General features: G+C 61.0%; 56 protein-coding genes and 1 riboswitch (2 of these 57 cut by a window edge). Of the genes, 27 read left to right on the top strand and 29 right to left on the bottom strand.

Translation table 11 applies throughout. From position 1 onward, the window contains the following. The 13 genes from nuoL to FNU79_RS06410 form a co-directional block, all read right to left on the bottom strand. Positions 1–1,850, bottom strand: the 5' portion of a protein-coding gene (gene nuoL, locus FNU79_RS06350; RefSeq protein ID WP_143720036.1) for an NADH-quinone oxidoreductase subunit L. The gene continues 64 nt to the left of window position 1, outside the view; the window shows 1,850 of its 1,914 coding nt (coding positions 1–1,850); the start codon lies at positions 1,848–1,850; its stop codon lies beyond the left edge, outside the window. Positions 1,851–1,853: 3 nt separating this feature from the next. Then, complete coding sequence (gene nuoK, locus FNU79_RS06355; RefSeq protein ID WP_124867240.1) at positions 1,854–2,162, bottom strand: NADH-quinone oxidoreductase subunit NuoK; 309 nt, start codon at positions 2,160–2,162, stop codon at positions 1,854–1,856. After that, positions 2,163–2,717, bottom strand: coding sequence for an NADH-quinone oxidoreductase subunit J family protein (locus FNU79_RS06360; protein ID WP_143720037.1), 555 nt, complete (start codon positions 2,715–2,717; stop codon positions 2,163–2,165). A gap of 64 nt (positions 2,718–2,781) precedes the next feature. Continuing rightward, entirely contained in the window at positions 2,782–3,321 is a 540-nt protein-coding gene (nuoI, locus tag FNU79_RS06365) for an NADH-quinone oxidoreductase subunit NuoI (RefSeq protein ID WP_143720038.1), read from the bottom strand. A gap of 32 nt (positions 3,322–3,353) precedes the next feature. Next, positions 3,354–4,523, bottom strand: coding sequence for an NADH-quinone oxidoreductase subunit NuoH (gene nuoH, locus FNU79_RS06370; protein ID WP_143720039.1), 1,170 nt, complete (start codon positions 4,521–4,523; stop codon positions 3,354–3,356). Continuing rightward, entirely contained in the window at positions 4,523–6,688 is a 2,166-nt protein-coding gene (gene nuoG, locus FNU79_RS06375) for an NADH-quinone oxidoreductase subunit NuoG (protein WP_143720040.1), read from the bottom strand. Before nuoG ends, nuoH begins: the two co-directional genes overlap by 1 nt. 103 nt (positions 6,689–6,791) lie before the next feature. Next, entirely contained in the window at positions 6,792–8,126 is a 1,335-nt protein-coding gene (nuoF, locus tag FNU79_RS06380; RefSeq protein WP_143720041.1) for an NADH-quinone oxidoreductase subunit NuoF, read from the bottom strand. Continuing rightward, on the bottom strand, positions 8,123–8,785 hold the full coding sequence (gene nuoE / locus FNU79_RS06385; protein ID WP_143720042.1) for an NADH-quinone oxidoreductase subunit NuoE: 663 nt from the start codon (positions 8,783–8,785) through the stop codon (positions 8,123–8,125). The genes nuoF and nuoE overlap by 4 nt, the downstream gene beginning before the upstream one ends. A 1-nt stretch (position 8,786) precedes the next feature. Then, positions 8,787–9,278, bottom strand: coding sequence for a DinB family protein (locus FNU79_RS06390; RefSeq protein WP_143720043.1), 492 nt, complete (start codon positions 9,276–9,278; stop codon positions 8,787–8,789). Further along, entirely contained in the window at positions 9,275–10,516 is a 1,242-nt protein-coding gene (nuoD, locus tag FNU79_RS06395) for an NADH dehydrogenase (quinone) subunit D (RefSeq protein ID WP_143720108.1), read from the bottom strand. Before nuoD ends, FNU79_RS06390 begins: the two co-directional genes overlap by 4 nt. 121 nt (positions 10,517–10,637) lie before the next feature. Beyond that, positions 10,638–11,333 (bottom strand): NADH-quinone oxidoreductase subunit C, encoded by a 696-nt coding sequence (locus tag FNU79_RS06400; RefSeq protein WP_225429915.1) that lies wholly within the window; start codon positions 11,331–11,333, stop codon positions 10,638–10,640. Continuing rightward, entirely contained in the window at positions 11,321–11,857 is a 537-nt protein-coding gene (locus tag FNU79_RS06405) for a NuoB/complex I 20 kDa subunit family protein (protein WP_109826622.1), read from the bottom strand. The genes FNU79_RS06400 and FNU79_RS06405 overlap by 13 nt, the downstream gene beginning before the upstream one ends. Positions 11,858–11,900: 43 nt before the next feature. Then, complete coding sequence (locus FNU79_RS06410; protein ID WP_124872664.1) at positions 11,901–12,227, bottom strand: NADH-quinone oxidoreductase subunit A; 327 nt, start codon at positions 12,225–12,227, stop codon at positions 11,901–11,903. 319 nt (positions 12,228–12,546) lie between these two features. Next, positions 12,547–12,654, top strand: a riboswitch (TPP riboswitch). Positions 12,655–12,709: 55 nt separating this feature from the next. Between FNU79_RS06410 and FNU79_RS06415 the strand changes: the two genes are divergently transcribed. Beyond that, entirely contained in the window at positions 12,710–13,741 is a 1,032-nt protein-coding gene (locus FNU79_RS06415) for a thiamine ABC transporter substrate-binding protein (protein WP_143720044.1), read from the top strand. A 9-nt stretch (positions 13,742–13,750) separates the two neighbouring features. Here FNU79_RS06415 and FNU79_RS06420 read toward each other — a convergent pair whose 3' ends face one another. The 3 genes from FNU79_RS06420 to rlmB are packed head-to-tail and all read right to left on the bottom strand — an operon-like array spanning position 13,751 to position 15,924. Further along, a complete protein-coding gene (locus FNU79_RS06420) occupies positions 13,751–14,311 on the bottom strand; it encodes a class I SAM-dependent methyltransferase (protein WP_143720045.1) in 561 nt (186 codons plus the stop codon). After that, the gene (locus FNU79_RS06425; RefSeq protein ID WP_143720046.1) at positions 14,312–15,202 is read right to left on the bottom strand and encodes an aldose 1-epimerase; all 891 of its coding nucleotides are present in this window, start codon (positions 15,200–15,202) and stop codon (positions 14,312–14,314) included. Then, on the bottom strand, positions 15,199–15,924 hold the full coding sequence (gene rlmB, locus FNU79_RS06430; RefSeq protein ID WP_143720047.1) for a 23S rRNA (guanosine(2251)-2'-O)-methyltransferase RlmB: 726 nt from the start codon (positions 15,922–15,924) through the stop codon (positions 15,199–15,201). The genes FNU79_RS06425 and rlmB overlap by 4 nt, the downstream gene beginning before the upstream one ends. 54 nt (positions 15,925–15,978) lie before the next feature. On the opposite strand from rlmB, the gene FNU79_RS06435 reads away from it, so the two are divergent. From FNU79_RS06435 to FNU79_RS06450, 4 genes are all read left to right on the top strand, one after another. Then, positions 15,979–16,374, top strand: a complete 396-nt coding sequence (locus tag FNU79_RS06435) for a hypothetical protein (protein WP_143720048.1) — start codon at positions 15,979–15,981, stop codon at positions 16,372–16,374. Between the two features lie 38 nt (positions 16,375–16,412). Next, positions 16,413–17,036, top strand: coding sequence for a DNA-3-methyladenine glycosylase (locus FNU79_RS06440; RefSeq protein ID WP_143720049.1), 624 nt, complete (start codon positions 16,413–16,415; stop codon positions 17,034–17,036). 102 nt (positions 17,037–17,138) lie between these two features. Then, positions 17,139–17,441, top strand: coding sequence for a hypothetical protein (locus tag FNU79_RS06445; protein WP_124867224.1), 303 nt, complete (start codon positions 17,139–17,141; stop codon positions 17,439–17,441). Positions 17,442–17,686: 245 nt separating this feature from the next. Then, positions 17,687–18,706, top strand: coding sequence for an aspartate-semialdehyde dehydrogenase (locus FNU79_RS06450; RefSeq protein WP_143720050.1), 1,020 nt, complete (start codon positions 17,687–17,689; stop codon positions 18,704–18,706). Between the two features lie 88 nt (positions 18,707–18,794). Here FNU79_RS06450 and acs read toward each other — a convergent pair whose 3' ends face one another. Continuing rightward, entirely contained in the window at positions 18,795–20,747 is a 1,953-nt protein-coding gene (gene acs / locus FNU79_RS06455; RefSeq protein ID WP_143720051.1) for an acetate--CoA ligase, read from the bottom strand. A 165-nt stretch (positions 20,748–20,912) separates the two neighbouring features. Here acs and moaA point away from each other — a divergent pair, with 165 nt between their 5' ends. From moaA to nrdR, 7 genes are all read left to right on the top strand, one after another. Beyond that, the gene (moaA, locus tag FNU79_RS06460) at positions 20,913–21,950 is read left to right on the top strand and encodes a GTP 3',8-cyclase MoaA (protein ID WP_318636130.1); all 1,038 of its coding nucleotides are present in this window, start codon (positions 20,913–20,915) and stop codon (positions 21,948–21,950) included. A 225-nt stretch (positions 21,951–22,175) separates the two neighbouring features. Then, positions 22,176–22,868, top strand: a complete 693-nt coding sequence (locus tag FNU79_RS06465) for a GntR family transcriptional regulator (protein ID WP_124867221.1) — start codon at positions 22,176–22,178, stop codon at positions 22,866–22,868. Positions 22,869–22,941: 73 nt separating this feature from the next. Continuing rightward, on the top strand, positions 22,942–23,544 hold the full coding sequence (locus tag FNU79_RS06470; protein WP_124867220.1) for a TetR/AcrR family transcriptional regulator: 603 nt from the start codon (positions 22,942–22,944) through the stop codon (positions 23,542–23,544). 254 nt (positions 23,545–23,798) lie between these two features. Continuing rightward, positions 23,799–26,402 carry a replicative DNA helicase gene (locus FNU79_RS06475; protein ID WP_143720052.1) on the top strand — a complete coding sequence of 868 codons (2,604 nt, stop codon included), beginning with the start codon at positions 23,799–23,801 and terminating at the stop codon, positions 26,400–26,402. After that, positions 26,402–27,244 (top strand): NUDIX hydrolase, encoded by an 843-nt coding sequence (locus FNU79_RS06480; protein WP_225429918.1) that lies wholly within the window; start codon positions 26,402–26,404, stop codon positions 27,242–27,244. Before FNU79_RS06475 ends, FNU79_RS06480 begins: the two co-directional genes overlap by 1 nt. Positions 27,245–27,340: 96 nt before the next feature. Continuing rightward, entirely contained in the window at positions 27,341–28,036 is a 696-nt protein-coding gene (locus tag FNU79_RS06485) for an SDR family NAD(P)-dependent oxidoreductase (protein ID WP_143720053.1), read from the top strand. Continuing rightward, complete coding sequence (nrdR, locus tag FNU79_RS06490; RefSeq protein WP_124867217.1) at positions 28,033–28,479, top strand: transcriptional regulator NrdR; 447 nt, start codon at positions 28,033–28,035, stop codon at positions 28,477–28,479. The genes FNU79_RS06485 and nrdR overlap by 4 nt, the downstream gene beginning before the upstream one ends. Before the next feature lie 4 nt (positions 28,480–28,483). On the opposite strand, the gene FNU79_RS06495 is transcribed toward nrdR, so the two are convergent. Next, the gene (locus tag FNU79_RS06495; RefSeq protein ID WP_143720054.1) at positions 28,484–29,086 is read right to left on the bottom strand and encodes a 1-acyl-sn-glycerol-3-phosphate acyltransferase; all 603 of its coding nucleotides are present in this window, start codon (positions 29,084–29,086) and stop codon (positions 28,484–28,486) included. Positions 29,087–29,134: 48 nt separating this feature from the next. Here FNU79_RS06495 and FNU79_RS06500 point away from each other — a divergent pair, with 48 nt between their 5' ends. Together FNU79_RS06500 and FNU79_RS06505 are read left to right on the top strand one after the other, a co-directional pair. Then, positions 29,135–29,362 carry a DUF3248 domain-containing protein gene (locus FNU79_RS06500; protein WP_124867215.1) on the top strand — a complete coding sequence of 76 codons (228 nt, stop codon included), beginning with the start codon at positions 29,135–29,137 and terminating at the stop codon, positions 29,360–29,362. Positions 29,363–29,390: 28 nt separating this feature from the next. Continuing rightward, positions 29,391–29,864, top strand: coding sequence for a DUF3809 domain-containing protein (locus tag FNU79_RS06505; protein WP_143720055.1), 474 nt, complete (start codon positions 29,391–29,393; stop codon positions 29,862–29,864). Between the two features lie 80 nt (positions 29,865–29,944). On the opposite strand, the gene FNU79_RS06510 is transcribed toward FNU79_RS06505, so the two are convergent. Continuing rightward, positions 29,945–30,895 carry an NUDIX domain-containing protein gene (locus tag FNU79_RS06510; RefSeq protein WP_143720056.1) on the bottom strand — a complete coding sequence of 317 codons (951 nt, stop codon included), beginning with the start codon at positions 30,893–30,895 and terminating at the stop codon, positions 29,945–29,947. Between the two features lie 56 nt (positions 30,896–30,951). Between FNU79_RS06510 and FNU79_RS06515 the strand changes: the two genes are divergently transcribed. After that, positions 30,952–32,229: an aminotransferase class I/II-fold pyridoxal phosphate-dependent enzyme gene (locus tag FNU79_RS06515; RefSeq protein WP_143720057.1), complete on the top strand. Its 1,278-nt coding sequence runs from the start codon at positions 30,952–30,954 to the stop codon at positions 32,227–32,229. A gap of 16 nt (positions 32,230–32,245) precedes the next feature. Here FNU79_RS06515 and FNU79_RS06520 read toward each other — a convergent pair whose 3' ends face one another. Further along, the gene (locus FNU79_RS06520; RefSeq protein ID WP_143720058.1) at positions 32,246–33,028 is read right to left on the bottom strand and encodes a glucose 1-dehydrogenase; all 783 of its coding nucleotides are present in this window, start codon (positions 33,026–33,028) and stop codon (positions 32,246–32,248) included. A gap of 160 nt (positions 33,029–33,188) precedes the next feature. On the opposite strand from FNU79_RS06520, the gene FNU79_RS06525 reads away from it, so the two are divergent. The 3 genes from FNU79_RS06525 to FNU79_RS06535 are packed head-to-tail and all read left to right on the top strand — an operon-like array spanning position 33,189 to position 35,440. After that, positions 33,189–34,139: an FAD:protein FMN transferase gene (locus tag FNU79_RS06525; RefSeq protein ID WP_143720059.1), complete on the top strand. Its 951-nt coding sequence runs from the start codon at positions 33,189–33,191 to the stop codon at positions 34,137–34,139. Between the two features lie 53 nt (positions 34,140–34,192). After that, on the top strand, positions 34,193–34,789 hold the full coding sequence (locus FNU79_RS06530) for a DUF2271 domain-containing protein (protein WP_143720060.1): 597 nt from the start codon (positions 34,193–34,195) through the stop codon (positions 34,787–34,789). Between the two features lie 6 nt (positions 34,790–34,795). Further along, complete coding sequence (locus tag FNU79_RS06535; protein ID WP_143720061.1) at positions 34,796–35,440, top strand: PepSY-associated TM helix domain-containing protein; 645 nt, start codon at positions 34,796–34,798, stop codon at positions 35,438–35,440. Between the two features lie 428 nt (positions 35,441–35,868). On the opposite strand, the gene leuB is transcribed toward FNU79_RS06535, so the two are convergent. From leuB to FNU79_RS06555, 4 genes are read right to left on the bottom strand one after another with little or no spacing between them, the layout of a single operon-like run. Further along, positions 35,869–36,906 carry a 3-isopropylmalate dehydrogenase gene (gene leuB, locus FNU79_RS06540; protein WP_143720062.1) on the bottom strand — a complete coding sequence of 346 codons (1,038 nt, stop codon included), beginning with the start codon at positions 36,904–36,906 and terminating at the stop codon, positions 35,869–35,871. After that, the gene (locus tag FNU79_RS06545) at positions 36,899–37,489 is read right to left on the bottom strand and encodes a 3-isopropylmalate dehydratase small subunit (protein WP_143720063.1); all 591 of its coding nucleotides are present in this window, start codon (positions 37,487–37,489) and stop codon (positions 36,899–36,901) included. The genes leuB and FNU79_RS06545 overlap by 8 nt, the downstream gene beginning before the upstream one ends. 1 nt (position 37,490) lies before the next feature. Beyond that, a complete protein-coding gene (locus FNU79_RS06550) occupies positions 37,491–38,720 on the bottom strand; it encodes a hypothetical protein (RefSeq protein WP_143720064.1) in 1,230 nt (409 codons plus the stop codon). 35 nt (positions 38,721–38,755) lie between these two features. Next, on the bottom strand, positions 38,756–40,069 hold the full coding sequence (locus tag FNU79_RS06555) for a homoaconitate hydratase family protein (protein ID WP_143720065.1): 1,314 nt from the start codon (positions 40,067–40,069) through the stop codon (positions 38,756–38,758). A 267-nt stretch (positions 40,070–40,336) separates the two neighbouring features. Here FNU79_RS06555 and FNU79_RS06560 point away from each other — a divergent pair, with 267 nt between their 5' ends. Then, positions 40,337–42,838 carry a hypothetical protein gene (locus FNU79_RS06560; RefSeq protein WP_143720066.1) on the top strand — a complete coding sequence of 834 codons (2,502 nt, stop codon included), beginning with the start codon at positions 40,337–40,339 and terminating at the stop codon, positions 42,836–42,838. A gap of 27 nt (positions 42,839–42,865) precedes the next feature. Here the strand turns inward: FNU79_RS06560 and FNU79_RS06565 are convergent, their stop codons facing one another. After that, entirely contained in the window at positions 42,866–44,254 is a 1,389-nt protein-coding gene (locus FNU79_RS06565; RefSeq protein ID WP_143720067.1) for an MFS transporter, read from the bottom strand. Positions 44,255–44,561: 307 nt separating this feature from the next. Between FNU79_RS06565 and FNU79_RS06570 the strand changes: the two genes are divergently transcribed. Then, a complete protein-coding gene (locus FNU79_RS06570) occupies positions 44,562–45,596 on the top strand; it encodes a C40 family peptidase (RefSeq protein WP_225429919.1) in 1,035 nt (344 codons plus the stop codon). 67 nt (positions 45,597–45,663) lie between these two features. On the opposite strand, the gene FNU79_RS06575 is transcribed toward FNU79_RS06570, so the two are convergent. After that, the gene (locus tag FNU79_RS06575) at positions 45,664–46,098 is read right to left on the bottom strand and encodes a Mov34/MPN/PAD-1 family protein (protein ID WP_143720069.1); all 435 of its coding nucleotides are present in this window, start codon (positions 46,096–46,098) and stop codon (positions 45,664–45,666) included. Positions 46,099–46,209: 111 nt separating this feature from the next. Here FNU79_RS06575 and FNU79_RS06580 point away from each other — a divergent pair, with 111 nt between their 5' ends. The 3 genes from FNU79_RS06580 to FNU79_RS06590 all read left to right on the top strand — a co-directional run bounded on the left by FNU79_RS06580 (position 46,210) and on the right by FNU79_RS06590 (position 50,980). After that, positions 46,210–49,269, top strand: coding sequence for an FtsK/SpoIIIE family DNA translocase (locus FNU79_RS06580; protein WP_143720070.1), 3,060 nt, complete (start codon positions 46,210–46,212; stop codon positions 49,267–49,269). 132 nt (positions 49,270–49,401) lie between these two features. Further along, positions 49,402–50,121: a heat shock protein transcriptional repressor HspR, fused homodimer type gene (gene hspR, locus FNU79_RS06585; RefSeq protein WP_143720071.1), complete on the top strand. Its 720-nt coding sequence runs from the start codon at positions 49,402–49,404 to the stop codon at positions 50,119–50,121. Continuing rightward, positions 50,114–50,980 carry a metallophosphoesterase gene (locus FNU79_RS06590; RefSeq protein ID WP_225429920.1) on the top strand — a complete coding sequence of 289 codons (867 nt, stop codon included), beginning with the start codon at positions 50,114–50,116 and terminating at the stop codon, positions 50,978–50,980. Before hspR ends, FNU79_RS06590 begins: the two co-directional genes overlap by 8 nt. A gap of 22 nt (positions 50,981–51,002) precedes the next feature. On the opposite strand, the gene FNU79_RS06595 is transcribed toward FNU79_RS06590, so the two are convergent. Both FNU79_RS06595 and gltX read right to left on the bottom strand, forming a co-directional pair. Beyond that, positions 51,003–51,491 carry a peroxiredoxin family protein gene (locus tag FNU79_RS06595; RefSeq protein WP_143720072.1) on the bottom strand — a complete coding sequence of 163 codons (489 nt, stop codon included), beginning with the start codon at positions 51,489–51,491 and terminating at the stop codon, positions 51,003–51,005. Between the two features lie 38 nt (positions 51,492–51,529). After that, entirely contained in the window at positions 51,530–53,023 is a 1,494-nt protein-coding gene (gene gltX, locus FNU79_RS06600) for a glutamate--tRNA ligase (RefSeq protein WP_225429921.1), read from the bottom strand. 59 nt (positions 53,024–53,082) lie between these two features. Here gltX and FNU79_RS06605 point away from each other — a divergent pair, with 59 nt between their 5' ends. Next, positions 53,083–53,466: a 4a-hydroxytetrahydrobiopterin dehydratase gene (locus FNU79_RS06605; protein WP_143720073.1), complete on the top strand. Its 384-nt coding sequence runs from the start codon at positions 53,083–53,085 to the stop codon at positions 53,464–53,466. Continuing rightward, complete coding sequence (locus tag FNU79_RS06610; protein WP_143720074.1) at positions 53,463–53,912, top strand: acyl-CoA thioesterase; 450 nt, start codon at positions 53,463–53,465, stop codon at positions 53,910–53,912. Before FNU79_RS06605 ends, FNU79_RS06610 begins: the two co-directional genes overlap by 4 nt. Positions 53,913–54,018: 106 nt before the next feature. On the opposite strand, the gene FNU79_RS19050 is transcribed toward FNU79_RS06610, so the two are convergent. Then, positions 54,019–54,183, bottom strand: a complete 165-nt coding sequence (locus tag FNU79_RS19050; protein ID WP_185974628.1) for a hypothetical protein — start codon at positions 54,181–54,183, stop codon at positions 54,019–54,021. Between the two features lie 267 nt (positions 54,184–54,450). Here FNU79_RS19050 and FNU79_RS06615 point away from each other — a divergent pair, with 267 nt between their 5' ends. Beyond that, entirely contained in the window at positions 54,451–54,810 is a 360-nt protein-coding gene (locus FNU79_RS06615; RefSeq protein ID WP_318636131.1) for a phage holin family protein, read from the top strand. A gap of 75 nt (positions 54,811–54,885) precedes the next feature. Beyond that, positions 54,886–55,476: the 5' portion of a pantoate--beta-alanine ligase gene (gene panC / locus FNU79_RS06620; RefSeq protein WP_143720115.1), read on the top strand. It continues 318 nt past the right edge of the window; only the first 591 of its 909 coding nucleotides appear in the window; its start codon is at positions 54,886–54,888; its stop codon lies off the right edge, out of view.

The following is a 55,476-nucleotide window of genomic DNA, read 5'->3' on the forward strand; positions in this document are numbered from 1 at the left end:
ATGCTCAGAGCGTAGACCCGCACGAAGCCGCTTTGCCAGACCGTCACCAGCCAGCCCGGAGCGCCGACGTTGCGGGCGATGCCCGACATGGCTCCGTCCACGCCGTTGTCCATAACGTCCAGACCCTGCGAAATGACGCGGCTGCCCCCACCGATGACCGCATTGTAAAAGCGGTCGAGGTAGAGCGCCTGCAAACTGGTTTGGCCCAGCGGCCCGACTTGCAAGGCGCTCCGGCGGTGATCGTAAAAGGCCCAGCCGAGGCCGATTAGGCCAGTGGCCACCGCGATGCCGGTGATGAGCCACTCGGTGCTGACCGGGATTTCGTGTTCGTGAACGGGGATAGCTCGGCCCAGAAAATTGTCCAGCGCGTGAGTGCCGCCGAACAAGAAGGCGGGCACATTGAAAAAGCCGCCGATGGTCGCCAGCGCCGCCAAGATGCCCAGCGGAGCGCTCAACAGGGCGTCGCCGTCGTGGGGGTGCAATTGGGCGTCTCCCCGGTAGCTGCCGCGCCAGACCAGGAAATACCAACGGCCCATGTAAAAGGCGGTCAGCAGCGCCACGAACAAGCCGATCAGGTACAGCGGAGTGTTTTGGGCAAAGGCCGAAGCCAGGATGCCGTCTTTGGAGAAAAAGCCCGCGAAAATCGGAATGCCGGTGATGGCAAGTACACCAATGGCTGAAACCGCGTGGGTAAACGGCATAGATTTGGCGAGGCCGCCCATTTTGCGGACATCTTGTTCTTCGTGCAGGGCGTGAATAACCGCTCCCGCCGCGAGGAACAGCAGTGCCTTAAAGAAGGCGTGGGTGACGAGGTGAAAAATCGCCGCCGTGTAGCTGTGCAAACCCACCGCCAAAAACATGTAACCGAGTTGCGAAACGGTGGAATAAGCCAGAATCTTCTTGATATCGGTCTGATTGAGCGCCGAGAGTGCGCCGTAAAGGGCGGTGAGTCCACCGGCCCAGGCCACCCACATGCTCGCGCCGGGGGCCAGGTCGTAGAAGAAATTGCTGCGGGCGATCAGGTAGACGCCTGCCGTGACCATCGTGGCGGCGTGAATCAGGGCCGAAACGGGGGTCGGGCCAGCCATCGCGTCGGGCAGCCAAGTGGTGAGCGGAAGCTGGCCGCTTTTGCCGACTGCGCCGACCAAAAGGAACAGGCATATCAGCTCGAGCAGCGGGCGCGAGGTGACCAGCAGAGTCGCGCCCTGTGCAGCGAGTTCGGGAATCACCAGCGTGCCGAAGACCTTGTAAATCAGGAACATGCCCAGCATGAAGCCCAAATCACCGATGCGGTTCATGATGAAGGCTTTGCGGGCGGCGTTGGAGTTATTGACGCCCTCAGCGGCGTTGTGGTCTTTGTGTCCGGCGAACCAGAAGCCGATCAGCAGGTAACTGGCCATGCCCACGCCTTCCCAGCCAACAAACATCAGCGGGTAGGAATCGGCCAGCACCAAAATCAGCATCATCGCCACGAAGAAATTCATGAAAGCGAAGAAGCGGGTAAAGCGGGCGTCTCCGCGCATATAGCTGATGGAGTAGACGTGAATCAGGAAGCCGACGCCGGTAATCACCAAAGTCATGACCGAAGAAAGCTGATCGAGATAAAAGCCGATTTTCAAGTTGGCCGAAATGCCGGCCGTGCCGAGCGCCATATTGGGCAGCCAAGTCCAGAGGGTTTCGTGAGCCGGAACGTCGCTGAGGCCGAAAAAGCGAATCAGGGCGACGACAAAAGCTGCGCCGATCAGGCCCGATCCGAGCCAGCCGCCGGAGGTGCCGCTAAACCATTTGCCACCGCAAATCAGCAGCGCGAAGCCGATTAAGGGGAGTAAGGGGAGCCAGTAGAGTGCCATCAATTACCCCTTGAGGGACGCCAGATCGTCCACATTGGTGGTTTCGCGTTTGCGGAAAATGGCCACGATGATGGCCAGCCCAATCGCCACTTCAGCGGCGGCGAGGGTCATCACGATAAAGACTGCGGTTTGGCCGACCAGATCGCCCCAGGCGCGGGCAAACGCCACCAAGGACAAGTTGGCGGCGTTGAGCATCAGCTCGACCGATAAAAAGACCATCACGGCGGTGCGGCGCGTCAGTACGCCGATCATGCCCAGCGCAAAAAGAATGCCGGACAGGGCGATGTAGTAGGCGGTGGGAACTTCAGCCACTTAAGCCACCTCTCCTTCCAGCGCAGTCAGTTCAGGTGTTTGCTCGGGGTCAGCTTGCACGGCGGGCCGCTGCACCAACGCCACCGAACCCACCACCGCCACCAGCAGCAAAATACTGACCGCTTCAAACGGCAACAAAAAGCGGGTCAGCAAGGTTTCACCGACGGGGCCGGGTGCGCCGTTGGCCAGCGCAGCGGTACTTTCGGCCAGGGGACGCGGGTCTTTGTAGGTGAAGGCCAGAATAGCGAACGCGCCCGCCAGAATCGCTCCGCCCACGCCCGCCAGCGGCGCGATAAAGGGCAGCGGGTTGGCTTCTTCGACTGGGCGGTTGGCGTCCAGCAGCATGATGACGAAGAGAAACAGCACCATCACCGCGCCCGCGTAGACGATGACCTGAGTGGCGGCTAGAAACGAGGCATTCAGGGTGGCGTAAATGCCCGCCACCATCAGCAAAGTGCCGACCAAGCCCAGCGAAGCGTGAACCGCATTCCGCGCCGAGATGGTCAAAATTCCGCCCGCGATGGTCAGGACAGCGAGAACGAGGAAGGTCAGCACAGGCAACCTCGACGGGAAGCCTTTAACCGTTCGGCAAGCCGCAATTCACAAGCTATAGGCCTTTTCATGTTGGGTACTTGACTCCTTCCAGCTCGGCACGCGGCCCGCCTTCCACCTTGAAGCCCACCCGCACCGGTTGGTTTTTTTGGGCGGCTTCGCGGCGCTGCGGAATGCTGCCTTCCACACCCACCAGCATGTCTTCTTTGGCATAGACGAAATCGCGGTAACGGTAATCGGCCATTTCGAATTCATTGCCCATCACCACTGCGCCGGTTGGACAAGCTTCCTCGCACATCCCGCAGAAAATGCAGCGCAGCATGTTGATCTCGTAGACGCTGGCGTAGCGCTCACCCGGTGAGGTCGGGTTGGCCGGATCGTTCTCGGCGGCCTCCACATAGATAGCGTAGGAGGGGCAAGCGGCGGCGCACAGCGAGCAGCCGATGCACTTTTCCAGGCCGGTGCCGGGGTGACGGGTCAGGATGTGCCGCCCACGGAAGCGCGGCTTGATGCTGGCCCGCTGCTCGGGATAACTGACGGTAACAGGCTTACTAAACAGTTTGCCAAGCGTGACGCCCATGCCTTTGGCGAGTTCTAGAACGCCCATTGGGCACCTCCAGTGAAACGGTAAACAAACATTCAGTCCCCCCCGACAGGCCGGGTGGGCCGCTCGGTGCCGGGCCGGTGGGTGGGCGTGTTCCAGAGGCGGCGGGCGCGGTCACTCATGACGATGAGCAGCACCACGCCGATGACGCCCAGAATCGCCAGCGGCCACAGGCCCGCCCCACGAAAGTAGGTCAGGTAAAAGCCGGTGATAACGGTGTTGGCCAGCGACAGCGGGAAGATCAGCTTCCAGCCAAAGCGCATCAGTTGGTCGTAGCGCATCCGGGGCAGGGTGGCCCGCACCCAGATGAACAGGAACAGGAAGAAGGCAATTTTGAGAATCAGCCAGATGAAGGGCCAGTTGGAGATGCCGGGAATCAGGCCGTCTAGGAAAACCGGCCCTTTGTAGCCGCCGAAAAACAGCGTGGCCATCAGCGCCGAGGCGGTGATCATATTGACGTACTCGGCCATCTGAAAGAGCGCCCATTTGATCGCCGAATACTCGGTCAGGTAACCCGCCACCAGTTCCTGCTCGGCTTCGGGCAGGTCAAAGGGGGTGCGGTTGACTTCGGCAAAGCTGCTGACCAGAAAGGTGGCGAAGGCGAAGACCTGAAAGACGATCAGCCAGCCGTTGGTGGCTTGCCAGCCGATGATCGACTGAAACGAAGCGTTGCCGACCAGCATCAGCAGGCCCAGGATGCTCAGGCCCATGCCGAGTTCGTAGGAGATGATCTGCGCCGCACTTCGGAGGCCGCCCAGCAGCGGGTATTTGGAACCCGAGGCCCAGCCGCCCAGGAAAATGCCGTAGACGCCCATGCTGGTAATCGCCAGCAGGCCGATCACACCGACGTCTAGGCTATAGACCCAGGGGTTGAGACCGAAGAAGCTGCCCGCCGGGCCAGCCGGAATGCCGCCAAAGGCGGTGAGGGCGCAGGTGATGGCGATCAACGGCGCGAGAGTGTAGACGAGCTGATCGGCCTTGGTGATCCGCAGATCTTCTTTGAAGATGCTCTTGATGGCGTCGGCCAGCGGTTGCAACAGACCCATCGGCCCGACGCGGTTCGGCCCCCAGCGGATCTGCATACGGGCCAGCAAACGCCGCTCGATCAGGGTCATGTAAGCAAAGGTGGTCAGCAGGGCCAGAGCCACCAGCACGCCCTTCACCACCGTCCAGAGCAGATCGAGCCACCAAGCAGTGTCGGGCATCAGTCGTCACCGGCCACGAACGTGGGGGTGGAGGCCATCGGGAGTTCAATCATTCCGGCGTGGTAGACGGGGTCGCTGCGTTTCATGCCTTCCTTCCAGAGAAGCGGGGTATACGGTGCGGCGGGCGCGTCATAGCGCATCCCCAGCGGAGCGATCAGCCCGTGAATAGGCAGTTCGGCCACGTTGACGCCCAGCCGCTCGCTGAGCAAGTTCTGGGCGCTGCGGATGCCGCGAATGCTGGTTTTGATTTCCAGCGCTTCGGCCACGATGCTCAGGGCGCGGATGAAGTCGGCTGCCTCACCGTTTTTGAGGGCGGCGGGGCGCAGCGGCAGCAGGCGGCCTTCCAGGTTGACGGTGATGCCGCGCTTTTCGTAGTTGGTCACGGCGGGCAAAATCACGTCGGCTTGCAGGGCGGTGGCGGTCAGGTGGGTGTCGTGGGAGATCAGGAAGCGGGGGCGGCTTTGCCCTTCCGCCAGCGGATTGAGGCGGCTGATCAGCGCCACCCGTGCCTGCGACAGTTGGTCGTAGCGCAGACCGCCGGAACGCGGCACCAAGTTCAGCGAGGCCAGTCCGCGTGCATTGGCTCCGGCAGGCAAAGCCAGAATGCGGGTCTTTGTGCGCTGGGTGAGTGTTTGCAGAGCGCTGCGGGCCGCGCCGCTGAGACTGGCTAATGCTTCCGCGCCTAGCACCAGAATCGGGCGCTCGGCGGTTTTGAGGAGGTTGGCAGCGGCGCTCACGGCAGCATTGTCGGAGCTACCCGTCAGGCCCGCCAACGCGGTGGCGGCGTCCATCTGAGCGCTGAATCCGGCCTGCTCGCTGAGGCGGCTGGGTTTGGATGAAATAACCGCCAGCTTCTCACGCTTGCGGGCGGGGCGCTCCACCAACCGGAGATCGGCGATGGCGGTGCCGTGATGAAACTCAGCCGGCAAAATCCCGCCGCGCAGCATTTCCAGAATGCGGAGTTCCAAGATGGGGGCTTCCTCGCCCAGATCGGCTCCCAGCACGACAACACCGTCTGACTGCGCGATTTCGGTCAACGTGGGGGCGTCGGTGCCGTAAGTGGCCTGACGCGGCCAGTAATCGACGCTGGCCAGTCCGGTCAGCCCCACGAAGGCTTCGGCAGCGATACCTTCTTCCAAAGTGGAATCGGCATTGAGGAAAATGGCCAGGTCGTGCGCGTCCAGCCCGGCCATGCCTGCCCGGATGGCGTCTACCGCTTGATCCCAGGTGGCGGCAACCAGTTCGCCGTCCTCGTTGCGGATCATCGGGGTGGTCAGGCGGTTCTCGGAGGCGAACACGTGCCCGAAGCGGCCCGCGTCGCAGATCCACGCCTCGTTGACCTCGCGGTTTTCACCGGCCACGATGCGCTCCAGGCTGCCATTGCGGGCGTCCACCGTGATGGAGCAGCCCACCGGACACAGCGTACAGGTGGTATGGGTGTGGTCGTATTCCCAGTTGCGGCCACGAAAACGGGCCACGTTATCGAGCAGCGCTCCCACCGGGCAGATGTCGGTGATGTTGCCCTGAAAGCCGACTGGCAAGCCGCCCTCCGCCGTGTCAATGAAGGTGTGGCTGCCGCGCTCAATGAAGTCGAGGACTTCCTGGCCCGGCACTTCCTCGAAGTAACGCACGCAGCGCTTGCAGTGAATGCAGCGCTCCTGATCCAGGATCACGTAGTCGGAAAGTGGGTAGTGCTTCTCGGCATGGCGGCGGTCAAAGCCGAAACGACTTGCACCGTAGCCGTATTCGAAGGCGCGGTCTTGCAGTTCGCAGGCTCCGCCCTTGTCACAAGTCGGGCAGTCGAGTGGGTGGTTGAGCAGCGTGAACTCCATCATGCCGGCCTGCGACTTGGCAACGATTTCACTGGTGGCGGCGGTTTTGATCTGCATGCCCTCGGTGGCCATCATGGTGCAGGCGGCCATCGGCTTGGGAAACCAGAAGATTTTGGGCGTGGCCGCGTCGCCCTCGCCTTCCATGATGAAGCTGCCATCCGGATTTTTGCGCGGGCTGCCGGACTCGATGAGGCACATCCGGCACGCACCGACGGGCGAGAGGTAAGGATGGGCGCAGAAATACGGCACATCTTTTCCGGCCTGAAACACCGCGTCAATGGCGGACGTTCCGGCAGGGAGGTCTAGGGAAATGCCGTCTACATGAACTTTCATAACTTGCCTCCGGCAAAGGCCTGTGGATTATGGTTTGTGGCTTGTGGACGAAGAAAGGAACGGCCAAAGCTTAAACGCTTGCTCCCGCCTCCGCAAGCCGTACTCACGCGTCCCGCCACCGATTCCGTGCCGGATAAATGGGTTTGCCAGTATTCGCCAGCGAGTCGTACTCGTCTCTAAATAGCTTGATGCTGCTCATCACGGGAGAGAGGCAAGCGTCGGCCAGAGCACAGAAGCTTCTGCCGCCGATGTTGTCGCACATGTCCAAGATCAGTTGCACGTCGCCGGGTTGCCCCTGACCGCGCACCTGTTTCTCGTACATCCTGACCATCCAACTGCCGATACCCTCGCGGCAGGGCGTGCATTTACCGCAGGATTCGTGGGCGTAAAAACGAACAAGGTTCCAGGTGGCGTTGACGATACAGTCAGCTTTGGGGATCAGGGTGACGCCGCCGGTGCCGAGAGAACTGCCCGCCGCCGCCAGCGCTTCGTAGTCCATGCCGGTGTCGAGAATCGCCTCGGTATACGGCAGCATCATGCAACTGCTCCCGCCGGGAATAATCACCTTGATGTCTTCCAGCGGCCCGCCCGCCCAGTCAAAAATCAGTTCGCGGAAGGTCGTGCCCAACGGCAACTCGTAGATGCCGGGCCGGGCGACGGGGCCGGAAATTTGAAACAGCTTGGTGCCCTTGCTCTTCTCGGTGCCCATGCCCGCGTGCCATTCCCAGCCGTATTTCAGAATCTGGGTGGCGGCACAGAATGTTTCGACGTTGTTGATGGTGGTGGGCAGCCCGTAAAGGCCCGAGGCGGCGGGGAACGGCGGCTTGAGGCGCGGATTGGCCCGCAGCCCTTCCAGACTGTTCATCAGCGCAGTTTCTTCGCCGCAGATGTACGCGCCCGCGCCCCGGTGGAGTTGCAGATCGAAATCAAAGCCGCTGCCGAGAATATTTTTGCCCAGGAAACCAGCTTCCCGCGCTTCAACGATGGCGGCCCAGATGCGCTCGGCGGCCTGCACGTATTCGCCCCGGATATAGATGTAACCCAGAGAGGCCCGCATGGCGAAACCGCCGATGATCATGCCCTCGATCAATTGGTGAGGGTCTTCAGACATCAGATAGCGGTCTTTGAAAGTGCCGGGTTCGGATTCGTCGGCGTTGCACAAAATCAGGTGCGGCTTGCCGTCGTTCAGCGGCATGAACGACCACTTGAGACCGGTGGCAAAGCCCGCGCCGCCGCGCCCGCGTAGGCCCGACTTCTTAACTTCGTCAATCACCGCGTCGTTGCCAATGGCAAAGGCCCGCTGCACCGCTTGGTAGCCGCCGGACAACAGATAACTCTGAAGCGTCCAGCTTTCGGGGCGGCCCACGTTGGCGTACAGCGTCGGCGCAAAGCGGGGATCTTTGCCGCTGGTCACGGGTCTGGGGGGAGCGATGGTCATGATGGGTTCCCGTTGGCCGCTGCTTGATGGGGCAGCGGGTACAAAGCGTCAGTACTGCCGCCCGCCGCCTCGCCGCTGGAGAGGTACTGGCGTCCGTCTTCAGCGACGACCACGGGCACCGGATGATGGTCTACGGCCAGTGCGCTTCCCAGCCGCATGGCCTGAAGCAGATGGTCGCAGCGGGCGCGGGTCACGGATTCGTAGTAGCCCTCATCGTTGAGTTGCATCACAGGCGCGGTGCCGCAACTGCCCAGGCACTCCACCTTTTGCAAGCTGAAATAACCGTCCGGCGTGACTTCACCCGGCTGCACGTCTAGTGTTTCGACCAGGTAATCCCACAGCTCGTCGCTGCCCGAAAGCGCACACATCAGCGTGGAGCAGACTTGCAGGTGGTACTTGCCGGTGGGCAGGGTGTGATAGGTGGAGTAAAAGCTCATGACGCTGCGGACTTCGGTGGGGGTGGTGCCGCACAGCGCAGCGATTTCGGCCAGCCGCGATTCGTGAACGAAGCCCTCAGCGTCTTGGACTTCGCGCAGCAGCGGCATCAAAGCACTTCTCTTGCCCTGCGGCGAGTTGGGGTAGCGGCTGAAGATATCAGCAACCAGGGGTTGTTTATCGGCAAAGTAGTGAACAAGGGAAGCAGTCTGGGCTTGGGTCACGTCATTCTCTCCAAATCGGCCAAGTAGCACTTTCCAACGCGGCCATCTGCTCGGCGGTGTGCCCGCCTTGCCGCAGCAGGGTCATCAGCTGGCCCCGGTGGTGGGCGTCGTGGACGAGGGTGTGCTGCAAAAAATGCACCGGATGGCTTTCGTACTGGCCTTCAAAGTTCCGGTACTCGTTGAGCGCAGCTTCCACAGCAGCCAGCACGGCGCTGTCACTTTCAGTAAAGGCGCGACGCAACTCGCCGGGATCACGGGTGGTGAGCGTATTGTTCGGCCCCAGCTCAAACTCAATCGCGTCCGCATGGGCAGGCGAAATCTCGTTGAGCCAGTCCTTACGAAAGCCTGCCATGTGCGCCAGTTGCTCCACGACGCTCATTCCGCCCTGACCGTCGGAGATGTTCAGATCGGCGTCGGAGAGGTGATCCAGCACAGCCGTATTGACTCTGGCATTGCGCGAAAAGGATTCCAAGATCAGCTCAGGTACGCTCACCGGTCCACGTCTCCCAGCACCGGGTCAATCGTCGCCAAAATGGTAATCAAGTCGGCGAACTGCCCGCCCACACAGGCGTATTCCAGCGCCTGCAAGTTGACGAAACTGGGAGCGCGAATCTTGACACGGTAGGGCATGGAGCCGCCGTCGGAAATGATGTAATAGCCGACCTCGCCGCGTGCGGTTTCCACCGGCACATACACTTCGCCAATCGGCGGGTGGAAACCTTCGGTGACCAGTTTGAAATGGTGAATCACCGCTTCCATGCTGGTTTCCAGTTCATGACGCGGCGGCAAGCTGATTTTGCGGTTGGGGTCTTTGACCGGGCCGGGCTTGAGGCGCTTGAGAGCTTGGCGCACGATTTTGGCACTCTCGCGCATTTCGTCTAGCCGCAGCACGAAACGGGCCTGCGAGTCCCCAGCTTGGCTGACCGGCACGTTGAAATCGTAGGTCTCGAAGCCGCAGTACGGATTGGCTTTGCGGTGATCGAGCGGCACTCCCGAAGCGCGGAGGTTCGGCCCGGTCAAGCCCAGATCAATCGCCACATCCGCCGGAATGACGCCCACGCCCACCGCCCGGTCCAGGAAAATCGGGTTGGTGACAAAAAGACTCGCGTATTCGTCCACGTGCTTGTCGAAGGTGTCGACAAACTTCTGCACGTTGTCGGTCCAACCGTCAGGAATATCGCGCGACAACCCGCCCACCCGGAAGTAGCCCTGATTCATCCGGTAGCCGCAGACTTCTTCAAAGAGGTCTTGCACCGCTTCTTTTTCGCGAAAGCAGTAGAAAAACGGCGTGATCGCGCCCAAATCCATCAAAGCCGTGCCGATGAACACCAAGTGCGAGTGAATTCGGCCCAGTTCGTGCAGCAGCACCCGCACAGTAGTGGCGCGTTCGGGCACCTCGGCCTGCATCAGTTTTTCCACACCCAGCACATAGGCCAGCTCATGGCCGAACGAGTGCAGGTAATCGGTGCGCGGCGCGTAAGTCACGCCCTGCTGGTAGGTGCGGTGCTCAAACGTCTTTTCGAAGCCGGTGTGCAGGTAGCCCATGTGCGGCGTCACCTTGATGACGTATTCGCCGTCCATATCCACTACCAGACGCAAAACGCCGTGGGTGCTGGGGTGCTGCGGCCCCACGTTCAGGCTCATGATCTCGGTGTGCATCAGTGCCCCGGACTGCGCGGTCAGCGATCCGACCCGCTCCGGGCGGCTGCTTTCCTGATGGTCGGGCTGCATCTCGCGGCGGGGTAATGTGCCGCTCTTCTTGTCTACTGGGGGTCTTTCTTTGAGACTCATGGTGTCACCTCAGTCCGTACACGAGTGGGGCAAGCTGCCGCGCCGCCTGATCCTGAACCGCTCACTTCGGCCCGCCTTCCGGCATCACCGGCGGCTCGATCTCGCGGGTGCTGCCTTTGCGCAGGCTGCCGCGCCAGCCAGTCAGGCCCGCACTTTGGCCGGTCATGCCTGCACGGAAGGCGGCGGGGTCGAGGAAGCGGCCGTCCCGGAACAAAGTGGGCGTCTCCTCCAGCGGGAAATCCTTGCGGAGCGGGTGGCCCTCCAAATCATCAGGCGTCAGCACCTTGCGCAGATCAGGATGACCGTCAAACACCACACCCATCAGGTCGTAGACTTCGCGCTCAAGGTAATTGGCCGACTTCCAGACCGGGTACAAGCTCGGCAACGACTCGCCGTCGCGCAGCCAAACGCGCATAAACAGGCGGCGGTGGTCGTAGGGATGGTAGATGTTGTACAGCACGCTGAAACGCTGCGGGCGCGGCTGCACATATGCGCCGTAGTCCACGCCCACGACGTCCATCAGCATGAAGCCTGCCGACTTGAGGCGCTCGGCAGCGGAGCGCAGTTGGTCAGCCTCCACCACGCCAGTCGGCTCGGCAGCGTCTTCGGGAATCAGGCCCAGCTTGCCCATCAAGGCTTCGACCACGTCTTTGAGTTCTGCAGGCGCGTGGTCGCCAGACGCACTGACTCCGTCTACCTGCACGCTGCCGCCGCCCGCGCTCAGCACGACTTTGTCTTTGCCGTCTAGCGCGTCCATGCGTCCACCATCGGCAGCTGATTGCCGAGTTGGTCAAAAGCCTCGCCGCGCACTTTTTTCTGAAGTTGCATTACGGCAAAAATGAGCGCTTCGGGCCTCGGCGGGCAGCCCGGCACGAAGATGTCGACCGGCACCACGCTGTCCACGTTTTGCACGATGGCGTAGTTGTTGAACATGCCGCCGGAACTGGCGCACGCGCCCATGCTGATGACCCATTTGGGATCGGGCATCTGGTCATAGACGCGGCGCATGATCGGGGCCATTTTCTTGGAGAGGCGTCCGGCCACGATCATCACGTCGGCTTGGCGGGGCGAGGCACGAAACACCTCTGAGCCGAAGCGGGCCAGATCATTACGCCCGTCGGTGGCACTCATCATTTCGATGGCGCAGCAGGCCAGACCAAAGGTGGCGGGCCAAAGCGAGTTGCTGCGGCCCCACGCCACCAGTTTTTCCAAGCTGGAAAAGAGAATGCCTTCAGATTCCAGTTCTTGCCAATCGCGTTCAAAGAGTTCTTTAAGGGGCATCAAAAACCTCCCGCAGAGGAGCTTAGGAAAAAGGTCAAAGGGTTCAGTTCCATTCCAGTACGCCCTTTTTGAGAATGTAGAAGTAGCCCACCAGCACCAAAATCAGGAAGGTGATCATTTCCCAGAAGGCGAACGCGCCAACTTTTTGATAGGCCACTGCCAGCGGATAAAAGAAGGCCGTTTCGATGTCGAAGACGATGAAAAGCATAGCGACGAGGTAAAAGTGCACCGGGAAGCGCTCTCGGCCTGTGCCTTCGGGGTCGTTGCCACTTTCATACGGCATCAGTTTGCTGAAGCTCGGCTTTTTCGGCCCCAGCAAAATGCTGACGACCACCGCCAGCACGCCGATGCCGCCCGCAATCAGCAGCATCACGATCATGTGGGCAAATTCACTCATAGTCCTCCTTGTTGCTCTTCAACGTATTCAATCTTACGGGGTAGTCGAGCGTTTGGGTGAGCTTGTGCCGTTTTTCACGAGCGAGCCACAAAAAAGGGGGCTTGAAGAGGGGGCCTGAAGGTAAATCCGCCGCAGCGGGAGGAGTTGTGTGTGCGCCTCCCAATTTACCACGTAAAGCGGAAAAAAGGGTGCCGGGGAGCGGCGGCAGCGGCCACTCGGCCTGTCCTTAACCTGATCTTTGGTTTTGAGCTGAGAGGGCATTTTGCAGCGCCGCACTTTGCTATCTTCCCAGGTGCGTCACCGGGGGTGTCTGCCCGCACAGTTGCGGGCCGGGCTGAGATCAAACCCTAGGAACCTGAACCGGATCATACCGGCGGAGGGAGCGTGACTGCCGACCTCCCTGCTTGCTTCGGGGGCCGGCAACGCTTCTCCTCTGACGCCAGAGGGGATTTTTTATGTTGAAACACAAAAGTACATTTCTGAGTTTGCTGCTGCTCGGCAGTATTGCTAGCGCCGCGCCGATCACCCTGACGGTCATCACCCACGACAGCTTTGACCTCAACAAAAAGCTGATCGCCAGCTTCGAGCAGCAGAACAACGCCAAAGTGCGCTTCATCAAGGGCGGTGACGCGGGCGAGATGCTGAGCCGCCTCATTTTGACCAAAGCCAATCCGCTGGCGGACGTGGTGTACGGCTTAGACAACACCCTGGCTCCCCGCGCCGCCGCCGCTGGCCTCCTGGACGCTTACAAAAGCCCGGCGCTGAGCAAAGTGCCCGCCGCTTACCGCCTCGACGCCTTCAACCTGAACACCGTGGAATACGGCTACGTGGCCTTCAACTATGACCGCGCTTGGTTCGGGAAAGCCGGTCTGGCGCTGCCCAAAACATTGGACGACCTCAAGACGCTCACCTACGCCAAGCTGACGGTGGTGGCCTCACCCGCGACCAGCAGTCCGGGCCTCGCCTTTTGGCTGGCGAGTGTCAACCACTACGGCCAAGCCGGAGCGGTGGCGTGGTGGCAGGCGGCCCGCACCAATGGCATGAAGGTCACGCGGGGGTGGAGCGATTCGTACAACAAAGAATTTACCCGCAACGGCGGCAAATATCCGATCGTGCTGAGCTACGCCAGCAGCCCAGCCGCTGAAGTCGCCTACGCCGAAGGCTACAACCCCAAGAAGCTGCCTGCCCAGTCACCCACCGGCAATCTGCTCCTTCCAGGCAGCGCCTTTTTGCAACTGGAAGGCGTCGGCGTATTGAGAGGCACCAAGCAGCCCGCACTGGCCCGCAAGTTCGTAGATTTCATGCTCTCGGCAGCGGTGCAGGCCGACTTCCCGACCCGCATGTGGGTTTATCCGGCGGTGGAAGGCGTCCCACTTGATCCGGTGTTTCAGTTTGCTCAGGTGCCGGAAGGAGTCAAGGCGCTGACGTCCACCAACACGCAGGCGCTGGTGGACGTGTGGGTCAATCAGGTGTTGCGGGGACGCTGAAGCAGCAGGTCAGGCAGGTTTGCGGGCGTCCAAAATGATGGAGGCGAAAGCCAGCGGCCCCTGACCACCTCTGAAATCAGCGTTGCGGTGATCGAGCAGCGCCGAGCGGTAAACCGGCCCATCCGCTATGCTCCACGGCTGGCGGTGAAACTGACCTTCGGCATCGTGGTATTCCAGCAAAGTCACTTCAAAGCCTGCTTGGGCGAATACCTCAGCGAACAGCTGAACGTCGTAGACGATCTGGTGATCGGCGGCGGGATGGTCGGGAGGGCCGGGGCCGCCCACTTGCACGGTGCGCTGGTAGTCAGCGTCCGGGAAGTGAGCGTCCGGCACGGCTACCCGCAGCTGTCCACCCGATTTGAGAAAGCGCCAGCACAGGCGGGCGGCGGCGCGGCCCTCCTGCAAAGTCAGGTGTTCCCAGACGTGTTCGCATAAAAAAGCGTCGGCTTGCTCAGGGCCGAAAAAGCGCTCAAAACTTGAAGGGTTGGTCAGGTCAAGCTGCTCTTGCTGGGTGGCCGCCCAGCCTTCCCAAGTCTGTTCACCCGCGCCCAAAACGATGCGCTCACCCACTCACCAATCGCCCTCCAAGCTCAGCCGCACTGCGCCGGAGAGCGATTGCTGCGGCGTGAGCGTTTTCATGTCGGTGCCGTGGACGCCGCGACTCGCCAAGTTGAAAGCGTCGGTGGCGTGTGAAACAGGTTCCAGCGCTAATGAGCCGTCGGGGGCGGTGAAGAGAACCAGATGCGAAAAGACGTTATCGGCAGTGAGGGTCAGCGAGCGCTGAGGCCAGTTCAGCCGGGCCGTGCCTTCCCACGAAGCGAACACCGCGTCAATTTGGGCGTCCCCGACTTGGCGGGCCGAGCTGAAATCCAGCGCGGCGGGAATAGCCTGTGCGCCGCCCAGCGGCAAGCTGTTTTCGTCGGTGGCGTACCAGCCGCCCGCTTCAAACTGCAAGGTGGGCTCTTGGCCGCCCTGCAAGCGCTGGAAGTAAGGGTGCAAACCTATTCCGGCGGGCATGATGCTGTCGGACACGTTGGTGAGCGTCAGCGCCGTGTCGCAGTGCGGGCCACTTAAGTGGTACTCCATCTGCGCGGTAAAAGCCCAAGGCCAATTGACATCCGCAAACTCACGGCTGTCAAAGGTGCACCTGATTTGGGTTTCGCTGATTTTCTGGACCTGCCAAGGCCGGTTGCGAACGTCGCCGTGCTGAATCAGCGTGCTGCCCGCTTTGGGGCGGAGCTGAACGGTGAGGCCTTCAAATTCAAAGCGGGCGTCGCGGATGCGGTTGCTGTAAGGCATCAGGGCAAACATGGCGGTGTCGCTGCTGGAGTGGACTGACTCGGTGTTCACTGGGCGCATCACCGAGCGGCCCGAAGCGGCGCTGAGATTCAGGATGCTGGCTCCGTATTCTGGCGCGACTTCCAGCGTCCAGTATTCGTTTTGGATGGTGCAGGTCTTCACGGCTTCGCCTTGATGGGGCGGCTGCTGACGGCGTGGTGAATGAGGATGCCTGCCGCCACACCCGCGTTGAGGCTCTTGATTTGGCCGCGCACGGCAATGCTGACCAGTTCGTCGCACTTTTCGCGCACGAGGCGGCGCATTCCCTCGCCCTCCGCGCCGATCACGAGGGCCAGTTTGCGGTCATAGTCCAAGCGGCGCAAATCAGTGGCCGCTTCGCCCGCCGCGCCGTAAATCCAAACGTTATCTTCTTTGAGCTGGTCGATCAGCCTCGGCAGATTTTTGGTTTGGGCCACCGGCAAGTAACTGGTCGCGCCCGCCGCCGCCTTGGCGACCACGGCACTCAGTGGAGCGCTGCGGCGTTCTTCCACGACCACGCCGTGAGCGCCCAGCACCTCGGCGCTGCGAATAATCGCGCCAAAGTTGCGCGGGTCGGTGACGCCGTCAAGGAGAATCATCAGCAGTTGCTCACCCTTTTCGTCGGCGCGGTCTAAGATGTCGTCCACAGTGGCCCATTCGAGGTCTTCCACTTCAGCCATCACGCCTTGGTGCTGGGTGGTTCCGGCGAGTTGATCAAGCTCGATGCGCGGGGCAAATTTGAGGCGCACTTCAAAGGTTTTGAGTTCGCGCACGAAGCTTTCTTCGATCCCTTTAGCGACGAGCAGTTCGGAAACGCGCCCGCCTTGCAGGGCTTCTAACACGGGATTACGGCCATAAAGGAGCATACAGGAGAGTCTAGCGCGGCTGGAGACTCAGGCTTCAGGGTATAATCAGCGAACATGTTGAATTGGCTGCCTTACCTGATCTACTTGACGGCCTCTCTCACGGCTCTCCTCTCTCTCAGAATGTTCTGGGAGGGCGGCCTTCTGACGATCATCAGCAGTCTGGCCGCGCTGGGTGGAGCGATCTGGGCAGCCTGGTACGTTGCTACCCTCTCCAAGCAGCCGCAGTTGCCGTCAGCCTTCAAGGATTTGGCGTTCTCCTTCATCTGGGGAGGCGTTATCGCTCTGGGCTGGATACAACGTCTGGTTTTACGCTCAGAACATGGCCCCGCACTCGATTCCTTTGAATCCGGTGTCCTAATCTTTCTGCTCTGCTTTTTGGTTTTTATGGCCGTGTCATGGCTGATGATCCACCGCTCTCAATACTTCAAGAGTCGCGCGGGCAGAGTGTAATTTGACTGATCCGAACCCGCTGTAAACTGAACATATTCGTGCCCACTCCCTACACCCCCGCCCACTTCGACGCCAACCCCGTTGAACTCGCCCGAGAACTGCTCGGCGCGAGGCTGGAGCGCACCTTGCCCGACGGCAGAGTTTTGGCAGGCCGCATCGTGGAAGCCGAGGCGTATGACTGCCCCCGCGATCCGAGCTGCACGGCGGGAAGGTTCCACCACATCAAAACGCTGGAGCTGGCCGCGCCGCCGGGACAGTTCGTATTCTGGGTGGCCTACGGGCATCCGTTGCTACAAATCGCCTGCCGCGCCGAGGGCATCGCCGCCAGCGTGCTGATTCGCGCTCTAGAGCCGCTTAAAGGCGTGGACGCCATGTTGGAGCACCGCCCAGTGGTCAGTGGGCGCAACCTCACCAGCGGCCCAGCCAAGCTGGTGCAGGCGCTGGCGCTCAGTCCCGCCGCGTTTCGTGGCCAACCTGTCAATGGAGCGGCGCTGCGGCTGCTGCACGGCGAGGCCGTGCAAGATGAGCGGGTCAGCATCACGGCGCGGGTGGGCATCGCGGCGGGGCGCAATTTGCCTTGGCGCTTTTTTGAGACCGGCAGCAAATGGATTTCGGGCGGCGTGCCGAGCATGGAACTTGCGCCGCGCGAGCGAGATCTCTAGGAGAAGTCGAAAGACAAAATCGCGGCGCGGCGGTTAGGTTGCGCTATCATGCCGCATTATTCCAACTGTACGGCGGGCCGATGGAAGCCGCTGGGGAGCGCTATGCCTGTCACCATTCGGATTTTTGGTCAAGAGGCCCAGTTTCATCAGGGGCAGTGGCATTGTGAAGACGACGGCGTGCTGGCCATGCTCGACGCGCTGGCCGACCCACGCGCTCAAACCCCCAACGCCGAAGAAGAACACGCGTTTTACTGCGCGGGGCGGTTCGGCGGCTCGGTCTGGGTGGGTAGCGAGTGGAAGATGGCCGAACTCCCCGAACCCGAACTCAAACTCGACGCTTATGCTCTGCCCTCGCCCAAGCCGGAGCGCGGCGGCTGGCTGCCCTGGAGCCGCAAGAAGCGCTGAAGGCTGCGCTTGGAAGGTGGCAATTGAGAAGAAGGCAGGAAATAAACAACTCCCTTGACGGCCCCTCATCTGGCCGCTACTGTAACGCTATGCCGGTTGCCGCCGTTTCCTTGACTCTCCGTGTGATTCTCACTTCGCGGTAGCGGCCTGCTTCCCGCATTGCCGCCCGCCCTCTTCTCGGCGGGCTTTTTTATTTTCGGTTGACGCCTCTCCCCCGCCCTTTTCAGCCCCACAGGAGAACATTTATGCGCCTTGCCATTGTCGGAGCCACCGGAGCGGTTGGACACGAACTTCTCAGCGTTCTCGAAAAAAGCAGCCTGAAGTTTGACGAGTTGCTGCTCTACGCCTCGCCGCGTTCGGCGGGCAGCACCCTCAAGTTCAAAGGGCAAGACCTGACCGTGCAGGTCACTCCCGAAGGAGCCATTCCCGCCGACGTAATCTTGGCCTCGGCGGGCGGCAGTGTCAGCAAAGCTTTGGCTCCGGCCTGGGTGGCGGGCGGCGCAACTGTTATCGACAATTCCAGCGCCTTCCGCTATGACGACAGCGTGCCCCTGGTCATTCCGGAAGTCAATGGCGAGGCGGCCCTGAAGCACCAAGGCATCATCGCCAATCCCAACTGCACCACCGCCATCGCCGCCGTCGTGGTCTGGCCGCTTCATCAGCGCTTCAGCGTCAAGCGGATGATCGTCAGCACTTATCAGGCCACCAGCGGCGCGGGCGCAAAGGGAATGGAAGAGCTGGAAACCCAGACCCACATGGTTTTGCACGGCAAAGAAGCTCAGGCCAGCGTGTTCGCCCACCCGATTCCCTTTAACGTCATTCCGCACATCGACAGTTTTCAGGACAACGGCTACACCAAAGAAGAAATGAAAGTGGCCTGGGAAACCCAAAAGATCTTTGGCGACCCGAATTTGATCATCAGTTGCACCGCCGTGCGGATTCCCACCATGCGGACTCACTCCGAAGCGATCACCCTAGAATTTGAGCGCCCCGCCACGCCGGATGAAGCCCGTGAGCTGCTGCGAGCCGCCCCCGGCGTGGAAGTCCGCGACGACCCCGCCGCCAACCTCTACCCGATGCCCCTGACCGCCAGCGGCAAATACGACGTGGAAGTGGGCCGCATTCGCGCCAGCCTCGCTTTCGAGGGCGGCTTGGAGCTGTTCGTCAGCGGCGATCAGTTGCTGAAAGGCGCAGCACTCAACGCTGTGCAGATTGCCGAATACTTGCAGGAAAAGGGAGCACTTAAGGAAAAAGCGCTGAGCTAACCTAAAGTAAGTTCATAAGGAAAGACGCCGCAACTCTGTAAATTGCGGCGTCTTTCCTTATTGAAATTTCAGATAGCTCTCCAAAGAACTACAACACTTCCGCCGCTTGCAGCCGTTCCAACACGCTGGGATCTTCCAAGGTGCTGGTATCGCCCTGAATTTCTTTGCCCGCCGCGATCTGGCGCAAAAAGCGGCGCATGATCTTGCCGCTGCGGGTTTTAGGCAGGGCGTCGGCCACGATGATGGCGTCGGGGCGGGCCAGTGCGCCGATTTCTTTGGTAATGAAGGCGCGGATGGCTGCCGGATCACACTCCATCCCACTTTGCGGCGTCACGAAGGCCACCACGCACTCGCCTTTCACCTCGTCGGGCCGGCCCACCACAGCAGCTTCAGAAATGCTGGGATGGGCCACCAGCACCGATTCGATCTCCATCGTCCCGAGGCGGTGGCCCGACACGTTGAGCACGTCGTCGACCCGGCCCATCACGGTGATGTAACCGTCGGCGTCTTTGCGTGCGCCGTCGCCCGCGAAATACACATGCGGAATTTCGCCCCAGTAGGTCTTGCGGTAGCGCTCGTCGTCGCCATAGACAGTGCGGAGCATACTCGGCCAGGGGCGTTTGATGACCAATAAGCCGCCCTCGTCGGGGCCGAGTTCGTGGCCGTCACGGGTCAGGATGGCCGGTTCGATACCGAACATCGGCAGGCCCGCGCTGCCGGGTTTGGCTGGAAAAGCCCCCGGCAAAGTGGTCAGCATGATGGTGCCGGTTTCGGTTTGCCACCAGGTGTCGATGACCGGGCAGCGCTCGCCGCCGATGACGCGGTGATACCACATCCACGCTTCAGGGTTGATCGGCTCGCCCACGCTGCCCAGCAGCCGCAAGCTGGAGAGGTCGTAGCGGCCCGGGTAATCGTCACCCTGACGCATAAACGAGCGGATGGCGGTAGGCGCGGTGTACAGAATATTGATCTTGTGCTTTTCGATGACGCTCCAAAAGCGGCCCCAGTCCGGGTGGTTGGGCGCTCCCTCGTACATCACAGCGGTTGCGCCGCACAGCAGCGGGCCGTAGACGGTGTAGCTGTGGCCGGTGACCCAGCCGACATCCGCCGTACACCAGAACACGTCGTCTTCCTTGAGATCAAAAGCGGTCTGCATGGTCAGGAAGGCGCTGACCATATAGCCGCCAGTGGTGTGCAGCACGCCTTTGGGCTTGCCGGTGCTGCCAGAAGTGTACAAAACAAACAACGGGTGCTCGCTGTCGAGCGGCGCGGCCTGATGCTGATCGCTGGCCTGACCCACTGCCTCGCTCCACCACACGTCGCGGCCCTCTTTCATCGGCACGGCCACCCCGGCGCGGCGCACCACCAGCATTGTTTCCAAGCTCGGGGCAAGCTCGGCGGCGGCGTCGGCGTTGGCCTTGAGCGGCACGGGCGCACCTTTGCGGTAGCCCGCGTCGGCGGTGATCAGCACCTTACTCTGGGCGTCGGTGATACGGTCAGCCAGCGCCGACACCGAGAAGCCGCCGAACACCACGCTGTGCACCGCGCCGATGCGGGCGCAGGCCAGCATGGCAATTGCCGCTTCGGGAATCAGCGGCAAGTACAGCGTGACCCGGTCGCCGACTTGCACGCCCAAGTCGGTCAGCGTGTTGGCGGCCTTGCTCACCTCGCGCAGCAGTTCGGCGTAAGTGAATGTCCTGACTTCGCCGTCCTCGCCTTCCCAAATAAACGCCCGCTTGTCGCCGCGCCCCAGCTCCACTTGGCGGTCGAGCGCGTTGTAAGCGATGTTGGTCTGCCCGTCCACGAACCAGCGGGCGTGCGGCTCTTGCCAGTCAAGCACCTGCGTCCACGGCTGCGTCCAGCTCAGTTGGCCCGCCACCTCCGTCCAGAAGGTTTCGGGATCATCCAAGCTTTGGCGGTAGCGGCGCTCATACTCCCCGCGCTTGATACTGGCCTTCGCCGCAAACTCGGCGGGCGGCTCGATGACGCGGGTTTCGTGAAGCACGTTGTCAATCAGCATGTTGTCAATTTGGTCGGTCATGCAGTGTCCCCTTGTGTGTGGCGCTGTGGAATTCGGTGGTGGTGCCATGCTATACCCGTCCGCCAACGCGCACGGGGGGTTGAAACTTATTTTCGGGAAGGCCGGAGCGGTGGATTGAACTCCAAGCCCCTACGCTGCCGCCGCCGCTGAGCTATAACCGGAAGCGTGATCTCCCCCGCGCCCCCCCTACAAAGCAACTTCGTGCAAGACGCCTTGGGCCGCCCGCTGCGCGATTTGCGCATCAGCGTGACCGACCGCTGTAATTTGCGCTGCACCTACTGTATGCCCCGCGAAATCTTCGGCCCCGATTACGCTTTTTTGCCGCGTGAGGAGCTGCTCAGCTTCGAGGAAATAGAGCGGCTCTCGCGGCTGTTCGTCGAACTTGGCGTCCAAAAGCTCAGGATCACCGGGGGCGAGCCGCTGCTGAGACGCGATTTGCCGCAGCTCATCGAGCGCCTGAGCCAGATTGAAGGCGTGGACGACCTGGCCATGACCACCAACGGCCTGCTGCTCCCACGCTTGGCAGGCGACCTCAAAGCGGCAGGCCTGCAGCGCGTAACGGTCAGCTTAGACAGCCTCGATCCAGAAACCTTCGGCAAGATGAACGGGCTGGGCGTTCACCCTGACAAAGTGCTGGCGGGCATTGAAGCGGCGTTGCAAGCGGGACTGGGCGTCAAAGTCAACACGGTGGTTCAGCGCGGCGTCAACGACTCAGCGCTGGTGGAGCTGTGGACAGCGCTGCGCTCAAAGGCCGTGGTGCGCTTCATCGAGTTTATGGATGTGGGCAACCACAACGGCTGGGAGATGAGCCAAGTGGTGCCGTCGAGCGAGGTGATCGCCCGTTTGGCCGGATCAGGTTCGCCGCTGCGCCCGCTCGACGCCCATTATCAGGGTGAGGTGGCTTCCCGCTACGCCGACGCGCAGGGCTTTGAAGCGGGCGTGATCAGCAGCGTCACCGCGCCGTTTTGCGGCGACTGCTCACGGGCAAGGCTCTCGGCAGTGGGGCAGCTCTACACCTGCTTGTTTGCCACTCAGGGCACCGATCTGCGCGGCCCACTGCGGGCAGGCGAAAGCGACGCTGAGCTGCTTGAACGGCTTAGGGGCGTGTGGCAAGTCCGGCGTGACCGCTACAGCGAGGAGCGCGGCGAGGCCAGCGGAAAACGCCGTGAGCAGAAAGTGGAAATGTCGCACATCGGCGGCTGAGGGCAGCCAGCGCTGGCCTTTGAACTTCAGTTCAGGCCGTCCCTCTTCGAAGTCTCAGGTTCAGCTTGCTTCCTTCGGTGTAACGGGCGCATGAACACTCCGCAGCGCAGCAGGTGTTCTCGGTACGCAAACGCCCTCCAATTCAGTTAATATGAAACCAACTCGGCACTCGTCTAGAGGAGTGCCAGAGCAAATCTTCATGAATAGGCTGCACCGGAGGGTCAAATGGCGAAATACCCACTGATTAAAAGCACTTTGAAAGACCGCTTGCTCGGCGGACATTATCAGGAGGGATTACCGTTGCCCAGCGAGCCGCAGCTCGCCCGCGAATTTGAAGTCTCGCGGATGACCGCCCGGCGGGCCATTGACGAACTTGAGCGCGAAGGCTACGTCTACCGGGTGCAGGGCGCGGGCACCTTCCCCACCGGCAAGCGGTTTCGCCAGGGGATGTTCCGGGTACGGCCCTTCAAAGAGTGGGCACGCCACCCCGACCACCGCACCGGGGTGCTCCACGCCATGCAGATTCAGGCCACGCCGGAAATCGCCATCGTGTTGCAGGTGCAGCTCGGCGATCCGGTGATTTTTATCCACCGCCTGAGAACCGCCGGAGACGAAGCGCTGGTCATTGAAAAGCGCTACATCAACGCGGCGTTGGTGGGCGATTTGCTGTCGCAAAACCTCGGGGTGGAGAGCATTCACGAAGTGATGGTAGCGATGGGCGTGCCGCTGACGCGGGTGGAGCAGGCTTTGGAAGCGGTCAATCTGCGCCAAGAAGAATCAGACTTGCTGCGGGTACCGGTGGGATCGGCGGCCTTTTTGCTGCGCCGCACCACCTACAGCGGTACCAAGCGGGTGTCTTACGTCAATTACTGGGTGCGCGGCGACCGTTACGCCTTTCAAGACAGTTTTGAGCCGTGAGCGACCTTACTGGAAGCTTGGCCGCGTTGTACCCCGTACAAATTTGAACTCGCGTGCAGTATTTTAGATGAATATGGACGCCCCCTCTCTGCGCGAACGGCAAAAAGAAAAACGCCGCACCCGCATTTATCACGTCGCGATTGATCTCTTCAAGCAAAGCGGCTTTCAGGCCACGACCGCCACCGACATCGCCAAAGCTTCCAACGTCTCACGCGGGACTTTTTTTAATTACTACCCTTATAAAGAAGCGGTGCTGCTCGATTACGGCGCTCAGATTATGGCGCGGCTGCGCGAGCTGGCCGAAACCCGATTGGCACAGGGCCACGCTCCGCGCAGCGTGCTGGAAGAAGTCTGGGACAAGTTGGCCGAGGAAAGTGGGCAGGAGCGCGGCCTGATTCCGCCGCTGGCTTACGAAGTGATGAATCCCAGCCCTGAACGTGCCCGCACTGCTTACCAGGCTTTGCCGCTCAGCCGCGTCATCGAGCTGATCTTGCGCCCGATGCAGCAGGCCGGGCAACTGAGGAGCGACCTGAGTTTGCAGCGCATGAGCAACTTGATTGCCGACACCTACCTCATTATTGCCCTGCGCTGGAGCGCTTACGGCACCGACCGCTCGCTGAGCGAAGAAATGCGCCTCACGCTGGGCTTTTTGATGGAAGGCGTGGTGAAACGCTAAACGCTCTGCGCCGCTTGGCCTGCTTGGGAAGAGGGCGAGCGCGAGGGCTTACCTCTCCCCGCTGAACTTGGTATGATCTGCTGTAGGTCAGGCAAGAGGGCGGGATTCGCTTTTTTGCCGGGCGGGGACTTTCGCCCCACATTTCAACTCTCCCACCGCAAGGCCGCGCCGCCCGCACCCCAACGGCGCTGCGGCGTTTGCGTGTGCTGGCCGCCTCCGCTCAACCGAGCCGGTCGGCCAGCCAAAAGGCTTCTATGGAACTGACTCCCCGTGTGCCCCCCCACAACAACGACGCCGAAATCAGCGTGCTGGGCAGTATTTTGCTCGAAAACGACGTGCTGATCCAAGTCGGCGACACGGTCGCGCCGGAGATGTTTTACCGCGAAAGCCACCGCAAGATTTTTTCTGCCATGCGGACGCTGCAAGAGCGCGGCGAGCCGGTCGATTTGGTGACGCTCAGCGACGAACTGACCAAGCGCGGCACCCTCGACGAGGTGGGCGGGCTGACCTACCTGATCGGGCTGTCGGATCAAGTGCCGACCTCGGCCTACGCCGAGCACTACGCCCGCTTGGTGCAGGAAAAGTACACCTTACGTCAACTCATTTCAGCCAGTTCGCAGGCGATGAAGCTGGCCTACGACGGTCAACTGCCGCTCGAAGACCTGCTCGACAAAGCCGAGAAGCTGATCTTTGAAGTCTCCGAGCAAAAGAAAAAAGGCGAGCAACATCAGGCCATGAGCGAGGTGGTGCAAGACACCTTCGAGTACATCACCTTGCTTCACAGCAACAAAGGCATTCCCGACGGCGTGGCCAGCGGCTTCCGGGATCTGGACGAGCAAATCTCGGGCTTGCAGAAGGGCAGTTTGAACGTGCTGGCGGCTAGGCCGAGCATGGGAAAAACCGCCTTCGCCCTCTCCATTGCCCAAAACGTTGCCCTGCGCGGCGACAAGACAGTGGCGGTGTTTAGCTTAGAAATGCCCAGCGTGCAACTGGCCCTGCGGATGCTGTGCGCCGAAGCGCGGGTAGATATGAACCGCATTCGCAGCGGCAATCTCAATGAGCGCGACTTCGAGCGCCTCGCCCACGCCGCCGGACGCTTGGCCGAAGCCCCGATGGTCATCGACGACGAACCGGATCTGACAGTCAATGCGCTGAGGAGTAAGCTGCGGCGCATTCAGGCGCAGTACGGCAATCTGGGCTTGGTGGTCATTGATTACCTGCAACTGATGTCGGGCAGCAAGGGCAGTACCGGCGCGAACGAAAACCGCCAGCAGGAAATCAGCCTCATTTCGCGCAACCTCAAGAGCATTGCCCGCGAACTGGAAGTGCCGGTGATGGTACTCTCGCAGCTCTCGCGGGCAGTGGAGCAGCGGCCCAATCACCGGCCGATGCTCTCGGATTTGCGCGAGTGTGTGACCGGAGAAACCCTGGTCAACTTGGCCAGCGGGCAGCGCGTGCCGATTCACGAACTCATCGGCCAAACGCCGGAAGTTCTGGCCATGTCCGAAGGTGGGCAGATCATTGCGGCCCAGAGCGACGCGGTCTGGGAAGTCGGGGTGAGGCCTGTCTTTGCAGTCAAGACCCGTAGCGGACGGGTGCTGAAGGCAACAGGGCAGCACCGGATTTATCAACTGGGCGGCTGGACGACAGTGGCTGAGCTGCGGGCCGGCGATCGATTGGCGCTGGCCCGCCGCCTTCCTGAACCCGCCGAAGTCAGGCAGTGGGACGAAGATCTACTGGCACTGCTGGGTCAACTCGTCGGTGACGGCAGTTATTTGAACGGTCAGCCGCTGCGCTTTACCACCGCGTCCGAGGCCAACAGCGAACTTGTTCGCCGCGCCGCCGAAAAACTGGGAAGTACTGTCAACCGCCACGCAGGGCGCGGCAACTGGCATCAACTCGTCATCTCCGGCAACGGCCACCGCTGGCAGGCCACAGGCGTAGGCAAGTGGCTCAAAGACTTGGGGCTGTTCAACCAACGCTCCCACGAAAAGCGGTTGCCGCATGAAGTCTTTGGCTTAAACAATGCCAGCGTCGCCACCTTACTGCGTCACTTGTGGGCCACCGACGGCTGTATTCATGTACGCGAAACGGGCGGAGCTTCCCGCGTCTATTTCGCCACTTGCAGTGAGGGGTTGGCGCGTGATGTGGCCGCTTTGCTCCTGCGGCTGAGCATTGTCGCCAGAATCAAAGCGGTCGATCAGGCCAGCGGAAAACCAATCTGGAATGTCGATGTCTCCAGCGGCGAAGCCCAACTGCAGTTTTTGGCGACTGTCGGGGCATTCGGCCCCCGCACGGAGGCGGCAAACGCCCTCGGGAAGCTGCTGGAAAGCCGCCGAGGCAACCCAAACGTAGATACTCTGCCGCGAGAAATTTTTGCTCAGGTTCGCAGCACCATGACCCAGCGCGGTTTTTCTCAGCGGAAGATGGCGGCGGCGCGGGGCACCCGTTACGGCGGCACGTCGCATTTTAGTTTTGCGCCGTCACGGGCGACTATCCAGAGCTACGCCGCTGTTCTCGAAGACGACGCGCTCCAGACCCTTGCGACCAATGATCTTTACTGGGATGAGGTAGAGAGCGTCACCCCGGCTGGCGAAGAAGCGGTGTACGACCTCACCGTACCCGGCCCCGCTTCTTGGCTAGCCGACGGCTTGGTGAGCCACAATTCCGGCGCGATTGAGCAAGACGCCGACATCGTGATGTTCATCTACCGCGACGAGTATTACAACAAAGAAACCGACCAACAAGGCATCGCCGAAATCATCATCGGTAAGCAGCGCAACGGCCCGGTCGGTACCGTCAAGCTGCAATTTCACAGCGCCCACGTGCGCTTCAACGACTTGGCAGGAGAGAGCTGATGCCCGAACAAAACCCTAAGGGCAAAGGCCCCACCGCCCGCATACCGTCTCCTCCCCAGACGGCTCCAACCCAAGCGGCTTCAGCTCCAGCAGCTCAGCCCAGCGCTTCCAAAGACCCCAATCAGGGGCAGCCCAGCCGCAACAGCCGCAGAAGCCGCAGCCGGAGCCGCAACAACAACCGCAGCGGCAGAAACGACGCTCCCAGCCCGGGCCGCAGCAAAGCCGAAGTGCTGCCGCCCGTGACCGCCCCGCCTTCCAAAGGCCGCAACAAACGCCCGCTGGCCGAGCCGCGCATCGGGGTGGGCTGCGTCGTCATGCGCGGCGACGAAGTGCTGATCGTGCGCGAGCGGGGCCGCTGGAGCCTGCCCAAAGGCGGCCTCGAAGTCGGCGAACTGATCCAAGACGGCGCACGCCGCGAAACCTATGAAGAAACCGGACTGATCGTGGAGCTGCGCGAGCTGGCCTTTATGGTGGAATTTCAAGCCGAGACGTGGGGCCACCATCTGCAATTTTTCTACGCTTGCCGCGAAGTCGGCGGCACGCTGGGACCGCGCGACCCTGACCGCGACGTGCAGGAAGCCAAATTCGTGCCGGTGCGCCACCTACGCGAGTACCTGCGCTTCCGGCCCCGTTTGGTGGCCTTGGAGAGCTGGCTGCGCGACAAACGGCCCAAGCATTTTGTCTTCGACCTCGACAAAGAGCCGGCCATGCTCAAAAAGCGCACGCGGGTAGAAACTGGGGTTGGCAGAGCTGGCCGCCGCAGCTCCAATTCCAAACTGACGCCGCAAGACCCCGATCTGGAGCGCCTGACTTTTGAAGCGGGCGAGGATGAGTTGCCGTAACAAGTGGCTGCGCTGTGTAAAGCGGTATCCAAAGCCAACTGAAGCCGGTATCCAGTGCCCGTTTCCAAAAGGCCGCCCGCGCTATGATGCCTTTCTATGGAGCCTTCCCGTTTACGAGGCCAGATCATCGCCGTGACCAGCGGCGACCAGGGCTATGGCCGCAGCATCAGCGCCGCCCTGGCCCGCGCCGGAGCCAGCGTGGTGCTGATCGGGATCAATCCGGAGACGCTCTCCGCCCATGCCAGTAGCATCGAGCAGCTCGGCGGCACGGCCATTCCGCTCAAAGCCGATGTGAGTGTGCCACTCGATTGGGCCAGCGCCCAAGCCCGCATGCTCGAAATCTTCGGAGCGCTGCACGGCATTGTCCATCTGGCCGACAAACGCTCACATTCTAATTTCACCTTGCTCAGCGAAGGCGAGTGGATGGAGCTGTTCAACTGCAACATCAAGAGCAGTGTTTCGATGACCCAAAATATTCAGCGGCGCTTGCCCGGCACCTGGCTCACCATCGTCGGGCCGCATTTAGATGAAATTGGCTTACAGGCCTTTCCCCAGCGCGGCGCACTGCGCGGCTTGGTGGAGCGGGCAGCCAGCGATGAGCTGCGGCTGAATATGGTGCTGCCGGGGCGGGCCAGCAGTGAGGAAAAATACGACGCGCCGCTGTGCGAGGTGGTGCTGACCTTGGCGCTGCCGGAGATGCAGCACCTGCGCGGCAACGTCTTGGAAGTGCCGCTGCCCGCCGTGCCCAAGTACCGCGATCAGGAGCGCGAGGTTCTGGTGAGAAATTCTTGAAGTGCCCCTACTGCTCCGCCGCCGACAGCAAAGTGGTCAATTCGCGCTCCAGCGACGACGGCACAGCCATTCGCCGCCGCCGCGAGTGCCTCAGCTGCGCCCGGCGCTTTACCACCTATGAGCGTGCCCAGCTCGAGCCGCTGATGGTCATCAAGCGCGGCGGCCTGCGCCAAGCGTTCAATCCTGACAAACTGCTGCGCGGCCTGGCGCTGGCCAGCGAAAAGCGCCCGATTCCCCAAGAAACTTTGCGGGCCTTTGCCTACGGCTTTGAAGACGAAGTGGGAGCGCCAGAAGTCGAGAGCGGCGAGATCGGCAAGCGGGCCATGGGCTTTTTGCGCCCGCTCGACGACGTGGCCTATATCCGGTTTGCCAGCGTTTACCGCGAATTCGACAGCTTGGAGCGCTTTATTGAAGAGATTCAGGGGCTGAAAGAGAAAGAGTGAAGGCTCAGTCCATCACCGCTTTAGACCGAATCGGCGTGGCTTTTTGTGGATGCTTGCCCTCAACTCCCTGATACACCGCCCGAATCTGCTGATAATCGGCTTCCATATCGTTGCTCGGCGTCAAATAACCCAGCACGCCCACCCGCTTGCGCCGCCAATCGAAGACGATCAGCGCAATCGGCACGCCCGCCGCCTGACTCATGTGGTAAAAGCCGCTCTTCCACGCGTCCGCTTTTTCACGTGTGCCTTCCGGCGCGAGGCCCAGCACGATTTCAGGTTGAGCGGCGATCATTTGCGCCACCGCTTCTACAAAGTTGCCGCCAGCTTTTCGCCGGTCAACCGATACCCCGCCCCAGGCCCGAATCAGCAGCCCCAGCGGAGGCCTGAACAAACTGTGCTTGGCGACAAACTTGAGCGGCGTACCGGTTGCCCGAGCCCACAGCAGCGCCGGCAGCAAATCCCAGTTGCTGGTGTGCGGATAAGCCACGCCCACCAATTTGACGGACGGTTCGGCAGGCAGCAGGGCCGTCCAACCGCTGAGGCGCAGCAAGGCCGCCGCCAACCGCGAGCGGAGGGTGGGCGGTCGGTTTTGCCAACGCGGGGTCATGAAGCGAGTATAGAGACAGCAGCGTCTGGGCCGCATTACAATACCCTCATGACCGACTCCCCTCTTCCTGAGTTGACAGCGCAGCTCGAAGCGCTCGGCGGGCAATTGGTGTGGCGTATCGGCAAAGATGACGCCAGCGACGAAGTGGTGGTGCGGCTCGGCTACGCTTCGGCCACGCCGCGCTTTGCCCACCTGCCGCGCCTGCGCAGCGCCAGCGACGACGACCTGAGCGCCGCGCTGTCGCAGGGCGCGGTGGTGATCGAATGGGTAGACTAAGGGATGGCCAGCAGCTCACGGAGCGCTTTTGATCGTTGAAGCGAGCGAACGCTTTGAATTGCCCGCGCCCGCCGACGACGCCACTGCGTTGGCGTTTTTGCGCGACCCGGCCCGCTCACTCGCCAAGGTGCGCTTTTTGCGCGAGTTGGCGGTCAGCGGCCACGAGGTGCGCGGCGTGCTGGCAGTGCAGCTTCCGATGCTCGGCGAAGTGACCTTGCCCTTTTTCAGTGTGCTGGACGTTACGCCGCTGGGCGCACGCCTGATTCCCCAAGCCTTAGAAAATGAGCGGGCTTGGATTGAAGTCGGAGGCGAAGGACAACTGAAGGAAGCGGCCTTGGCCTACGTCTTCGTGTTCCGCGCTCACTTGCAGATGCCCACCGCCGAAAAGTGGGGCGGCGAGGCTTTTGAGAAGATGGTCAGGGCCGCCGCTTCACGCACCATCGCGCGGGTGGCCCAGGAATTGCCGAGAGCGGTGGGGGAAGCGCTGGAGGGCGGGTTTTAGAGTGGCCGCTGACGCTCACTCACCCCTCTACCCTTTTGAAGAGGAAAGAGAGAACTTCCACTTTGCACCCCTCTTCTCCCTCAAACCCACTCTCTTAGATGAGCCTTGATCAGCGGCCCGCTCAACTCCTCAGCGCTCGGCAACTGACCTAGCGCGAACCAAGCCGCCTCGGTGATCTCGTCAGCAGGTAACGTCAGAGCGCCGCCCATAAACTGTCCCTCAAAAAGCTGGGATACGTTGTCCACCACGTCGCCGTGAGGATAAGTAAAGCGGTACTCCGGCCCGATGTAGAGTTTGAGCGGCCTGAGTTCGCCCACCTCCAGTCCGGTTTCTTCCCTCAGTTCGCGTCGGGCAGCCTGCTCGAAGGTTTCGCCAAGTTCCATACTGCCGCCCGGCAAAGTCCAGCGCCGCGTATCAGCACTTCTGAGCAGCAGCACCCTCCCCCGCTCATCCCGTAGCAGCACATTTGCGCCGGGAGCAAACAGCGGGCGCGGCCCCACCACGGCCCGCAGCTCGCGCAGATGTTCGCCGGTGGGCTTGGGCGGCACCCAATCCAGCGGCAGCGGCGGCAGTCCCACTTCCGAACGCAGCAAGCTGAGCGTTTGCTTGTTGACATTGGCGCTGATAACCGGCAATTCGGCGAGGTCAAACCAAGCCAGCTCCAGCGTTTCGCCGGAGTCGTCGGGAGCGGCCTGGGCAAGCGCGGCGGCGGGCAAGTGGCCCCGGCACAGCCCACCCACGAAGTACACTTGATCGCCGTTGGGGTAGCGGTGATACAGGTGCGGGCCGCTGACGGCTTGCCAGAAAGTGAGCAGCGTATCGAGTCCGGTTTCCTCGTTTAGCTCGCGGCGGGCGGCCCCTTCAAAGGTTTCGCCCAACTCCAAGCCGCCGCCCGGTAAGCCCCACAAGCCGTCGTCGCCGCGCCGCTGAAGCAGTACCCGCCGCGTTTCATCTTGCACGGTGGCGCTGGCACCGACGCTGAACAGGGGCCGAGTACCGAGGGCGGCGCGGAGTTCGGAGAGATAAGACACCCACACACTCTAGCCGTCTGCTCTTGCTCACGGCTCAGGAGGGTTAGCATCAGGGCATGACTCCGCCTAATTATGACGCCGCCCTTGATTTGCCGCCCGAACTCGCCGCCGACCTTTCGTATGACACTTTAGCCGTCCACACCGGCATCGGGCGCGGAACAGGCGTGGGCGTGGGCATTCCGATTCAGCAGATGGCCGCTTTTCAGTTTGACAGCTTAGAGGCCGCCGCCGGAGAGTTTCAGACCAACACGGGCAGCAGTTACTCGCGTATCCAAAACCCCACTGTCAAAGCGCTGGAGCGCCGCATCACCGCGCTGGAAGCGGGCCAAGAGACGGTCTGCCTCAGCAGCGGGCAGGCCGCCAGCTTCACGGCGTTCTTGAGTGCTTGCCGCGCCGGAGACCACATCGTGGCGACCAGCAGTTTATTTGGCGGCTCGGTGGCGATGCTCAGCAATGTTTTGCCGCTGATGGGCATTACGGCCAGCTTGGTGCCGAATACCCCCGACGCCGTGAAAGCCGCCATGCAGACGAACACCAAACTCATCTGGGCCGAAACCATCGGCAACCCCGCCGCCGACGTGGCCGATCTGAGCGCCCTGGCCAAGATCGCCCACGCGCAGGGAGCCTTGCTGGGCGTGGACAACACCTGGGGCGGGGTGGGCCTACTGTGCTGCCCGCTGGACTTTGGGGCCGACATGGTGACCCACAGCTTGACCAAATGGGCCGGAGGACACGGCTCGGTGCTGGGCGGCAGCGTCACGGTGGGTGAGCGGCACAGCCTGACCCGCAATGCCATCTATACCGACGGCGAACCCAGTTTGCTGGAAGCGCGGGGCGCGGGCGCATTGGCTTGGCGGCAGCGCTGGTTCGGCGCTTCGCAACTCGGCATGATTTTGCCGCCGCAAAGTGCCTACGCCATCGCTCAGGGCTTGGAAACCTTGTCGCTGCGCCTCACGCGGGAATGCGAAACGGCTTTGGCGCTGGCTGAGTTTTTGGAAGGGCACGTGGGCGTGGGGCGGGTCAATTATCCGGGCCTTGAGGGCAGCGAGTTTCACGCCCTCGGCCAGCAGTACCTCAGCGGCGGCTTCGGGGCCGTCATGTCATTTGAAGTGGCGCGTCCCGAAGAATTTTTGTCGCGACTCAAGGTCATCCGGATGGCCCCCAACTTGGGCGATACCCGCACGCTGGTGGTGCATCCCTGGACGACCACCCACGGCAAAATGCCCGAAGCCGCCCGCCGCGCCGCCGGCGTGACGCCGCAGAGCATCCGCATGAGCGTCGGCGTGGAGTCTCTGGCCGACTTGCAAGCGGATTTGGAGCGGGCGCTCAGCTAAAGCGGCTTAGAGGCTTCTATCCTCCGTGTGAGAACGCCGGAAAATCGGTCATCGCGCCGTCTACATAAATGGTCGTTCCGGTGACGTAACTGGCCTGCGCCGAACACAAAAACACCACCATGTTGGCAATGTCAGTGGTTTCGCCCATGCGCCCCAGTGGAATTTTGGTCAGGAGGTCGGCCAGCGTGGTGGGACTCCCCCAAACACTTTGATTGATCGGCGTGCGAACCGCGCCGGGGGCCACCGCCAGCACCCGCACACCAAACGGAGCGGCTTCTTGGGCCAAGGTCTTCATCATCATGCTTTCGCCGCCTTTGCTGGCGGTGTAAGCGCTGTATCCGCTCCAAGCAATCTGGTCATGCACGCTGGTGATATTGAGAATCACGCCGCTCTTTTGCGGCACCATCCGTTTGAGGGCTTGCTGGGCGCACAAAAACGAGCCGAACAAGTTGATCTGAAGCACCCTGAGCCAAGCGGCGGGATCGGCGTCCCAACTCAGGGCGTGCGCTCCGTCGATGCCGGCATTGTTGACCAAAATGTCCAGGCCGCCGTAGTGGCTGTCTATTTGGGCAAACATGGCGGCCGCCTGCGCCGGATCGCTGACATCGGCCAGCACGCTAAACGCCTCGCCGCCGGCCGCCTGAATGTCTTGCACGATTTTGTCGGCGGCTTCGGGGTGAGAAACATAATTGACGACCACCCGCGCTCCCGACGCGGCCAGCCCGCGCACCACCGCTTCTCCAATGCCTGAGTTGGCTCCTGTGACAAGGGCACGCTGATTGTTCAAAGTGATGTCCATACCACTTAGCTTGGAGTGAATTGGGGTGAGAGAAAATGAAATCCACCGGGCTTGGTTTGAGAATGAGCCGCAGATCAGAGACCATAAACGCCGTTTGAAGAGCAAAACCATATCTGAGCTGCGAAAAATCTTCACATTGCTCCGCCAGACTAACCGGGTCATGCCCTGGCCTACTCTCCCCCACTCCTTCAAACCTCGCGCCAAACGACGTTTGCGTCACTATGAGGGCGTTCTCGGCACGGCGCTGGAACTGCAACTGGTGGCAGGCAGTGAAGCCCAGCTTGACGCAGCAGAAACCCAACTTCTGGCCGAACTCGAAAGATTAGAGCAGGTCTTCAGCCGCTTCTTACCGGGCAGTGAACTCAACCGGCTGCACCACCGGCGCGGGCAGCCCGTCCGTGTATCGCCGGAGTTCGCGGCGTTGCTCACCCAAGCCCAGCAAATCATGGCACTGACGGGCGGCGCGTTTCATCCGGCGGCGGATACCCTGGCGCGGCTGTGGGCAGTGGGCGAGCCGGACATTCAAACTTTAAGTGACGTGCTGGAGCAGATGCGCCAACCGCTCTGGACGCTTGAGCACCAGCACGTCACGCTTCACACTGAGCTGACGCTGAATTTCAATGCGCACGCCAAAGGCTTCATCACCGACGCGGCGGCTCAGGCGGCTTTTCAGGTGGCGGGCGTTCGGGAAGTCGTGCTCAATATCGGCGGCGACGTGCGGCATCTCGGCGCTCAGAGCGTGCCGGTGGGCATCGAAGCGCCCGGCCGCTTGGCCGACAACCGGGAGCCGCTGGCGTTTGTGCGCCTGAGCAACCAAGCGGTAGCCACCAGTGGCCTGAGTCACCGGGGAGCGCATATCCTCGATCCGCGCAGTGGGCAGCCGCTCACGTCCCACAGCAGCGTCTCGGTGCTGGCGAAGACCTGCGCCGAGGCCGACGCACTGGCCACCGCCTTTTTAGTGCTAGGCACAGAAGAAAGTCTGCGGCTCGCGGACTCGCTGCCGAATGTGGGCGTGCTGATTTTGCAGGAAATTCAGGGCGGCAGTGCTGAGCAGTGCAGCAATGCCTTTTGGCGACGACATCAAACCCCTAGCTCAACGCCGACTTTCTAACCCCCGTTTTACTTCCTTACGCCACCCTTATTTTACTGCTCGGAGGAGCCACCATGACCGATTTCAAAGCGTCCAATCCCCAAACCCGCCGCCACTTTCTGGAACGCGCCCTCAAGCTGAGCGTCGCCGCCGCTGCCACACTGACCTTATCTCGCCTCGGCGTGACTTCGGCTTCCGCTGCTGCCGCACCCGCCGCGCTGCCCAGCACCATGGAATTGGCCGTCAACTTGACTTTGGCCGCCCCCAGCGGTTTCCGGTACAACCGCCCCTACGTGGCCGTCTACATCGAAGACGCGCAGGGCAATCCGGTGCGGACACTCAGCTTATGGGCCGAAACCAACCGCCACGCCCGCTACCTTTCCGACTTGAGGCGCTGGTTTTCCCAGAGCAGCGATCTGGTCGCCACCGTCTCCAGCCCGACCCGCAACCCCGGCAGCTACAGCTTGGTGTGGGACGGCAGAACCGATGCCAAAAAGCCAGCAGCGCAGGGCGATTACTTCGTGTGCGTCGAAAATGCCCGCGAGCACGGCCCTTACGGCTTGGTGCGCGAGAAGATCACGCTGGGGACGACTCCGCTCAAAAAGACGCTGGACAGCGGCAGCGACGCCGATTTGAGCAGCGTCACTGTGGATTACCGCAAGAAGGCGTAAGTCCTGATGCCGCCAACCATAAATACCGACGCCACCGACACGCCGCCTGCCAAGCCTATACGCCGCCCGCGTACGCTCAAAGCCAGTTTGAATAGCTGGCTGCGCTGGCTGCACACCTATATTTCCATGTTCAGCTTGCTGCTGATTTTGTTTTTTGCGGGCACGGGCGTGACCCTCAACCACCCGGATTGGACATTCGGCGGCGTGGAAAAGCAACAACAATTCAGCGGCAGCTTACCGGCAAGCTGGCAAAAAAACGGCACGGCCGACGCGCTGAGCATCGCCGAGTTTTTGCGGGCCAAGTACGGCCTCCACGGCATTGCCAGCGACTTTCAGTATCAGGGTGGCATCGGCGGGCTGAGCTTCCGCACACCGGGTTACAGCGCCGACGTGCAGTTTGACCAGAGCGGCAAATACTCGGTCAATGTGGACGCACAGGGCGCACTGGCTGTCGCCAACGATTTTCACCGGGGCAAGAATTCCGGCGGAGCGTGGCTGTGGTTTATCGACGCTTCCGGCATTTTCTTGATGGTGGTGGCGCTGACGGGGCTGGGCATCATGCTGTATTTGAGAAAAGTCCGCACGGCTTCGCTCATCAGCATCGTGGTGGGCGGGGCGGTCATGGGGTTACTGATGTGGCGGGCGATGTAGGGTTGGCATCAAAAAGCAGCCGCCTGTGGAGTTGGTCAGGCGGCTGCTTTCTTTTAGCGGCTCGTGGTGGGGCGCTGGCTTTGGGCTTTCGCATTTGCTTCCCCATCCCCAGCGGGAAGGCGTCCTCAAGGGCGTCCGTTCTACCTAAGAAGCCTCCGCCCCGGTGAGGCGAGGGAGCAGGTCGCTGCCTCAGCACTGTGTCTTCGCGGCGTTCCTGCTGGGTATTTCCTCCCACGTTCTCCACGATTGGCCATTCGTCTAGATTCTGGCCGCTGCGTTTCGTATCTGCCCAGTTTTCAAAATGGGAAAGCGAAGGTTAACTTCAAAACGGAGGAAGACTGGGACTGCCACAGCTCCGCAGGAGAGACGTAAATTGGCTGACACTCCCTAGAAAATAGGTACTATCTAACTCCTGACACTCCGTCAGCTCAAAGCCTTGCCAGCACCGCCGCGCCCAATTCCTGCGTCGTGCCCTTGCCACCCAAATCCGGCGTGCGGACTTCGGTGAGTGCGGCTTGCACGGCGTCTTCGATGCGCTTTGCCTCGGCGTCGCGGCCCAGCGAGTGCCTCAGCAGCATCGCCACGCTCAAGATGGTGCCGCTGGGATTGGCGATGCCCTTTCCGGCAATGTCAGGAGCGCTGCCGTGAATCGGCTCATAGAGGCCGGGGCCGTCGCCGAGGCTGGCCGAGGGCATCACGCCCAGCGAACCGGGAATCACGGCGGCGAGGTCGGACAAAATGTCACCGAACAGATTCTCGGTCACGATCACGTCGTAGCGGCCCGGCGTTTTGACCAGCAGCATCGCCACCGAGTCCACGTACTCGTGTTCCAGCTTGATGTCTGGATATTCGGTGTCGTGGAGGTGCTGCACTACGCCGCGCCACAGCTCCGAGACTTCCAGCACATTGGCTTTGTCCACACTGGTGACTTCGCCCTTACGGGTTTTGGCCGCTTCAAAAGCGACGCGGGCCACGCGGTCAACCTCCAACTTCGAGTAGCCGATGGTGTTGTAGGCGGCGTCACCATCGATGGCGCGGCGGGGGTCGAAGTAAGCGCCGCCGAGCAGTTCGCGCACGATCAGTACGTCCACTTGCTTGGCGAGGTCTTCGCGTAGCGGCGATAAGCTTTCCAGCCCCGGCATCACCTTGACGGGCCGCAAGTTGGCGTACACGCCCAGAGCCTTTCGCAGTTGCAGCAAGCCCGATTCGGGCCGTAAGGGGCGCGGCAGGCTGTTCCAAGGCGAGTTTTGCGCTCCGCCCACCGTGCCGAGCAGCACCGCGTCACAACTCAGGACTGCCTCGCGGGTAGCGTCGGGAAACGGCGAGCCGGTCTGGTCATAAGCGCCGCCGCCGAGCAGGTGGTATTCCAGCTGCACATCCGGCGCGACTTTTTGCAGCACTTCCACAGCGCTGGCGCAGACTTCCGGGCCAATCCCGTCACCGGGCAAGACAACAACTTTAGGCACGCTGGGTTCCGGGTGCGGGGTTCTCGTCGCTGTCATGCCCAGCGTGACCGTGTCCAGCCTCGGTGCTTTCGGCGTTCAGGGTTTCGGCTTCCAACTCCGCTTTGGAGTGGTCACGCATGTATTCCAGCCAGCCACCCGCCGCCTTGACGTCCAGCGCGAACTGCGGCACCGGCGAGAAGGCCACGCTCTGGCCGGTGCGCTGGTTGGTGATTTTGCCGGTGGCGAGGTCAATGTCGGCCTCGTCGCCGTCCTCGAAAGCGGCCACCACGTCTTCGGACTCGAGGGCCAAAAAGCCGTTGTTGATGGCGTTGCGGTAAAAAATGCGGGCGAAGTTGGGCGCTAAGATGGCGCTGATGCCCGCCCCGCGCAGGCACCAGACCGCGTGTTCACGTGAGGAACCGCAGCCGAAATCTGATCCCGTCACCATAATGTCGCCGGGCTTGACGCGGTTAACAAAGTCCTTGTCGTAATCTTCCATCGCAAATTTGGCGAGTTCAGATTCGATGTCAGTGGTCAGGTGGCGGGCCGGAATAATTTCGTCGGTATTGATGTGATCGCGGGCAAAGACATGGACTCTGGGCATTTTACTGTTCCTCGCTGGCGCTCATGAGTTCATCCGGCAAATCTTCGTAGAGATCGTGCCAAGTCTCGCCGTCAAAGCTGATCTCGTCTTCGATGACCTGAGCTTCAAATGAATCGCTACTGTCTTCATCCTCGTAGAGATCGTTCGGCACATTGATCTTGATGGCTTGGACTTGCGGCAAGTCCTGGTTTTCGTCTTCAATTTCGTAGAACGATTTCAGCACGCCCTCGGTGTAGCTTTTCCAGTTTTGTGGGTCGTCCGCTCCGGTGTATTTTTGCAAGTCGGCGCTCAGGCGCGGCGCGAGCGAAGCGTCTAAAGCGTCCTTGGGCCAGTCCATCCGTCCGTCCGCCCATATGGTCGCCGTGAAGGTATCCACGTCGGTGAAATCACCAAATTCACCGTCATCGTCTTCCGGTTCATTCACCGGATAGTCTTGCCACGTTTGGCCGCCGTCAAGCGAGTAGGCTTGCTCCTCGGCCAGCGGATAAGCCTCGAACGGGCCCACGAAGTCAAAGGGCGGGGCAAAAAACGATCTCAGCGGCGCGGGCTGGCGAAGCTCAAAGCCGGATTTGAGGGCGCTGGGCGTTTGGGCCTCGCCTGTTTGAACCTCGTCTGGGCCTTGCTCCAGACGCTCGGCGTGAATCTCGGCCCACTCTTCAGGCGTTTCGCCGTGCCAGCGCTGAACAAACGTCGTCAGCGCGTTCTTGAGGTCTTCCGGCGGCTGGGGCGTCCAGGTGATTGAGCCGTCACTGGACTGCTCAGCGCTGTAGCGGCCTACCCCATCGCCCTCAAGCTGCAAGGCGGGATGCTGAAAAAGGTAGCCGAGCATCTCGGCAGGGTCTTCCGGCTCGGAGAACTGCTGCCAGGTCTGATTCTCAAAGGCGTGCTGGCGGCTGCGGATTTTGACCCAGGTGTTTTCAGCGCCTTCCACTTTGATTTCGCCGGGTTCATCTTGGTGATTGCCCGCAGGCCACACCGCCAGCTCACCCAGAATGCGGCGGCGCGGCGGCACGGGAATTTTTTCCACGTCCTCACGGGTAATCAAGCGCTCTTCCGGCATTCCCGCTGAGACGAAGTCAGTGCGGTACATCTGATCCCAGTACGCGCCGCGCGGCAAGTGCTCCAGCGCCTTGATGATCTGCTGGCGCTGTAACTGGACCTCGGGCAAGCTCACCGGGGTCAGTTCGCCTTCTCGGTCGAGCAAAACTTCAAAAGGATAGACAGTGGGCATCAACCCCAAAGCTTTACGGCGTTTGGCATCTCCCATCAGTCTGCCGCCCCGCCCGTGACCTGAGCAGACGTGTTGGGCAAGGTGTGATTGTAAGCGCGGGGATCAGCGATAAAGCCCGCCACCGCGCTGGCCGCCACCGTCGCGGGCGAGGCCAGATAAATGGCCGCCGAAGGATCGCCCATCCGGCCCACGAAGTTGCGGTTGGTGCTCGAAATACACACGTCGTTCGGCCCCAGCACGCCCGAGTGCATGCCCAAACACGCGCCGCACGACGGATACGAGACGCTCGCGCCCGCGTCCACGAAGATTTCGAGCAGGCCTTCTTGCGCCGCCTGCTTCCAGATCAGTTGGGTGGCCGGAACCACAATCATCTGCACACCCTCGGCGACTTTGTTGCCCTTCAGGATGCGGGCCACGTCGCGCAAATCAGAAATGCGCCCGTTGGTGCAGCTTCCGACATAAGCGTGGGTCACGGGGATGTGGTCGCTGCCCGCCACCCGTCCGTTGCTGGGAATGTTCGGGTAAGCCACCGTCGGCTCGACCTGGCTGGCGTCCACCTCAACCATCACTTTGTATTTGGCGTCGGGATCGGACTGGTACTCGGTGTACTGATCGGGGGTGACGCCGCGCTCGGCCATGTAAGCGCGGGTGGTGTCGTCCACGGCGACGATACCGGTTTTGCCGCCCGCTTCGATGGCCATGTTCGCCAAAGTAAAACGGCCTTCCATGTCGAGATTGTCGATATAGTCGCCGACCCACTCCATCACCAGGTAGTTGGCTCCATCGGCTCCGATGCGCTTGATGACTTCCAGCACGATATCTTTGGGGGTGACGCCCTGCTGGGTCTGGCCGGTGACTTTAATCAGCATGGTTTCGGGAACTTTGAACCAGACCATGCCGGCGTAGATGGCTCCGGCGAGGTCGGTGCTGCCGACACCCGTGGCAAACGTGCCGAGCGCTCCGGCGTTGCAGGTGTGCGAGTCGCCCGACACCAGCGTCTGGCCGGGCTTCATCAGGCCGGTATTTTCGAGAACGACGTGAGCAATGCCGCCGCGCCCCACGTCATAAAAGTGCTTGATGCCTTTTTCTTTGACCCAGCTTTTGAGCTTTTGGTACATCTGGGCAGCTTTGATGTTCATGGCCGGAACCGAATGATCCGGCACCGCCACGATCTGATCGGGGTTAAAGACCCTGTCCATGCCGCGCTCTTCGAGCATCCGCAGGGCGGCGGGAGTGGTGATCTCGTGGCACAGCACCCAATCGGTTTGGCACTCGATCAGTTGGCCCGGCGTGAGGGTGGTATGGCCGCTGTGGGCCGCCAGAATTTTTTCGGCAATCGTCATTCCCATGTGCTTGCTCCTCCTCCCAGCTCCCGCCCACAAAAAGTCCCCGAACTGCGAGTGAGTTCGGGGACGGTGGACGAACGCGAGGGCCTGCGCTCACCGCCCCGAGCAAAGAAGAAGCACGCCTTTGTGGGCGTCTCCGGCTTGGCGGGCGGTCAACATGCTGAGCAGTCTAGTGCTTTGGGAGCGGGGGGGCAAGGGTGGAGCTGTCCAATTGGCTCTTGCTGATAATTAAGAACTAGATGAATTTATTTTGTATAGTGTGAAAGCCTTATGAAGATTATTCCTTCTCTGACTGCCCTGCTTGCCCTCACGGTGACGCTCACCGCTTGCAAGTCCGACACCGCTCCGCCACCGACTGCTGACCTCACAATCATGCTTAAAAATGTGACCGCTGCACACGTCAAAGTTGCCAATGCCGCTGGCGAAGTCAGCTTTGATGACACGGTGACTGGCAACAAAACGCTGACTGGCCTCAAGCGTGGCGTTTATACCGTCACTGCCAGCAATACTGATACCTACGCTGCTCCTGCCATGCAGACTGCTGATTTGGGCAAAGGCAACATTGCCGCCACGCTGGAATTTAGCCCGCTCAAAGGCAGTTTGCTGATCAAGGTAGCCGGCGTTCCAAGCGCCAAAATAGTGATCAAAGACGGAGCAGGGAAAGAAGTATTTGCCGACGTAATAACGGGCAGCAAGACGCTGGGTGATTTGTCATACGGCACATATACCGTGACGCCGCAAGCTGTAGAGGGCCAAGTCACGCCTGACGCGCAGACCGTAGCAGTTAAAGGGGCAGCGGCAACCACACTGACCTACAACGCTATTGAGTTGAAACAAGCCAGCTTGACGGTGAGTGTGAGTGGCGTGACCAGCGCTCCAGTCACACTCAGACAAGGCAATAAAGTGCTGTTTGAAGGCACAGTTACAGGAAGTAAAGTGCTGGCTGATTTGCCGCGTGGCAGTGTGACGGTCACAGCGGGCGCAGTCAACGGCTTCACGGCCCCAGCAACTCAAACGGTGGATTTGAGCAGTGGAACAGGCAGCGCAGCGCTGACTTACACGGTTGTTCAAGCAACGAAGGCCAGCTTGACCCTGACGGTTACCGGTGTTGCAAGTGCGCCCATCGAAGTCACTCAGGGCACAAGCGTCTTGTTTGATGGCACCGTGACGGGAAGAAAAGTTCTAACGGATTTACCCCGTGCCAACGTCACCGTGACAGCGGGCGCAGTGGAGGGCTACACTCCACCCGCTGCACAGACGGTGGACTTGAGTGGTGGAATGGGCAGCGCAACGCTGACTTATAACGCAGTTCAGGCACCCAGTCCAACAGCCGTTCTGACACTAGATTCAAACAGCGTCAGCGTTTCTCCTGGCGGCGATGTAACAATTAGTGGAAAAGTGCGTTCCAGCAAAGGCACACTCAGTTATGCCTCCCTTTATTTGAGTGGGAATACAGCGGGACTCAATTCAGCCATCACAACCTTTAGTGATCTCACGGAGGCGGGCCGAACTTTTACCTTTGCACTCAGTGCCGAAACGAGCGCTGTTGTAGGTCAACGTATCCTCAGTCTCACTGTCGACATTGGCGCAGAAAGATCACAAGTTCCTCTTACTGTCAACGTGCTCAGTAATGGCTTTACTTTGCGGCTCGACACCTTTTCTCTCAGCGTTTACCCCGGTGAGACAGTCAATCTCCCCGTGACGCTCAACAGCGTTAACGGCTACAGTGGCCCTGTCACCCTGACTGCCGACAATCTTCCTCAGGGCGTCACTGTCCAGCCAAAAACTGTCAGTTTAGCCGGCAATTCTGTGAGCACGAATCTTACGCTCAGCGCAAGTACCAATGCTCAGATTGCCCAAAGTGATTTCACAGTCACAGCACGAGGCGGCAGCATAAAATTACAGCAATCGAACAAAGTGGTCGTCTATCCTCATAGTATTCTTGTACCAGGTGTCAGCTACAACTACGATATTCGCAGCAATGTAGATAATCAGAACAATCTTTGGCTCGGCGGCAACAGCGGCTTCAAAAAAATCACATCTGATTTGGTAAGCACCGTCATCAACAGTGAAAAGCCGCCTTGCGACGTCACCGTCGGTCAAGATGGTGGGATCTGGGCAAAGACAGAACCCTACCTACGGCTCGATCCGGTCACCGGAAAGATAGAGCACTACTCTTCTCCGAGGGGATTTTCTGGTTGCGCTGGCAGTTATCAGTTTGATGGCCAGCGGCGTGCATGGGAAACTTATTTCGGCATCTTCCGGCTAGACTTGGTCAACCAAAAGTCCGAAAAAGTTCCTGGGACCGACAATATAAACGGCAATCTGATCGTTAAAGATGACAAGGTCTGGGTTACCTCAAATGAAAATCTGTATACCATTGACACCGACGATCTGACGCTTAAGAAGTACAGTGTGCCTGGTGCTCAGATTCCTTATACGTTTTTCCCTGTAGGCAACAAAATTTATTTTATCGATAATAGTCAACTGGCAAGTTTCGATACGGCGAGCGAGACAGTTGTCCGCGTTAATACAGGTCAGTGGAGAATCGGCAAACTGTACGGGTTGGACAAGGACGGTAATTCATGGGTAAGTGCCGGTATCTACACCGATACTTACCGTACTGCCATTCTGCGAATCAGCCCGAGCGGCGCTGTTCTCAAAGAACTGCCTGATCTCAGCAATTTTTCGTTGACGACTGCACCGAAAGGCGGTCTGTGGGCCGTCACCAGCAACGGCGTTGACGCCCGTGTCGCCTATATCGCCCCCTAACCCTCCAACCTTCAAGGCCGCTCCCACTCATGGAGCGGCTTTTTTTGATTCCCCCTCACCCATCACTGGCGCTTGCATCGGCTTTTTACCGGCCTCCAACGTTCCAGCTTGCACGGCCTGAGCCACTTCCAATGGTGTTTCGGCGCGTGTCATGCCTCTGGGCAGCCGCCGCCAGACCGCCACCACTGCCAGCAGCGCCAGCACCCCCACCACGATCAACCCCTGACGCGGCCCCAGCGGGCCAGATTTGTCAATCAGGTAACTGACCAGCAAAGCTCCGGGCGGCCCCATTCCGGCCAGCACCAGCGAATACAGGCTCATCACGCGGCCCCGCAGGGCGTTGGGCACGGTGAGCTGCACGGTGCTGTTGGCGCTGATCAAAAAAGTCAGCATCCCGAAGCCGCAGACGGCCAGTACCAACGAGGCCAGCAAAGCCGAGGGCGTCAGCGCAAAGACCGCCAGGCTGATGATCAAAATTATTGCGCCGGAACGCAAATTTTTGGCTGGATCGGCCTGCGAGGCTTGCCACAGCGCCCCCACCATCGCGCCCACCCCGAACGCGGCGTTCATGGCCCCAAAACCGCCTTCGCGCAGGTTATAAACAGCGCGGGCAAAATACGGAATGATCACGTTGAAATTGATGGCCGTTAAGCTCAGCAGCGCCACCAGCACCATCGTCACGGCGATATTGGGCGTGGCACGCACGTAGCGCAGGCCCTCTTTGATGTCGTCGATGACCGCCCGCTGCCCGCCCACTTCACGTGCCGGAAACGGCAAAGTCGCCAGCACGTAAATCACCAAACCGAACGACACCACGTTCAGGTAAAAGGGAAACGCGAGGCCCTCGATGGAGCTGCTGGCCGCCCCGCGCCCGGCGAACAAAGCCACACCCAGCGCCGCTACCCCGCCAAACACGGCCTGCCCCAAAGTGCGCGAGACATTAAACGACAAGCTGTTGAGCGCCACCGCGTTGGGCACGTCCTCACGCGGCACGAAGTCCACCACCATGCTCTGACGGGCCGGCATGTCAAAGGCGTTGGCTATCCCGCTGATCCCCGCCAAGATCAGCACCAGCTCGAAGCTGACCAAGCCGAGGTGGGTGGTGATGGCCAAGATGATGGCGGTGATCATCAAGGTGATCTGGGTCGACATCAGCACCCGGCGGCGCGGCACCCGGTCAACAATGGCCCCGGCGAACAGCGACAGCAGCAAACTCGGGGTGAACTGGGCTGCCGTGACCCAGCCAAGAGCCGCCGCGTTGTTGTTGGTCAGTTCTAAGACCAAGTACGACTGGGCCGTGGACTGCATCCACGATCCCACCAAGCTGAGAAGCTGTGAAAACCAGTACCGGCGGTAATTGGGGTGGCGCAGAGCGCGGAAAGTCTTGACGCGCCACGCCTGAGCGGCAACGAGCATGAGTTTACCGTGCGCCCGCATCAGATTGGAAACATGAGTGCCGGTGAAACTCAGCTTGTCTCACCCCAAATGCCCCCCGTCAGCGCCTTTAGGAAGCTTGATCTGGGTCTCACATTCTACCGTGAACCGTGTTACACTAGGTCAAAGCTTCACTGGACATTCATCTGCGCTCCCCCCGCATCTTCCACCCCGAACCGCCGCGCCGAAGGCCCCAGCCGCTGCACTTTGAGCCCTGACCGCCTGCCAGCCAACCGAGGTCTCCGTGTCGAGAACGCCAACGTGCCGAACTTTCCTGAGCCGACTCTCATTGGGCCGACCCTTAGCGAGCTGGACTTTACCGCGCCGAACGCTGGTCTGCGCTTCTCTCCTTCTCCCCGGCCTCGCGCTGGCGTCCAGCGGCTCCGCTGCAAGCTCGGCAAGTTCGTTTCCGGCGGGGCTGAGCATCAAAGTGCAGCCCAAAGACACCGCCTACAGCTTGGCCAAAAAGTACAACCTCAGCGTAGATTCGCTGCTCAGCCTCAACAACCTCAGCTCTTCAAATTTAACGGTTGGACAACTCCTGCTCGTGTCGCCCCCGACGTACACCGTCACCAAGGGCGACACGGCTTTTTCGATTGCCCGCAAAAACAACTTGACGGTTGACGCTCTGCTCAGCCTCAACAACCTCAGCAGCACCAAAGTCAACTTGGGGCAGGTGCTGAGAGTGGTGGCCGTGAGCGCTTCCACCGCCAACTTGGCCAGCGGCGCGGCGAGCAGCAGCGCGGTCAGTGCGGCCAGCACCGTGATCAGCTCCAGCATCACCGTGACGCCCGCTGCCGTGCCGCCCGTGAGCTACGCGCAGGAAGCGCCGCCCAGCACCCTGCTGGAAGCCGCGCTGACCCCGCCCGTTCAGACCACCACCGCCAGCATCATCACCACCTTGCCGCCCACCGCGTCAGCCGACTTGCCCAGTCTCAGCACCGACTGGCTCAGCAATGCCCAGGGCCTTTTGGGCGTGCCTTATGTCTACGGCGGCAAAAGCCGGAGCGGCACCGATTGCAGCGGCTTTGTTTTGCAAGTCTTCACGCCGCTGGGCCTGAGCTTGCCGCGCGTCAGCGCCGATCAAGCTCAGGTCGGGGTTTCGGTGGAGCGCTCAAATCTTCAGAGCGGCGACTTGGTGTTCTTCGATACCGAGGGGCGCGGCAAAGTCACCCACGTCGGCATCGTGGTGGACGGCAACAGTTTTATCAATGCCAATTCGTTCGCGGGCCGTGTCACCATCGACGACCTCAGCAGCCGCTACTGGGCCACCCGTTATCTCGGCGCGAGGCGCGTGCTGGGCGTGATGGCCGCCAGCCACTAAATATCGGCTCCCAACAATGAAGTTTGGAAGAATGGGACTTGGAGCGGGGGAAGGAATTTCTCCCGCTCTACTCATCCGGCCTCAACTCGCACTCCACCCCCTCCGGCAACAGATAAGCACTCAGGTGGCCGCTGACGAGATCGGCGATGAGGTACGGCACGTCGTAAGCGGCCTGCTGCTGGTCAGTAAAGCTGAAGTGGGCTGGGCCGTGTGGGTGACTGTGATAGATGGCCACCAGCTCCAGTGATTCTGCCCGCATGGATTTCAGAGCCCGCAGCAGGCCCGCCGCTTCGGCCAGGTACTCGCGCTGGGGGTAGGCGGCTCGGTTGACCAGCGGATACAGCCTGCTGGCCTGCCACCCACCACCCGCCACCGATCCGCCGCCGACCTGCCGCCCGCCCAACACGCCGACGCATTCCTGCGGCGCATCTCGGCGGGCATGCTGCCAAAGCTGAGTTTCAAGCTCCCTTGGCAGCAACAAGCGGGGCGCAGCGTCAGACATCTGCCCAGCTTGCACCACCGGGCGCAGGCAAAACAAGTCGACAAGCCTTGAATGTGAAGGCCTCCAGCAAGCCCAAAGCCAAAACCAGGCCTCAGCCGTTAAACTAATCTCATGACCATCAAGAAACGCGCCAAACCCGTCCAGAACCGCTTTGACGGAGAAGCCTTCGGCTTGGTGCTGTTCGCGCTGGGGATTTTTTTGATCGTGACGCTGGTGCTGCCCACGCAGGGAGCCGGATTCATGTCACAGGCCCACGCGCTGCTGATGACTTGGCTGGCGTGGGGCAGCTACACCTTGCCGCTGGTGCCGCTGTGTTACGGCATTCTCATTTTCCTGAACAAGGATCTGCGAAACCTCACCCGCCGCCTGCTGGGCGCGGCCGTGGTGGTGGTGTCGCTGCTGGCCCTAGAAGGCGTCATTTGGCCGGGCGCGGCGGGCAAACTCGCCGCGCTGGCGGTCAGTCCGCTTCAGCCCCTGTCGTACGCAGCGGCGCTGCTTCCCCTCATTACCTTGACGCTCGGCTGCGAGTTGGTGCTGGGAATGCCGGCGCTGAGCCTACTCAAAGGTTTTTTTCGTGGCCTCAGCGCCGGAGTGGGCGTTGTGCTGGGCTGGGGCCAAGCCGCCGTAGAAACCCGCCAGGAAGGCAAAGAAACCGCTCAGCAGCGCCAGCACATGCGCCAGCATCTCTCGTCTCACAGCCGCAACCTGGAGACGCTGACCAAGCTGTATCCCGAAAGCCGCGAACTCCAAAGCTGGAAAAACGAAACAAAAGACGCCACTAAACAGGTGCGGGCGCTCGACGAACATGGCCTGAGAGACATGGAAGCCGACCTGAAGCACTGGCAAGACATCAGCAGTTCATTTGTGCAGAGTGCCGGGCGCGACCTTCAAGCGGCAGTGAGCAGCGAAGCGCCGGACGCGGGCGCACAGGTCGAGGTGATGGCCCAAGACGTGCGCTCCAGCCGCCACGAACTCGGCCTGGAGTTGCCCTCTACGCTGGCCAGCGGGGCGCTGGAACGGCTGCGCCGCAGCATGATGATGGACCTTTACCGCCTCGCCGCCAAAGCCGCCAGCCTGGAGCGCGAGCGCGGACGGGCCGCCAAAGCCTTGGAGAAACCCGATCCGGCGCTGCTATCCCGCGAGCGCCCCGCCCACGCCCAGCGGGTGCAGAGCTGGCGCGAACTGAGTGAGGGGTACGCCGCTTGGAAGGAACGCTCGGCTTTGTACGCTGGCTGGCCCGCACTGGCCCGCGCTTACGACGCTTCCCCGACTCGACTCGCCGAAAACCTTGAGCAAGCCCTGCTGACTGACCCTGACGGCACCCTCAGCGAGCAGGCGGTTTGGCAGCAGCGCTTGGAAGAAGTGCAGCACGACAGCGGCACCCACACGCCGCTGATGGATTTTGATTTCGGCAGCCCAGCCGACTCTTTTTCTGCGTCGGAGCAGGCCCAAAGCGCCGGGTTCGGTGCAGATTTGACATACCAGCCGCCGCTGATGGACTTTCAGCTGGGCGGTCAACCTGCCGGGACTCAGGCAGCGCTAGCACAGGCGGCGGTCTTGGTGGCCTCCACGCCGCCCGCCCAAACTGTAGGCAGCAGCAACGCCAGCAGTCCTTTGCCGCAGCCATCGGGCCGCAGGCTGGAAGAAGACCACTTACCCTGGGAGGAAGCGCCGCAGAGCCTGCCTCCCAAACGCAGCCGCCCGGCGCAGGGCGCTCTCGAACTGGCCATTCCGGGTACCGATTTGCTCGACCCGCTTCCGCCGGCACTCCACAACACCTTGCAGCTCGACATCTCGGCGCGGCAGCGGGCTGGCCTGATCAACGAAACGCTGGGGCAGTTCGGCTTGTCGGCCAAAGTGGTGGACTTCGCACGCGGCCCCACCGTCACCCGCTACGAAATCGAGCCAGCTCCCGGCGAGAAGATCAGCCGGATTGCCAGCCTCAGCAACGACCTTGCCCGCGCCCTCGCCGTCGGCGGCGTGCGAGTCGAAGCTCCGGTGCCGGGCAAAAGCGTGATCGGCCTCGAAGTCCCCAACGCCGAGCGCGAACCCGTTACCTTTCACACGGCGGTGGCGGCCAGCAGCTTTCAGAACACCCGCGCCCGCTTGCCGATCATTTTGGGCAAAAGCATCGACGGCGAACTGATGGTGGGCGACCTCGCCAAGATGCCGCACCTGCTGATCGCCGGTTCTACGGGGTCGGGCAAGTCGGTGTGTGTCAATACTCTGATCACCTCACTGCTCTACAAATACCTGCCCACCGAGTTGCGCTTCTTGATGATCGATCCCAAGATGGTCGAACTCACGCCCTACGACGGCATTCCCCACCTGGTGCGCGGCGTCGTCACCAATCCGGTGGACGCGGCGGGCGTGCTGCTCGGCGCGGTGGCCCACATGGAGCGGCGCTACAAGATGATGTCGCAGGCCGGAGCCAAGAACTTGGAGCAGTACAACGCCAAGATGCGCCAGATCAACGAAACTGAACTGCCGCACTTGGTGATTATCATCGACGAGCTGGCCGATTTGATGATCACCTCGCCCAAAGAAGTGGAGTCGGCCATTATGCGCCTGGCCCAGATGGCCCGCGCCACCGGAATGCACCTGGTGTTGGCGACCCAGCGCCCCAGCGTGGATATCTTGACCAGTTTGATTAAAGTCAACGTTCCAGCCCGAATTGCGTTTGCGGTCAGCAGTTCGCACGATTCGCGCACCATTTTGGACAGCATGGGAGCCGAGCGGTTGACCGGCATGGGTGACATGCTGTTTTATCAGCCGGGCTTGGTCAAGCCGATCCGCCTTCAGGGGCCGTATATCAGTGAGGACGAATCGAGCCGCATCACCGAGGAACTGCGCCGCCAAGTCTTTGACGACGCCTTCGTGGAACTCTACGGCCCCGACTTTGACGGCGGCATCGAAGCGGGCGGCCCCAGCCATGACAAAGGCAGCATGGACTTCTCTGATCCGCTGCTGCGCCAAGCCGCTGAAATCTGCATCGAGGAAGGCCAGGGCAGTGTCAGCCGCTTGCAGCGCCGCCTTTCGGTGGGCCACGCCAGAGCGGGCAAGCTGATGGATTTGCTGGAGGCGATGGGCATTGTCAGCAAGCACCAAGGCAGCAAACCGAGAGACATCTTGATCAACAGAGAAGATTTGCCGGAGTATTTTGGGAAATGAAGTGGCTAAGGCTGCGCCCGATAAGTTCTGGAATAAAGGTGCTACCGATACCCGCCCCCACTAGTCCGAAAGCTGCCGAGTACCCACTGCCCCCCAATCACACAATCTGCTTGAGGTATACTCAAGGAACCGATGGCCTCCGACACCAAGCAACGCCCCGTCTACGTCATCAGCATTGCCGCTGAATTGGTGGATATGCACCCACAGACTTTGCGCTTATACGAGCGCAAGGGTCTGATTCGGCCGGGACGTACCAGCGGTAAAACGCGGCTGTATTCCGAGCGCGACATCGAGCATTTGCGCGAAATCCGGCGGCTGACGCAGGAATTGGGCGTTAACCTGGCGGGCGTAGAAGAAGTCATGCGGCTGCAACACGAACTCGACGACATGCAAGATGAGCTGGAGCAAGAGATCGAGCGAATCGAAAACGAGATTCGCGCTCAGGTCGCTCAGCCGCTGCCGGCGCTGGGGCAAACGCTCGATTCCAAAGACCGGCCCGTGTACGTGATCAGCATTGCCGCCGAGCTGGTGGACATGCACCCGCAGACTCTGCGCTTATATGAACGCAAGGGTCTGATTCGTCCGGGGCGCAGCAGCGGCAAGACCCGGCTGTATTCCGAGCGCGATATAGACCACCTGCGCGAAATCCGGCGGCTGACTCAGGAATTAGGCGTTAATCTGGCAGGCGTGGAAGAAATCATGCGTCTCAGATTTGAACTTGACGCCAACCGGGGCCGCTTGGAAAACCGGATTGCCGATATTCAGCAAGACATCACTGAGCGGATGACCCGGTGGCGCGAACTGCCCGCCCCGCCCCACAGCCACTCGGAGGCGGACGACGCCAGTGAGTGAGTGGACCGCACCCAGCGCCATTTTGCCGATGTCCGAGACCCTCTGGGTGGTGGGAGACATTCACGGCGCACTCAGCAAGCTCAAGCTGCTGCTGCTGCGCTCTGGCCTGACCGATTTTGACGGCTCATGGCGCGGGGGCGCTTCGCACCTGGTCTTTCTGGGCGATTACCTCGACCGGGGCGAAGACGGCGCGGGGGTGCTGCGCCTGATTCGCACCTTGCAGCGCCAAGCCTTGCTGGCCGGCGGGCGGGTCGACGCGCTGCTCGGCAACCATGAAGTGATGTTTTTGGCGGCCATGCTGTTTCGGCAAAAAGACCCCAGGGACGAACACGGCTTTTACGAGTACTGGCACAGCAACGGCGGCCAGCCGCGCGACATGACCCTAATCGAACCCGGCGACCTCGGCTGGCTCTCGGAGCGCCCCGCCATGCTGCGGGTCGGGCCGTGGCTGATGCAGCACGCCGACAGCGCCATGTACCTTAAGCTGGCACCCAGCATCCCTGAGGTCAATGCGGCGGTGGCCAGCAAACTTCAGTCCACTGAGCCCAGAGTCTGGCAGGAGTTTCTCAGCGCCTTTGCCGCCCGCTTCGCCTTCGCGGGTCAAGACGGCGCACCCCTGATTCAGCGGGTGCTCAGCACCTTCGGTGCGGAACGCATCGTGCACGGACACACGCCCATCAATTTGCTGCTCGGCACTTCCGGCGAAGAACCGGGTGCGCCGCTGCCTTACGCTTCTCGCCTGTGCTTAGACATCGACAGCGCCATGGCTTACATCCCCGGCGCAGGCTTCATGACCCGCCTCGATGACGAGGGCATTGCCGAAGTGGTGCCTTACCCGCCGCTGAGTTTCGCACGGTGAGGGTGAGCTTCTGAGGGCGGAGTTAGCCCAGCAGCACGGCAAACTTATTTTTCAAGTACTCACCGTAAACGTCCGGCTTGGCTCGGTTGCCCACATCTTTGAGCACAATCTTGCCTTCCGAATTGATCAGAACGAGTGAAGGATACGTCCCGATTTGGTAAGCGGTGTTGATTGGCCCGCCGAAATCCAGGATGTTGCCGCGCTGAGCGTAGATGGTTTGGTCTTCGGGGTCGTCCGACTTGGTGTACCTGTCCACGATCAGCAGATCCACGCCTGACTGATGACAAGCCGCTGCCACCTGCATATCGATCAAGCCGCAAACCGTGCAGCCGCGCGTGCGGAAATAAAGCAGGGTGTTGCGGGCAGGCTCCAGCGGAAGCTGCGGCAGCCTCGGCGCGGCCCTGCCCAGCCACTTTCGGGCGAACAAACCGGAAGTCAGTACTGTCCACAAACTTGGGCTTGAGGTGTCGCCGCCGTTGCCAGTCCGCTGAATCTTAATTTTGAGGCCCATCCGCACCCTCCCCCTTTGCGCCCGCCAATCTCAGCGCGTCACTGGCCTTCCATCACCCGCGCCAGCCGCCTCAGCACCCGCTCCTTGCCGAGCGCTTCGAGCATCTCAAACAGGCCGGGGCTTTCGCTGGTTCCGGCAACGGCGGCCCGCAGCGGCTGCATCACCTTGCCTGCTTTGAGGCCCTCGGTTTCGGCCAGCCCGCGCAGCGCGGCGTCGGTGGTGTCATGGGCGAAATCGGGCAGCGCCGTCAAAGTGGCTTGCAGCTTGGGCAAGAGTTCGCGCCCATCGGCAATCAGTTTGGCGGCCTTGTCGTTGATGCTGTAATCCTCAGTGAAGAAATACGGCGTTTTTTCCCAGAATTCGGCCAAAGTTTCAAAGCGCGGCAGCATCATGGCGGCCACCGCATGAAAGTAAGCGTTGTTGGCAATGCCTTCCGTGTAGCCCTGCTCGGTGCCGAAAGCGTGCAAACGCTGCGTCACGTCGTCCAAGCTCAGCACCTCGCGGATGTATTTGCCGTTGAGCCAGCGCAGCTTGTCAAGGTCGAAGGTCGAGCCGCCCAAAGAGACCCGCTCCCAAGTGAAGTGCTCCACCATCTCGGCGGGCGAGAAAACTTCCTGCGCCGCACCGTCCTCGCCGCTGGGCATACTCCAGCCCATCATGCCGAGGTAATTGAGCAGGGCCTCAGGCAAAATGCCCATCTTGCGGAAGTCCTCCACGCTGGGATCGCCCCGGCGCTTGCTGTACTTTTTGCCCCCCTTGGAGAGCAGCCAGGGGGTGTGAATCCACTCCGGCTCATTCCAGCCCAGCCCCTGCAAAATCAGCTTGTGAACCGGGGTGCTGGTCAGCCACTCCTCGGCGCGGATAACGTGCGTAACACCCATCAGATGATCGTCCACCATCGCCGCGAGGTGATACGTCGGAAAGCCGTCGCGTTTGAGCAGCACTTTGTCGTCCAGCTCGGCGTTGTTAAAAACCACATCGCCGCGCAGGCGGTCACGCACCACCGTTTGGCCCTCCGTCGGCGCGGCCAGCCGAATCACGAACGCTTCTCCACTCTCGGCGCGGCGCTCTGATTCCTCACGGCTGAGTGAGCGGTCACGCCGGTCATAGCCCAGAAAACTGTCTTTGCGGGCTTCGGCAGCTTTGCGGCGCTCGTCGAGTTCTTCGGGAGTGTCGAAGGCCCGGTAAGCCGCGCCGCTCTCCAGCAGTTGCTCGGCGTACGTTCGGTGCAACTCGGCCCGCTTCGACTGGATATACGGGCCAAATTTATCTTCCTTTCTGGGACTGGCATCCGGCTTGAGACCGTCCCAGACGCCGCCGAGCCAATCGAGCATATCCAGGATGCGGCCTTCGGAAGCGGCGTTGTAGCGGCTCCGGTCGGTGTCTTCTAAGCGCACCACGAATTTGCCGCTGTGCTGACGGGCAAACACCGCGTTGAAGAGGGCTTGGTAAGCGGTGCCGATGTGAGGATCGCCGGTGGGACTGGGCGCGATGCGCGTCACTACCGGGGAAGTGGCCATTTGGGCAGACATAAGCCGCAGGATAGCGCTTGTGGGGCCGTAAGCCGCGTCCGGTACGCTACCCTGTAAACATGACTTCAGATGCTCCCAAACCCGAACAAGGAAGGCCCGAACGCCTCAGCGAAGGCGACGTTCTCGACCACAAACCTGAAGGCTGGTGGGGCGATCACGGGCTGATCTACCGGCTGTTTGAATTTGAAACCTACCAAGCGGGCATGGACTTCGCCGTGCGGGTGGCCGAACTCGCCGAAGCGCAAAACCACCACCCGGTCATCACGGTGATGTTCAAAAAAGTCAAGATCACTTACTCCACCCACGAAACTGACAGCTTCATCAGCGGCGTCACTCAGCTCGATCTGGACGGCGCGGAAGCGGTCAACAGTTTGTTTGCGGTGGAGGGCGCTTCGACGCCGTATCTGAAAGCGCCGCCCCCGGGTGCAGCGGATCAGGGGTGAGTGCGCCGCTCACCGACCTCAGCGCTGAGCAAGCCGCCCACACCCTGCGAACCCACACCCTGCGCGTCTGCGTGCAGCCGGAAGACATCGACGAACTCAATCACGTCAACAACGTGGTGTATCTGGTGTGGTGCGAACTGGCCGCCCGCGCTCACTCCGACAGGGTCGGCATGACTCTGCCGCGCTTAATGGAACTCGGCGCGGTGGCGGTGGCGCGGCGGCACGACATCACTTACCACATTCCGGCCCTGCTCGGCGACGAAGTAGAAGTCTGGACGAATCTGGTGTCCAGCCAGGGCATCCGGGCGCGGCGCGAGTACACCCTGACCCGCGTCAGCGACCAAAAGCGCCTCGCCGAGTGCTTCACCGATTGGGTCTGGGTCGATCCAGTATCGGGCAGGCCCAAACGGCCCAACCCAGAAATCGTGGAAGCCTTCGGATTCTAGCGTTTAGGGATTCTTAAGGGCCGTCTCAACAAAGTTTGCCTCCCCTTTTGAACTTGAAGGGGAGGCAAACTTTATTGAAGTCGAGCAGCGCGGAAGAGCAGCCGCTTCATCCAGCATGTTGGAACTGGGCCATACGGGCAAGGAGCCGCCTCAGCCGTCGCTCCAAGCGGTTCAGCACTGGGCCGAACGTGCCTTGAGACGGCACGTTACGCAACCCTGCCGCTTCTTGCAAACGGGCTTTGGTCAAAAGATCAAGGTCAGACGTATACATAAGGGCATTCTAATCTTTGTTTGCCCCTTTATTCCGCCAAAAGGAACAAACTGAGCGGTTAAAGCCGAAACCGTTTTAAAATATCAAATGCAAGGCGGGAATAAGCGTTGATTCTCTTAAGTGTTTGTTCTCGGCACGGCTCCCGACGCCGAAGCTCACTCAACTTGGCGTTTGAAAAGTCGTACCACGACGCCGAAGCTCAGAGCAAGCAAAGCGTTTGTTTAGAGAGAGCTGACCTACCGGGCGCGGGCCGCTAAGCTCAGCAGTATGTTGAACGCTTTTCTTAAGTTCTTGATCAGTGCGCTGGCGCTTTATTTGGTCACGAGGCTTTACAGCGGCGTGTCGTTTGAACCCGGCACCACTTGGCTGGGGGTGCTGATCGCTGCGTTGGTGATGGGTGTGGTCAACGCCTTGATCCGCCCAATTTTGCTGCTGCTCACCTTGCCGATCAATGTGTTGACGCTGGGCCTGTTTACTTTGGTCATCAACGCCCTGATGCTGATGTTGGTTGCCGCCCTGAGCCAGCTCAATGTCAGCGGCTTCGGGGGCGCGTTCGTGGGGGCCATCATCTTGACAGTGCTGAACTGGCTGATCGATTTGGTGATGCCGGAAAAGCTTGAGCGTTAAAGAGCGCGGTGCAGTGAGGTAGCAGGCCTAGATGAATTTGAGTTGGTGCCGATCTCTGCTACTTTGCTTGGTGTGATGCAACTCGTCCACTCGCCCGCCGAGCTCCTCAGCGTCCTGCGGAAAGATCAAACCGGCACTCCCGAATCGCTCGGCTTGGTGCCGACTATGGGAGCGCTCCACGCCGGACACACCGAACTCATTCGCCGCGCCCGCGCCGAGAACACCCGCGTGGTGCTGAGCCTTTTTGTCAATCCCTTGCAGTTCGGCCCGCACGAAGACTTTGCCGCTTATCCCCGCGACCTCGCGGGCGACGCGCGGATAGCCGAGGACGCCGGGGTGGACATTTTGTTTGCGCCGCCGGTTAGTCAGATGTACTCTTCCGGTTTTGCTTCGCGGGTCAGCGTGGAAGGTGTCTCAGAGGGCTTTGACGGCGCGTCGCGGCCCGGTCACTTCACGGGAGTGGCCACGGTGGTGCTCAAGTTGCTCAACTTGGTGCAGCCGACCCGGGCTTACTTCGGCGAAAAAGACTGGCAGCAACTCGCGGTGGTGCGCCGGATGGTGCGCGATTTGAACGTGCCGGTGCAGATCGTGGGCGTGCCGACGGTACGCTCAGCGCTGCCAAATGAAACGGGACTGGCGCTCAGCAGCCGCAACACCTACCTGAGC

Source organism: Deinococcus detaillensis (assembly GCF_007280555.1).
Lineage (GTDB): Bacteria > Deinococcota > Deinococci > Deinococcales > Deinococcaceae > Deinococcus > Deinococcus detaillensis.

Excerpts from the sequence above, each read along its gene's own strand:
- nuoI (WP_143720038.1), bottom strand. The coding sequence starts at position 3,321 with ATGGGCGTTCTAGAACTCGCCAAAGGCATGGGCGTCACGCTTGGCAAA.
- nuoH (WP_143720039.1), bottom strand. The coding sequence starts at position 4,523 with ATGCCCGACACTGCTTGGTGGCTCGATCTGCTCTGGACGGTGGTGAAG.
- nuoG (WP_143720040.1), bottom strand. The coding sequence starts at position 6,688 with ATGAAAGTTCATGTAGACGGCATTTCCCTAGACCTCCCTGCCGGAACG.
- nuoF (WP_143720041.1), bottom strand. The coding sequence starts at position 8,126 with ATGACCATCGCTCCCCCCAGACCCGTGACCAGCGGCAAAGATCCCCGC.
- nuoD (WP_143720108.1), bottom strand. The coding sequence starts at position 10,516 with ATGCAGCCCGACCATCAGGAAAGCAGCCGCCCGGAGCGGGTCGGATCG.
- FNU79_RS06400 (WP_225429915.1), bottom strand. The coding sequence starts at position 11,333 with ATGGACGCGCTAGACGGCAAAGACAAAGTCGTGCTGAGCGCGGGCGGC.
- FNU79_RS06405 (WP_109826622.1), bottom strand. The coding sequence starts at position 11,857 with ATGCCCCTTAAAGAACTCTTTGAACGCGATTGGCAAGAACTGGAATCT.
- FNU79_RS06410 (WP_124872664.1), bottom strand. The coding sequence starts at position 12,227 with ATGCTGCTGATTGCGGGCGGCATCGGCGTGCTGGCGGTGGTCGTCAGC.
- FNU79_RS06415 (WP_143720044.1), top strand. The coding sequence starts at position 12,710 with ATGTTGAAACACAAAAGTACATTTCTGAGTTTGCTGCTGCTCGGCAGT.
- rlmB (WP_143720047.1), bottom strand. The coding sequence starts at position 15,924 with ATGCTCCTTTATGGCCGTAATCCCGTGTTAGAAGCCCTGCAAGGCGGG.
- FNU79_RS06435 (WP_143720048.1), top strand. The coding sequence starts at position 15,979 with ATGTTGAATTGGCTGCCTTACCTGATCTACTTGACGGCCTCTCTCACG.
- FNU79_RS06445 (WP_124867224.1), top strand. The coding sequence starts at position 17,139 with ATGCCTGTCACCATTCGGATTTTTGGTCAAGAGGCCCAGTTTCATCAG.
- FNU79_RS06450 (WP_143720050.1), top strand. The coding sequence starts at position 17,687 with ATGCGCCTTGCCATTGTCGGAGCCACCGGAGCGGTTGGACACGAACTT.
- acs (WP_143720051.1), bottom strand. The coding sequence starts at position 20,747 with ATGACCGACCAAATTGACAACATGCTGATTGACAACGTGCTTCACGAA.
- FNU79_RS06465 (WP_124867221.1), top strand. The coding sequence starts at position 22,176 with ATGGCGAAATACCCACTGATTAAAAGCACTTTGAAAGACCGCTTGCTC.
- FNU79_RS06470 (WP_124867220.1), top strand. The coding sequence starts at position 22,942 with ATGGACGCCCCCTCTCTGCGCGAACGGCAAAAAGAAAAACGCCGCACC.
- FNU79_RS06475 (WP_143720052.1), top strand. The coding sequence starts at position 23,799 with ATGGAACTGACTCCCCGTGTGCCCCCCCACAACAACGACGCCGAAATC.
- FNU79_RS06480 (WP_225429918.1), top strand. The coding sequence starts at position 26,402 with ATGCCCGAACAAAACCCTAAGGGCAAAGGCCCCACCGCCCGCATACCG.
- FNU79_RS06485 (WP_143720053.1), top strand. The coding sequence starts at position 27,341 with ATGGAGCCTTCCCGTTTACGAGGCCAGATCATCGCCGTGACCAGCGGC.
- FNU79_RS06495 (WP_143720054.1), bottom strand. The coding sequence starts at position 29,086 with ATGACCCCGCGTTGGCAAAACCGACCGCCCACCCTCCGCTCGCGGTTG.
- FNU79_RS06500 (WP_124867215.1), top strand. The coding sequence starts at position 29,135 with ATGACCGACTCCCCTCTTCCTGAGTTGACAGCGCAGCTCGAAGCGCTC.
- FNU79_RS06515 (WP_143720057.1), top strand. The coding sequence starts at position 30,952 with ATGACTCCGCCTAATTATGACGCCGCCCTTGATTTGCCGCCCGAACTC.
- FNU79_RS06520 (WP_143720058.1), bottom strand. The coding sequence starts at position 33,028 with ATGGACATCACTTTGAACAATCAGCGTGCCCTTGTCACAGGAGCCAAC.
- FNU79_RS06525 (WP_143720059.1), top strand. The coding sequence starts at position 33,189 with ATGCCCTGGCCTACTCTCCCCCACTCCTTCAAACCTCGCGCCAAACGA.
- FNU79_RS06530 (WP_143720060.1), top strand. The coding sequence starts at position 34,193 with ATGACCGATTTCAAAGCGTCCAATCCCCAAACCCGCCGCCACTTTCTG.
- FNU79_RS06535 (WP_143720061.1), top strand. The coding sequence starts at position 34,796 with ATGCCGCCAACCATAAATACCGACGCCACCGACACGCCGCCTGCCAAG.
- FNU79_RS06545 (WP_143720063.1), bottom strand. The coding sequence starts at position 37,489 with ATGCCCAGAGTCCATGTCTTTGCCCGCGATCACATCAATACCGACGAA.
- FNU79_RS06550 (WP_143720064.1), bottom strand. The coding sequence starts at position 38,720 with ATGCCCACTGTCTATCCTTTTGAAGTTTTGCTCGACCGAGAAGGCGAA.
- FNU79_RS06555 (WP_143720065.1), bottom strand. The coding sequence starts at position 40,069 with ATGGGAATGACGATTGCCGAAAAAATTCTGGCGGCCCACAGCGGCCAT.
- FNU79_RS06560 (WP_143720066.1), top strand. The coding sequence starts at position 40,337 with ATGAAGATTATTCCTTCTCTGACTGCCCTGCTTGCCCTCACGGTGACG.
- FNU79_RS06565 (WP_143720067.1), bottom strand. The coding sequence starts at position 44,254 with ATGCTCGTTGCCGCTCAGGCGTGGCGCGTCAAGACTTTCCGCGCTCTG.
- FNU79_RS06575 (WP_143720069.1), bottom strand. The coding sequence starts at position 46,098 with ATGTCTGACGCTGCGCCCCGCTTGTTGCTGCCAAGGGAGCTTGAAACT.
- FNU79_RS06580 (WP_143720070.1), top strand. The coding sequence starts at position 46,210 with ATGACCATCAAGAAACGCGCCAAACCCGTCCAGAACCGCTTTGACGGA.
- hspR (WP_143720071.1), top strand. The coding sequence starts at position 49,402 with ATGGCCTCCGACACCAAGCAACGCCCCGTCTACGTCATCAGCATTGCC.
- FNU79_RS06595 (WP_143720072.1), bottom strand. The coding sequence starts at position 51,491 with ATGGGCCTCAAAATTAAGATTCAGCGGACTGGCAACGGCGGCGACACC.
- gltX (WP_225429921.1), bottom strand. The coding sequence starts at position 53,023 with ATGTCTGCCCAAATGGCCACTTCCCCGGTAGTGACGCGCATCGCGCCC.
- FNU79_RS06605 (WP_143720073.1), top strand. The coding sequence starts at position 53,083 with ATGACTTCAGATGCTCCCAAACCCGAACAAGGAAGGCCCGAACGCCTC.
- FNU79_RS19050 (WP_185974628.1), bottom strand. The coding sequence starts at position 54,183 with ATGTATACGTCTGACCTTGATCTTTTGACCAAAGCCCGTTTGCAAGAA.
- FNU79_RS06615 (WP_318636131.1), top strand. The coding sequence starts at position 54,451 with ATGTTGAACGCTTTTCTTAAGTTCTTGATCAGTGCGCTGGCGCTTTAT.